The 49371-nt window shown below is 60.5% G+C and carries 39 protein-coding genes and 1 tRNA gene; 11 read left to right on the top strand and 29 right to left on the bottom strand.

All coding sequences use genetic code 11. The features are described from left to right. Positions 1-235: 235 nt before the first annotated feature. The 14 genes from rbr to DXD39_RS09430 all read right to left on the bottom strand — a co-directional run bounded on the left by rbr (position 236) and on the right by DXD39_RS09430 (position 14734). The gene (gene rbr / locus DXD39_RS09495) at positions 236-775 is read right to left on the bottom strand and encodes a rubrerythrin (protein WP_055252097.1); all 540 of its coding nucleotides are present in this window, start codon (positions 773-775) and stop codon (positions 236-238) included. A gap of 114 nt (positions 776-889) precedes the next feature. Beyond that, positions 890-1795 (bottom strand): adenine glycosylase, encoded by a 906-nt coding sequence (locus DXD39_RS09490; RefSeq protein WP_117564952.1) that lies wholly within the window; start codon positions 1793-1795, stop codon positions 890-892. 21 nt (positions 1796-1816) lie between these two features. Next, complete coding sequence (locus DXD39_RS09485) at positions 1817-2302, bottom strand: Rrf2 family transcriptional regulator (protein WP_117803914.1); 486 nt, start codon at positions 2300-2302, stop codon at positions 1817-1819. 358 nt (positions 2303-2660) lie between these two features. Then, positions 2661-2738: transfer RNA gene (locus tag DXD39_RS09480), tRNA-Asp, on the bottom strand. 409 nt (positions 2739-3147) lie between these two features. Then, a complete protein-coding gene (locus DXD39_RS09475) occupies positions 3148-3615 on the bottom strand; it encodes a YfcE family phosphodiesterase (protein WP_006235155.1) in 468 nt (155 codons plus the stop codon). A 96-nt stretch (positions 3616-3711) separates the two neighbouring features. Beyond that, entirely contained in the window at positions 3712-4428 is a 717-nt protein-coding gene (locus DXD39_RS09470; protein WP_006235156.1) for a LytTR family DNA-binding domain-containing protein, read from the bottom strand. Positions 4429-4500: 72 nt separating this feature from the next. After that, entirely contained in the window at positions 4501-5844 is a 1344-nt protein-coding gene (locus DXD39_RS09465; RefSeq protein ID WP_117757814.1) for a histidine kinase, read from the bottom strand. Further along, entirely contained in the window at positions 5841-7028 is a 1188-nt protein-coding gene (locus DXD39_RS09460) for a glycosyltransferase (protein WP_117803913.1), read from the bottom strand. Before DXD39_RS09460 ends, DXD39_RS09465 begins: the two co-directional genes overlap by 4 nt. A gap of 171 nt (positions 7029-7199) precedes the next feature. Beyond that, positions 7200-8459 carry an MFS transporter gene (locus DXD39_RS09455; RefSeq protein ID WP_117803912.1) on the bottom strand — a complete coding sequence of 420 codons (1260 nt, stop codon included), beginning with the start codon at positions 8457-8459 and terminating at the stop codon, positions 7200-7202. Between the two features lie 101 nt (positions 8460-8560). After that, positions 8561-9505: a zinc dependent phospholipase C family protein gene (locus DXD39_RS09450; protein WP_117758476.1), complete on the bottom strand. Its 945-nt coding sequence runs from the start codon at positions 9503-9505 to the stop codon at positions 8561-8563. A 92-nt stretch (positions 9506-9597) separates the two neighbouring features. Then, positions 9598-10332 (bottom strand): LytTR family DNA-binding domain-containing protein, encoded by a 735-nt coding sequence (locus DXD39_RS09445; RefSeq protein WP_117803911.1) that lies wholly within the window; start codon positions 10330-10332, stop codon positions 9598-9600. Positions 10333-10370: 38 nt separating this feature from the next. Next, entirely contained in the window at positions 10371-11756 is a 1386-nt protein-coding gene (locus DXD39_RS09440; protein WP_233541166.1) for a histidine kinase, read from the bottom strand. A gap of 117 nt (positions 11757-11873) precedes the next feature. Beyond that, a complete protein-coding gene (locus DXD39_RS09435) occupies positions 11874-13151 on the bottom strand; it encodes an amidohydrolase family protein (protein WP_117648122.1) in 1278 nt (425 codons plus the stop codon). A 131-nt stretch (positions 13152-13282) separates the two neighbouring features. After that, positions 13283-14734 (bottom strand): APC family permease, encoded by a 1452-nt coding sequence (locus DXD39_RS09430; protein ID WP_117803909.1) that lies wholly within the window; start codon positions 14732-14734, stop codon positions 13283-13285. A gap of 565 nt (positions 14735-15299) precedes the next feature. Here DXD39_RS09430 and DXD39_RS10350 point away from each other — a divergent pair. After that, positions 15300-16130 carry a C39 family peptidase gene (locus DXD39_RS10350; protein WP_233541165.1) on the top strand — a complete coding sequence of 277 codons (831 nt, stop codon included), beginning with the start codon at positions 15300-15302 and terminating at the stop codon, positions 16128-16130. Positions 16131-16503: 373 nt separating this feature from the next. Here DXD39_RS10350 and arcC read toward each other — a convergent pair whose 3' ends face one another. Continuing rightward, positions 16504-17466: a carbamate kinase gene (gene arcC / locus DXD39_RS09420; RefSeq protein WP_117716147.1), complete on the bottom strand. Its 963-nt coding sequence runs from the start codon at positions 17464-17466 to the stop codon at positions 16504-16506. A 435-nt stretch (positions 17467-17901) separates the two neighbouring features. Between arcC and DXD39_RS10205 the strand changes: the two genes are divergently transcribed. Next, positions 17902-18051, top strand: a complete 150-nt coding sequence (locus DXD39_RS10205) for a hypothetical protein (protein ID WP_158551673.1) — start codon at positions 17902-17904, stop codon at positions 18049-18051. 107 nt (positions 18052-18158) lie between these two features. Next, entirely contained in the window at positions 18159-19520 is a 1362-nt protein-coding gene (locus DXD39_RS09415; RefSeq protein WP_117629715.1) for an ATP-binding protein, read from the top strand. A gap of 278 nt (positions 19521-19798) precedes the next feature. Here DXD39_RS09415 and nifJ read toward each other — a convergent pair whose 3' ends face one another. The 6 genes from nifJ to DXD39_RS09385 all read right to left on the bottom strand — a co-directional run bounded on the left by nifJ (position 19799) and on the right by DXD39_RS09385 (position 28605). Next, positions 19799-23338 carry a pyruvate:ferredoxin (flavodoxin) oxidoreductase gene (nifJ, locus tag DXD39_RS09410; RefSeq protein WP_117803908.1) on the bottom strand — a complete coding sequence of 1180 codons (3540 nt, stop codon included), beginning with the start codon at positions 23336-23338 and terminating at the stop codon, positions 19799-19801. Positions 23339-23740: 402 nt separating this feature from the next. Beyond that, the gene (locus DXD39_RS09405) at positions 23741-24679 is read right to left on the bottom strand and encodes an FHA domain-containing protein (protein WP_117803907.1); all 939 of its coding nucleotides are present in this window, start codon (positions 24677-24679) and stop codon (positions 23741-23743) included. Between the two features lie 3 nt (positions 24680-24682). Further along, the gene (locus DXD39_RS09400) at positions 24683-26524 is read right to left on the bottom strand and encodes a hypothetical protein (protein ID WP_158565524.1); all 1842 of its coding nucleotides are present in this window, start codon (positions 26522-26524) and stop codon (positions 24683-24685) included. After that, positions 26524-27429 (bottom strand): hypothetical protein, encoded by a 906-nt coding sequence (locus tag DXD39_RS09395; RefSeq protein WP_117564927.1) that lies wholly within the window; start codon positions 27427-27429, stop codon positions 26524-26526. The genes DXD39_RS09400 and DXD39_RS09395 overlap by 1 nt, the downstream gene beginning before the upstream one ends. Before the next feature lie 245 nt (positions 27430-27674). Next, positions 27675-28271: a recombination mediator RecR gene (gene recR, locus DXD39_RS09390; RefSeq protein ID WP_089573257.1), complete on the bottom strand. Its 597-nt coding sequence runs from the start codon at positions 28269-28271 to the stop codon at positions 27675-27677. A gap of 13 nt (positions 28272-28284) precedes the next feature. Continuing rightward, the gene (locus tag DXD39_RS09385) at positions 28285-28605 is read right to left on the bottom strand and encodes a YbaB/EbfC family nucleoid-associated protein (RefSeq protein ID WP_117803905.1); all 321 of its coding nucleotides are present in this window, start codon (positions 28603-28605) and stop codon (positions 28285-28287) included. 403 nt (positions 28606-29008) lie between these two features. On the opposite strand from DXD39_RS09385, the gene DXD39_RS09380 reads away from it, so the two are divergent. Further along, on the top strand, positions 29009-29431 hold the full coding sequence (locus tag DXD39_RS09380) for a hypothetical protein (RefSeq protein ID WP_158565522.1): 423 nt from the start codon (positions 29009-29011) through the stop codon (positions 29429-29431). A gap of 25 nt (positions 29432-29456) precedes the next feature. Here the strand turns inward: DXD39_RS09380 and DXD39_RS09375 are convergent, their stop codons facing one another. The 3 genes from DXD39_RS09375 to dnaX are packed head-to-tail and all read right to left on the bottom strand — an operon-like array spanning position 29457 to position 32520. Continuing rightward, complete coding sequence (locus tag DXD39_RS09375; protein WP_117757924.1) at positions 29457-29729, bottom strand: DUF4160 domain-containing protein; 273 nt, start codon at positions 29727-29729, stop codon at positions 29457-29459. Beyond that, entirely contained in the window at positions 29722-29982 is a 261-nt protein-coding gene (locus DXD39_RS09370) for a hypothetical protein (RefSeq protein ID WP_099432547.1), read from the bottom strand. Before DXD39_RS09370 ends, DXD39_RS09375 begins: the two co-directional genes overlap by 8 nt. Positions 29983-30036: 54 nt before the next feature. Beyond that, positions 30037-32520: a DNA polymerase III subunit gamma/tau gene (dnaX, locus tag DXD39_RS09365; RefSeq protein ID WP_158565520.1), complete on the bottom strand. Its 2484-nt coding sequence runs from the start codon at positions 32518-32520 to the stop codon at positions 30037-30039. Between the two features lie 116 nt (positions 32521-32636). Here dnaX and DXD39_RS09360 point away from each other — a divergent pair, with 116 nt between their 5' ends. Next, complete coding sequence (locus tag DXD39_RS09360; RefSeq protein ID WP_089573261.1) at positions 32637-33353, top strand: hypothetical protein; 717 nt, start codon at positions 32637-32639, stop codon at positions 33351-33353. A gap of 105 nt (positions 33354-33458) precedes the next feature. On the opposite strand, the gene DXD39_RS09355 is transcribed toward DXD39_RS09360, so the two are convergent. From DXD39_RS09355 to DXD39_RS09335, 5 genes are all read right to left on the bottom strand, one after another. Continuing rightward, positions 33459-34118: a DUF5028 domain-containing protein gene (locus DXD39_RS09355; RefSeq protein WP_117773741.1), complete on the bottom strand. Its 660-nt coding sequence runs from the start codon at positions 34116-34118 to the stop codon at positions 33459-33461. Positions 34119-34123: 5 nt separating this feature from the next. After that, the gene (locus DXD39_RS09350; protein WP_089573263.1) at positions 34124-34768 is read right to left on the bottom strand and encodes an ATP-binding cassette domain-containing protein; all 645 of its coding nucleotides are present in this window, start codon (positions 34766-34768) and stop codon (positions 34124-34126) included. Then, positions 34765-35562 carry a hypothetical protein gene (locus DXD39_RS09345; protein ID WP_147347923.1) on the bottom strand — a complete coding sequence of 266 codons (798 nt, stop codon included), beginning with the start codon at positions 35560-35562 and terminating at the stop codon, positions 34765-34767. The genes DXD39_RS09350 and DXD39_RS09345 overlap by 4 nt, the downstream gene beginning before the upstream one ends. 38 nt (positions 35563-35600) lie before the next feature. Then, complete coding sequence (locus DXD39_RS09340) at positions 35601-36413, bottom strand: hypothetical protein (RefSeq protein WP_147347922.1); 813 nt, start codon at positions 36411-36413, stop codon at positions 35601-35603. 221 nt (positions 36414-36634) lie between these two features. Continuing rightward, complete coding sequence (locus DXD39_RS09335; protein ID WP_158565518.1) at positions 36635-38770, bottom strand: LuxR C-terminal-related transcriptional regulator; 2136 nt, start codon at positions 38768-38770, stop codon at positions 36635-36637. 437 nt (positions 38771-39207) lie between these two features. Here DXD39_RS09335 and DXD39_RS09330 point away from each other — a divergent pair, with 437 nt between their 5' ends. The 6 genes from DXD39_RS09330 to pknB all read left to right on the top strand — a co-directional run bounded on the left by DXD39_RS09330 (position 39208) and on the right by pknB (position 49193). Beyond that, positions 39208-41061 (top strand): serine/threonine-protein kinase, encoded by a 1854-nt coding sequence (locus DXD39_RS09330; RefSeq protein ID WP_117803900.1) that lies wholly within the window; start codon positions 39208-39210, stop codon positions 41059-41061. Further along, entirely contained in the window at positions 41058-42068 is a 1011-nt protein-coding gene (locus DXD39_RS09325; RefSeq protein WP_117564937.1) for an FhaA domain-containing protein, read from the top strand. Before DXD39_RS09330 ends, DXD39_RS09325 begins: the two co-directional genes overlap by 4 nt. Before the next feature lie 6 nt (positions 42069-42074). Then, positions 42075-42491 carry an FHA domain-containing protein gene (locus DXD39_RS09320; protein WP_006235180.1) on the top strand — a complete coding sequence of 139 codons (417 nt, stop codon included), beginning with the start codon at positions 42075-42077 and terminating at the stop codon, positions 42489-42491. Then, entirely contained in the window at positions 42488-44218 is a 1731-nt protein-coding gene (locus tag DXD39_RS09315; protein WP_117803899.1) for a Stp1/IreP family PP2C-type Ser/Thr phosphatase, read from the top strand. The genes DXD39_RS09320 and DXD39_RS09315 overlap by 4 nt, the downstream gene beginning before the upstream one ends. 16 nt (positions 44219-44234) lie before the next feature. Further along, a complete protein-coding gene (locus DXD39_RS09310) occupies positions 44235-47105 on the top strand; it encodes an FtsW/RodA/SpoVE family cell cycle protein (RefSeq protein ID WP_117797273.1) in 2871 nt (956 codons plus the stop codon). A 132-nt stretch (positions 47106-47237) separates the two neighbouring features. Next, on the top strand, positions 47238-49193 hold the full coding sequence (gene pknB, locus DXD39_RS09305) for a Stk1 family PASTA domain-containing Ser/Thr kinase (protein WP_117803898.1): 1956 nt from the start codon (positions 47238-47240) through the stop codon (positions 49191-49193). Positions 49194-49371 lie beyond the last annotated feature (178 nt).

Here is a 49371-nt window from a genome sequence, read left to right as displayed (position 1 = left end):
AAGCTGGCCGCTGCGCGGCCAGCAGACTAAAGTCTTGAAAAACGTGCCGCCCCAAAAGGGGCGGCACACAAACTTCTAATCAGCTTTTCAGTAACGAGCACGCGACGACCCGAAGCCGGAGCGCAGGGCGGGAGGCCGGATCGCCTTCCCTCAACGCGACCCTGCGGAGCCGTGAGCGGGGAGGGAAGGCGATCCGGCCTCCCGCCCTGCGCTCCGCAGCAGCCAGCGCCAAGCGCTAGTAGTTCACCACCTGCTCCTCAAAGTACGCCTTCGGGTGGTTACAAACCGGGCACACCTCAGGCGCCTCGGCACCAACGTGCAGGTGCCCGCAGTTCAGGCACTTCCACACCTTTACGCCCTCACGCTCAAACACCTCGCCCGACTCGATGCGCTCGACGAGCTTGTTGTAGCGCTCCTCGTGGGCCTTCTCGACGGCGGCGACACCCCGGAACTTTGCGGCAATCTCGGCAAAGCCCTCTTCCTCGGCGGTCTTGGCAAACTCGTCGTACATCGTGGTCCACTCGTAGTTCTCACCCGCGGCGGCATCGCGCAGATTGTCCAGGGTATCGGGGACGGCGCCATCGTGCAGATACTTAAACCACAGTTTGGCGTGCTCGGACTCGTTGCCAGCCGTCTCGGCAAAGATGTTCGAGATCTGAACGTAGCCGTCCTTCTTTGCCTTGGAGGCATAGTAGCGATACTTGGTGTGTGCCTGGGACTCACCGGCAAAAGCGGTCTCGAGGTTCTTCTTGGTTTGGGAATTCTCAAAATCCATAGGTGTACTTCCCTTCAACGCATGCCGCCCGTAGGCTTCGAGCGGCCTCGTCTTTAGGATGCCCTCATGTCGGAAATCTAAACCTTACAATCCTGTTCTTCAGATTTCCACGGGCTAAATGCTCAGCCAGCGATCGCCCTCGGCTCGGCAAAAGCCCTCACGCTCCAGGTCGGCCAGAATGCCCGCGACAAGCTCGCGCTCGACCGGCCCGCGCCCAGCCGCCGCTTCCATATCGTTAACGCCCACCACGGCATCAGCAAGCGTAATCCCCGCCGGTTGGCCATCGCGCGCTGCCAGCAACATGCGCACGATATGCGCGCGCTTTTGGCGACGTGAGCCCTCAAACTTTGATTGACGGCTATAGCCCGCCGAGCGCCTGGACGGATTGGGCAACGTCTTTTTTAGATATGCGCCGTAGTCCAGCAACGCGTAATACCACGCGCGCGGCGTGTCGGCATCATCGAGCGGCACGGCAAAGGGAGCGATCTCGTCGGTCGCCGCACCGGGGACCGCCGGACAGGCCGCCTGAATCAGCGGCACCAGCTCGCGGTCGGGAACAGCCGGTACATCGGGAAAGAAGTGATGCAGAAAGACCGTGCGCACGTTGGTCTCCAGATACACGCCTGGAAGGTCAAACGCGAACGACCGGATACCTTGCGCCGTTGCCGGGCCAATACCAGGCAGAGCGACCAAGTCACGCGTCTCGCGCGGAAACTCACCGTCCCAGTCCTCCACAACGCGCTGAGCGGCCTTGTGGAGCGCCAGAGCGCGTCGGTTGTAGCCCATGCCCTGCCAAGCGTCCAAAACATCGGAAGGCGCGGCTTGGGCAAGCGCCTGCACGGTCGGAAAGCGATCGAGCCACGCCGGCATACGCGTCTCCACGCGTGGCACCTGTGTTTGCTGCAACATGACCTCGGAAAGCCAAATGATGTACGGATCGCGCGTGCGGCGCCACGGAAGGTCGCGATAACGCAGGACCCCTTCCGAACGAATCATCGAACGAAAGGGGTCCTGAATCATATCTATGCTCCTTATGCGGCGCTATTCCTCCCGGCATGTATACGCACAGGTGGCGTACTCGGGAAACGCTTCGCGGTCGGCGAACTTGGGATCGACGGCCAGGAACTGGCGGTGAGCGACGATGTCGCCGAGCGAAACGGAATCGAGGTAGTCGCGCATCAATGCTTGAGCTCCGGCCCACAGGGGATGATAGCAGCACGTGCCCATGCGCGCACAGTCGCCATCGGGTGCGGTGCAATCATTCATAACCATAGGGCCCTGAACGGCCTCGACGACCTGACGAATGGTAACGTCGTCCGGACTGACCTTGAGACGCATGCCACCGTGGACGCCACGCAGGCTCTCCACAATACCGGCCTGGACCAAACCGTGCTGAATCGAGCGGGCAAACGAATACGGGACATTGACCTCTTCGGCAGCGGTGCGAACAGAAAGCAAACGCTCCGGATCCTCGGCAAGCATCGCCAACATACGAAGGGCGTAATCAGTCTTCCTCGATATGTCCATTTTTCCCCTTTCAAGGAATACGAACAGCTCGAACGAGCTCCGGGGCCGAGCTTGTGTCGAGACGCTAAATGACCGCAGGACATCCAAATGGTAAATCGGATATCCACTGAATGCCGCGCTTGGAGCGAAATGCATCAGATGCGGCCCACAGTGCAATTTAGTATAACCTAACCCCCTGCTTCGTTGAACAGGTGTTGCGCAACAAAGCTGTTGTTTAGACAGATATGCTTATTAGATTTTACTTGCGTTCCCGAAGGGGCGGGGATTCTGGGCGAAGATGCGCCAGGGCGATCGTTCTATCGAAACAAAGTGCATCAAACGCAAAAAGCCACGTCCGAAGACGTGGCTTTAATTGCGTTGGCGGGAAGTACGGGGCTCGAACCCGCGACCTCCGACGTGACAGGCCGGCGCTCTAACCAAACTGAGCTAACTCCCCAGGCAGGCGTTCGCGTTTGTTTCCGCTCGCGTGCGCTGCGGGGATTAGTATACACAGAAGTCTGTCCGGCGCGCAACAACTTTTTTGAAAAAATTTTTTGGAGCCATCCGGGAGGGTCTCCGGGGCTGGGGGCGGGGGTTAAGTTTGCTGCTCTACAGTCCTGCGCAAGACGGAAAGCACATTAAGTGCTTTCCTTTGCGTGCGGAACTCGCGACAAACTTAACCCCCCGCCCTCGGCCCCGGAGACCCTCCCTGCCGTCACATTGTTCGAGCCGTTGTTGTTGCTCGCCGCTTCGCGGCTCGGCGGCCCCGTTCTCCGCGGCGGGGTTGTCTAAGGTTTTTGTTGAAGCTCGGCCATTGGCTCAAATGGAAACGGGGAACGCATCTGCATCCCCCGTTTTTGTTGCGGTTACTCCAAGTCAATAAACTTGGTGCTTAGGATCTTGCCGTCTTTAACGAGCATTCTGGCCATGGTGGGGCCTCGGGTGCCTCTGGGGTAGCTGGCGCTGCCCGGGTTGAGGACTAGGCAGCGGCCCACCTGGGCTTCTTTGGTTACGTGGGTGTGGCCGTTGATGGCTACGTCTACGGATCCCACCGGAAGGTCTTCGCGGTAGTGGGCTACGGCAAATTTGAGGCCTTCGTAGGTAAAGAGCGCAAGACGGTCTACATCGGGGCCGTAGTCGCGGTAGTAATCGTTGTTGCCCAATACGGCCCGTACAGGGGCGATGGTGCACAGGTGCTCGTAGTCCATCTCTGACGTGAGGTCGCCGGCGTGGATGATCAGGTCTGCGCCCTCAAGCTCATCCAAGAGCGCAGGCGATAAATAGCCGTGGGTGTCCGAGATGATGTCGATACGCTTGGCGCTTGCACTGTTCATGGGATCCCTTCCGCAAAAAACGATTCGGCAGATACATACAAAAAAGGCCCCACGGCTCCGCAGACGATGGGTCTACAGGGCTGCGGGGCCAGTGCGCTAGAGACTCAAGGCCTTCTTGAGCGGCACGACGCGGCGGCGCGAAACCGGCACGCGTTCGTCGACGCCCGTAATGCCCAGCTGGATGGCGCCCGAGGGCACCGTCTCGACGTCCGTAACGCACGCCAAGTTGACGATATAGCGGCGGTGAACACGGAAGAAGCCAAAGTCGCAGAGCTTGGCCTCAAACTGCGCCAGCGAGGTCGTCGACAAAAAGCGATCATCGACGGTATAGATGCAGGAGTAATCGTCCTTTGCCATGATAAAGCGGATGTCATCCACGGGAATGAGCACCTTGCGGCCGCCCTTTTCCACCGGGATACGCTCGATGGTCACTTTGCTGTCCGTAACCGGCTTGGCGCGTTGCATGACCTTCTCGATCGCGCGATCCAAGCGAGCTTCCTCGACAGGCTTCATCAGATAATCGACGGCATCGACGTCGAATGCCTCGACCGCATGGTCGCTATACGCAGTCACAAACACGATCGCCGGCGGATTTTTGAGCTTATGCAGCGCCTCGGCAAGTTGCAGACCCGAGGCACCAGGCATCGAGATATCGAGAAACACGACATCCACGCGACTTTCCATAAGCATCTCGATGGCGGAGCGGACGCTCGACGCCTCCGTGATCGTGCCGATCTTGCCCGTTTGCTCGAGCAAGAAGCGAAGCTCCGAGCGAGCCGGCGCCTCATCATCCACAATCATCGCACGCAGCATAGGGATAAAACCTTTCGTCAACTAACTACGCCAGGCATCCGTCGCATGACGTTGAGCCCGTAGCCTTTTATTTTACTCTTGAATGTCAAAGATGCTCTCTGACAAATCAAGATGAAGAAGCACTTTGGTGCCCTTGCCCGGCGCCGATTCGACACGCGTATAGGAGTGCGGCCCAAAAAAGCGATGGATGCGCTCCGAAATATTGTGCATGGCCACACCGGCGCCGCCACCCTGGGGAGAGCTGGCGTCGGGACGGGCAGAGCGCTCGTCAAACAGTCTGGCGGCGGTACCCTCATCCATGCCCACGCCATTATCGGCCACGGCAATCAAGATTGCATCCTCGCCGTCTTGGTGAACGGTCACGTCGATCCTCAGGGCGTCGTCATCGCCCATACCATGACGCACGGCGTTCTCGACAATCGGCTGGATCACGAACGCCGGCACCAGCGTATCTTCCACGTCCTCGGACACATCGAACGTCGCAAGCACGCGGTCCTCGCCAAAGCGGGCCTTCTCAAAGGTAAGGTAGCGCTTGGTCTGTGCGACCTCGCGCGAGACCGGAATAAGCGATCCCGAGTTGTCGAGTGTAGCACGATAGAACGATGAGAACTCACGAAGCAGTTCGCGGGCCCGCAGCGGGTCGGTGCGCGTAAACGATGCAATGGTGTTCAGCGTGTTGAACAGGAAGTGCGGGTTAATCTGCGCCTGCAGCGCACGCACCTCGGCGCGCGCCGTGAGTTCCTTTTGCACCTCGAGCTCGTGGATGGCGAGCTGCGTGGACAAGATCTCGGCAAAGCCCGAGGCAAGCGCATACTGGGTACGGTCGACGGCGCGCGGGGTCTTGTAGTAGAACTTGAGCGTGCCGACGGTACGATCGCCCACCTTGATGGGGGCGATAATGCCGGCGGGAACTTGGTTGTGCGAGCCGTCCGAGCCCACGACATCCACCATACGGTTGAACGACTGCACGATGCCATGTTCGATAACGTAGCGTGTGGCAAGCGTGTGGATGGGAGTATCGGGCAGCAGTTTTTCCTCAAACTCGCCCGCGCAGGCAAGCACGTTGTCCTCGTCGGTGATGGCCACCGTCATGGCGCGCGTCTCGGGCAAAATGCGCCGGCACACCAAACGCGCCGACTCCTGCGTCAGACCGCCCTTAATGTCCTCGAGCATGGCCGAGGCCACCGAGAGCGTCTCCTCGGTGTACTGGGAGCGCACCGAATCGGGATTGAGCGTCAAAAAGATAAAGATGCACAGAAAGATGCACAGCAGCGCGCAGGCAATCACCGTGGCGATCGGCTCGATACCGGTCACCAAGGCAAAAATAAAGTACACCAGCACGCAAATGGCGCATGCAACGGCAATGATGCGAAAGATTGATATTGAACTATCGCGCTGGGCGCGGCGGTCGATCATTCGGCCCCCTCCAGGATACTGATCAGTTGTGCGTCACGCCAAAGCCCGTCCATGATCTTGGGCCAAAAGCTCTGGAAACGCAGGTAGCTTGCAGCGTTTTGGCGCGCATAGGCCTTTGCCTCGCCGATACCATGGCGCCAAATGCGCAGGTAGCCCTCATGCTCGCGGGTAAACACGCTGCGGACCATAGCGGTCTTGCGCACGCGGTCGTCGAGCTCGCGCGAAATCCACGGGCCCGGGTAGGGCATGAGCGATGCCGCCGTAACGGGGATGAGCTCCTTTTGATGCGCGGCGAACGTCAACTTGGCCCGTTCGTAGTACCAACGGTATACATCCTGCATAAAGCGCGGTGAGCGCTTTTCGGACTCCGGAGGCAGATGGCGCACGGTCCACTCGTTATCGAACCACACGTCGTAGCCAAACATGCGCATGTTAAAGAGGTAATCCAAGTCCTCGCCGCGGGTGATAAACGGGTCAAAGGCCACACGCGTAAAGGCGCGGGCGTGCAGGGCCATCAGGCCGCCGCACACGTAGTTGGAGCGCGAGATGCGGGTGCCCGAGAGCGCCTTTTTCATCCAACGGTTGAACTCGATGCGCTTGGTCCACCAACGATGGCAGATGCCCGCCTTGTCCGTGGGAGCCAGCGGCGAGCCGTCGCGATCGTAGAAATAGCCGCTCTTGACCAAGATCGGCAAGCCCTGACGCGTCTGCTGCCCCAACGCATAGGTCGCGCGCTTCATAAAGTCGGCGTCGATGACAGTCTCATCGTCATCCAAAAAGATAACCGCGTCATGCCCCAGCACAGCGGCACAGGCTAGCCCCATGTTGCGGATGGCACCGTAACCTCGCAGGCTCACGCACTCGCCCGAACCCTTGGGCGCGATCTGAGCAACCCGGTCTGCGATGCGCGAGGCCTGGGTGTTGGTAACAACGGTGACCTTGAGCGTGGGATGCGCGTCGACAATCTCGTGCACGCGCAGCGACACATCGGCTGTGGCAGAAACGGGACAGACCACCAAAAGGATGATGCGCGGGATGTCACGTACCTGCTCAAGCGAGGCCAGGCAGCGGTCGAGTTCGGGATTGTCGGCGTTGAGACGCGTCGAATGGTCATAGGTGCCAGGGGCGTTTGCGCAAGCGTCATCGCCCGCCCAATACGTTGGAATCACGACCGTGGCGTTCATGCCTTACCCTCCCTGCAACACAAAAACGGGACGCCGCCAAACACAGGCGACGCCCCGCGACCTAGCTGACTCCATCATACCCACTTGGGCTAATCATTGTTCGAAAGTCAGAATGTTTATTGCGGATAACCCCAAAAGAGTATCGCGGCGGACGCAATTACCGGCAAGTTCCTATGCGGCCTGCTCTGCCGTCTGAGACATGCGGGACAGACGGACCAGCAGCACAAAGCCCACCACCAGCAGCACGCCGATAGACAGGACGCCCAGCGACGGGTTGCCGGTCAGCGAGGTGACGACCGACACCAGGAAGGTGCCCATAACGCTTGCATAGCGGCCAAAGATATCAAAGAAGCCGTAGTACTCGTTGGACTTTTCCTTGGGAATAATGCGGCCAAAGTAGCTGCGGCTCAGCGCCTGCACGCCGCCTTGGAACAGGCCGACCAAAATGGCAAGCACCCAAAACTCAAAGGCGGTCTTGAGGAAGAACGCGGCAAAGAGCACGATGCCCATATAGGCGGCGACGGCCACCAAGATCATATTGAGCGTGCCCACGCGACCGGCAAGCTTGCCGTAGATGATGGCGGACGGGAAGGCCACAAACTGCGTAACGAGCAGAGCCAGCACCAGTTGGGTCGAGTCGATGCCCAAAGCCGATCCATAGCTGGTTGCCATGGAAATGACCGTGTGCACGCCGTCGATGTAGAAGAAGAACGCGATCATGTAGACCAGCACGGTCTTGTTGTGGGCGATCTCGCGCATGGTGTGTCCGACCTCGGAGAACACGCCGCCCACGATGTGGCCGATGGTGTCCTCGGGACCACGCTCGCGACCGTACTTCTGCTTATAGGTGCGAATGAGCGGCAGGGTAAAGATGAGCCACCAGGCGCCGGTGATGACAAACGACAGACGCGTTGCCAGCATGGTGGGGATACCAAGAGCGGAACCACCCATGATAAGCGCCAGGCAGATGATGAACGGCACGGTGGAACCGATGTAGCCCCAGGCATAGCCCGAGCTGGACACGGCGTCCATGCGCTCGTCGGTGGTAATGTCGGGCAGCATGGCGTCGTAGAACGTCATAGAAGAGTTAAGGCCGATGGTGCACAGCACGTACACGGTCAAAAATGCCATGGCGGACATTGGGATAGCCTGCGCCAGGCAAAGAACCAGGCCCGTGAGGAAGAAGCCCAAGAAGAACTTGATCTTGTTGCCGGCGTAATCGGCAAGCGCGCCCAGAATGGGCATGAGCATGGCAATGACCAGCGAGGCAATCGTCTGCGCGTTGCCCCAAGCGACCACCAGGTCTGCCGAGGAAGCACCGGTATTGATGGCGTTAAAGTAGATGGGCACCACCGAGGTATTGAGCAGCACGAGGGCCGAGTTTCCCACATCGTACATGACCCAGTTACGCTCGAGCTTGGTGTATTTCATGGACAGGGACCCTTCGTATTCGCCCGATATGCAGTTAGTTCATCGTACCCCAATTGTCCAGAAGCACCGGTAAGGATTCGGCAAAGGGGCACGCATGAGCCCTATTCCTCGCGGTCGAACTCCTCATCGGCATTGAGCACGCGACCGCTGTAATTGACATGGTTGGTCACGGCTTCCATATCGCCGGTCTCGATAAAGCGGGCAACCGTGCACTCGTAATCGAGCAGCGCGCGGTCAAAGACCTCGGGGAAGCTCTCGGTCGAGACTTCATCGGTAAAGGGGTTCTTCCATGCCAAGTGGCCCAGGTTGCCGGTACGCTCGGTCAGCTCGGTCGTCACGCGGTGCGCAAGGCCGTCGAGCAGCGAGTAGTCGTGCACCAAGCCCTCAACCAGCGAGATCGCGCGCGTCTTTGCGGAGCCGGCCGGCTCAATCGCGCGGTAAAGTCGCTGCATATTGGCAACGGCAGCACCGTACTCCCCCGCCGGAATGTCAATGCCGTACACGCGTCCGGCAACATAGCTCATCAGCACGCCGGCCACGCGATTGATGCGATCGGTGGTGACGATCTCGCCCGCCGGCGGGTAATCGTCGACCGTAGCGCCATCGCGTTTAAGCTGCAGCATCAGTACATCCAGGTCGCTCTCGATCACGGCATGGACCTGACTGCTCGAATCCTCAAGCTCTGAATCGGACTCCACGATGCCAAACTGCTGCTCATAGACAAAGGGGTGAGCGTTGCGGTCGAGCACGTAATGAGACAGCAGGCCCAGCGCAAAGGCACGACCCAAGCTGGCATCGCGCGGCAGCAGATGCGACACGCCGTCGCGCAGGCACGCGAACTGGCGAGACATGCGCGACCGATGCATGACCTGCGCCAGCAGCGTGCAGTCGGAAACACGCGGTGTCAGAATGTGAAAGAAAAACGGGTCGGGGCCTTGGTTGCCCAAGATAAAGGCAATGCGCTCTTCATCGGACGTGATGACGCACTGCGGAAGACGGTCGATGCTTTCCTCGCCAAACAGATGATGGGTGATAAGCGCGGGCATAATGATCCTTTCGATTTCATTCGATGCCACCCATTATGCCCACCGCGCGCCCGTGCCAAACCTGCGGCGGTAAACGGTGGCGTGCGGACCGCTTACGCAAGCCCCAGGTGCGTCTTAACCTCGGCGGCGCGACGGCGGGACACGGGCACCGTCGAGGTCACGCGATCGAGCCTGAGCTCCATCAGGCCCGTGGAGCCGATCTCGACATTGTGCACGTCTTCCAAATTGACCAGATAACTGCGGTGGACACGGATAAAGCCCTCGGAGGCCAGGCGCCGCTCGAGCGAGGAAATCGACTCATTGATCAGGTATGTTCCCTCGGCGCAGACGGCGTTGCAAAAATCGGCACGCGCCTCAAAGTAGCAGACATCCGCCACGGGGATGAACACCTTTTTACCCCCGCGGTCCACCGTCAGGCGAAGGGGCTGACGCGGGGTATGGACAGCGCGGCGAACACCCAGGGCGGTTTCGATCTTGTCGAGCGCCTTCGACAGGCGCGCGTCCTCGACCGGCTTGACGACATAGTCGACAGCATCGAGGTTATACGCGTCGGCCGCGAACTCTGCAAACGCCGTCACAAACACCACCACCGGCGGCGTCTTTAGGTTTTGCAGGGTCTCGGCTAGCTCAATTCCCGAGCGGCCGGGCATCGTGATATCCAAAAACAGCACGTCGGGCTTGTTCGACAGAATCGACTCCACGGCCTCGGTGACATTGCCCGCCTCGGCAATCTGTCCCACACGTGCATCCTTTTCCAGCAGATAACGTAGCTCAGCCCTAATAGGAGGCTCGTCATCAACCACCAAGATGTTCCAGCCTTCGGACATATGCGCTTCCCCTCTTTTTCTCTCAATCCAACCGCGTGCTACGCCGTCAACGGCGCCGGCTCATGCGGCTCGCCGTTCAGCTCGACGATGACCTGCGTCCCCACGCCCTCCTGGGACTTCACGCGCATGCCAGAATCTTCCCCGTAAAAGAAATGGATGCGCTGAAGCACGTTGAAGAGCGCCAGGCCGCAGCCTCGCTTGATGGAGCCGTCGGCGGTAATGCTCTCGGGCTCCTCTCGGCGATGCTGCTCAAACAGGTGCGCGCAGACTTCTTCGCTCATACCGATGCCGTCATCTTCGACGATGATCTCCAGACCGTCATCGGTCTCAAAAGCCCCAACACGAATAGAAAGCGGCTCGGTCTCGCGCTGGGCATGCTTGATGCAGTTTTCGAGCAGCGGCTGTAAGATAAACGGCGGCACCATGCTGTCGCGCACCTCAAAGTCGATGTCGACCGAAACGCGCAGACGGCCGTCGCCATACCGGGCCTGCATAAGATTGATATAACGAGTGCCCTGTTCCACCTCATGCTCGAGCGTGGTGAGCGTATCGGAGTCAGAAAGCGTCTGACGATAGTAATTGGAAAAGTCGATCAGCAGCGATCGCGCCTTGTCGGGCTCGGTTCGCACGAGCGACACGATAGTGCTGATGGTATTGAACAGAAAATGCGGGTCGACCTGCGACTGCAGGGCGCGCAGCTCCACGCGGGCCGTAAGCTCGTCCTGGCGCTCGAGCTCAAAGCTGGCGAGCTGCGTGGAAATGAGATCGGCAAAGCCCGAGGCCAACGCCGTCTGGCGCATATCGATGCTGCTCAGGCGGGGATAGTACAGCTCGAGCGTACCCACGCAATGCCCGCGCACGGTAAGCGGTGCGACAATACCGGCGCGCAGGCGGGGAAAATAGCCACCCGTCTCATTGGAGGTGTCACGCGAAAACACGCTCTGCTCGCCCGTCTCAATCACACTGAGCGTGGTCTTGAGCACGACCGGGGTGCCGGCGGGACACTTTGTCGAATCCTCGCCCCAACTTGCCAACACCTGCTTGCCGTCGGTGAAGCAGATGGCCGAGGCGATAGTTTCGGACAGAATGATTTTGGAGGCGCCCAGGGCAGCTTCGGGCGTAAGGCCGCGCGACGTGTAGGCGAATATTTTTGATGCGATGGCGAGCGTACGGTCGGTTGCGCTCGATGTGAGGTCGTCGGGGACCACAAAGACATACGAGAAAAAGAAGCACAGCATGACCAGGCCGGCAATAACGACAACGCCCGGAACGGGATTGGGATTATCGGTTAAATCCCAGATAAGCAGCAGGATAAGCGCCGGAACGACAACACCGAGCAGGATGGCCTGAACCACATGCTGGGCCGTACGAAAGACCTTGGTCGAGTTGTAGCTCTTGCCTAGAATCAGCCTGTTTAAGTCCACCGTCATCCCCTTTTATCTACCGCACCCATAGCAATGGAGAGGGCCGCAAGCGACCCTCTCCATTGCATTATGCAATCAAAAACTGTGTTTTACATCCAGCCATCGACAAACGGTATCTTAGGCGCTGTATTTGTTGGCCTCGCCAAAGGTGCCAGCCTCGACGATCCAGCCGTCCTTCATGATGACGTCCATGTTGTCGGTGTTGAGCACGTGGATGTCGGCGGCGACGTCACCGTTGACGACCAGCAGGTCGGCGCACTTGCCGGCCTCGATGGAACCGGTCTCGTCCTCGATGTGGCACATCTTGGCACCGTTGAGGGTGGCGCAGGTGATGGTCTCGACCGGGGTGAAGCCGATCTTGTCGACAAACTCGTACATCTCCTCGATGGAGCAGGTGCCGTACGGGGTGACGAAGGAGAAGGAGTCGGAGCCGATCGTCATGACGACGCCGCGCTTCTTGGCCTCGCGCAGGCAGTCGTAGTTGCGCTGCAGCTCCTTCTCGACCAGGGTGCCCTCGTACTTGTCGTGCAGCTCGGGGACGTAGACGGGCGGATAGGTGGCGTACCAGGTGGGCAGGAAGGCGATCGTCGGGGTGAAGAAGGTGCCCTGCTCAGCCATGAGGTCCATGGTGCGCTCATCGATATCGAAGCCGTGAATCAGCTGCTCGCAGCCAAAGCGAACGGAATCGTAGGCAGCGGCGTGGTTGTTGTAGCAGTGGCTCCACACGGGAATGCCGACCAACTTGGCCTCTTCGATCACGGCCTGGATCTCCTCGGAGCAGTAGTGCTGGTCGCGGCCGGAGTCCCAGCGCCAGATGCCGCCACCGGTAGCCCAGATCTTGATGGCATCGGGGTTCTCGCGCAGGCGACGACGGACGGCCTTGCGCAGATCCCAAGGACCGTCGACCTGGTCGCCCCAGGGATGCGATTCCTTGTTGAGCTCCTGGCTGCAGTGGTGGGAGTCACCGTGACCGGCAACACGGCAGAAGCCGAGTCCGGTGGCCAGAACGCGCGGACCCTTAAAGACGCCCTTGTCGATGCAGTCGCGGATCTGGATACCAAAGCGGCCGATCTCGCAGACGGTGGTGAGGCCGTGGGTGAGGCAGTCGTAGGCCTGCTTGACGGCGACGGCCTGCTTCTCGAGGAGCGGCTGCATAACCCAATCGGTGTCATCGTCGGTCAGGTTGCCCGAGAAGTGCAGGTGGGTGTCGATCAGGCCGGGAAGGACGGTCTTGCCGGCGGCGTCGATAACCTCAACGCCCTCGGGAAGGTCCTGCATAGCACCGGCATACTCGATCTTGCCGTTGTCGTCGACGAGAACGAGGGAGTTCTCGACCGGCTCGGCACCGGTACCGTCGATGAGCTTGCCGCCAACGATTGCGTACTTAGTAGACATGGTTCCTCCTTATGGATCCATATAGTGGGCGAGGCCATGTTGGGTTAAGGCCTCACAAAGCTACCCAAGTGGTGCCGGGTTCGGTGCGCGGGAGAGAGGGTTCCGCGCACCCGATCCGCCCCGGCTAGGCGTTATTTTTTGCGGGAATTGGTGAAGGCCATGAGGGCCAGGCCAATGGCCAGCCAGCCGATCACGATGCTCCACTCCACCATGTTGAGGGAGGCGGGAGAGAACGGAATCACGAGCAGCCCGATGATGACGGCGCAGGCAGCGACAGCGAGGCAGATGCCAAACTTGCCGCCGGGCACCTCGTAGGGACGAGGCAGGTCGGGCTCGGTGAAGCGCATGCGCAGGCAAGCGAGGGCGACCATGCCGCAGGAGAAGATGAAGGCGAGGGCCGACACGTTGGTCAGAGGAATGAGCATGTTCTTGCCCAGGAACGGACCGATGACGGTGATGACGCCCAGGACGACGCAGGCGAGCTTGGGAGCGCCGGACTTGGGATCGACCTCGGCGAACTTCTCGGGCAGCTGGCCCTTGCGGCCCATGGCGAGCATGATGCGGCTCGTGGCGCCGTAGAAGGAGTTCATCGGGCCCATGGGTCCAAGCGTGGCGATGACGAGCATGGCCAGGTACAGGAGCATGTTGATGCCCTTGAGGCAGGCAAGCGCGGGAACCGGGCTCTTAACAAACTCATGCCAGTCGAGGATGGTGCCGAACGAGTAGATGCAGACCATGTAGAAGCCGCCTGCGGCCAGCAGGGCTAGGGAGATGATCTTGCCGAACTTGTTCCAGTTGAGGCCCTCGGCTGCTTCCTCAGCCTGCTGAGGAATGGTGTCGAAACCGGCGTAGAAGAACGGGGTCAGAACCAGGACCGACACGATGCCGGCGAACAGGCTGGTGCCCTCGGTAGCGGGCTTGCCGCCACCAGCGCCGGTGACCTGGGAGAACACGGGCATGGCGTGTTCCGGCGAACCGGTGAACAGCGAGACGCCCATGGCGAGCAGCATGCCGCAGAGCAGGGCCTTGGTCAGGAAGGCCTGGAGCTTGGCGGCCGAGCTGGCACCGCGGAAGTTGAGGAAGATGACGTAGACTGCAAAGCCGAGCGCGATCAGCGTCGGGAACAGGTAAACGTCGGCGCCCAGGATGGTATAGAGCTTGACGGCACGCAGCCACTCAAGACCGGGCAGGCTGCCGAACATCTCGGACACGAGGGTCGAGATAGCGATTGCCTCCCACGGGCACAGGATGCCGTTGCCCAGGGCCAGGAGCCAACCGGTGATATAGCTCAGCGTACGGCCAAAGCTACGATCGACATACTCGACGATGCCGCCCGAGATGGGGATAGCAGCCGTGAGCTCACCGAAAACAGCTCCGACGGGCACGAGAAAGATTGCACCCAAGAGGAATGCGATCATAGCGGGAACGGGACCGCCGCCCACGACCATCCAGTCGCCGACCTGCAGAACCCAGCCAGTTCCGATGATGGCACCGAAACCGATGGTGAAGAAGTTCCAGAGCGAAAGCGTTTTCTTCATGCCACCGTTACCTTCGACTGCAACTTCTGCGTTCTTGTCCACCATTGTTCCCCTCCTTTCCTTATTGACGCCTCTTTGACGCCACCCTTTGCGCGGTCTGTTTTGCCGCGCGCTTTTATTTCGTGGCTTTACAATACGGCCTTGGCGCAGCATGGCCGCCCACGGCTCGACCGAAGGCCGAACTCGCATATGAGTGGCGCCGTTTTTGGGACGAACGGCACGGTTTGCCGCTCATTGTTGTCGCCCGTCCGACGGGCGTACGCTCATCGGACGCATATAGAGATGTTTTTGAGGCCGTGTGTTTTGCGCCTTTCGTACCGTTTACCGAGCTTTTGACGCGCGGACCCATTTGTTGCACATCTTTTTTGTAGGATAGACAGGTTATACATGAGACAAGGCGGTACGAATGGCATACGGATACAACGACGGTGATCAACGGCGACAAAGCGTTCGCCTTGCTGGCCGCACCACGCCGACGCCCAGAAGTGCCACGAGCAGCAATCCGCAACGCCCTCAAGAGCAACCCAAGCCTTCGTCTCGGCAGCAGACAAACAGAACACGGCAGAGTGGCCGTCCGAGCACGGGCACAAGCGCACAGCAAGATAGCCGCTTGGGCGCGCGCACTCGACAGCGCCAAGCCGAGGTTCCGCAACTGCGCCGCAACGGCGCACGTCAGCCCGGAAGCCATATCAACCGCTTCTTTTCGCATCCCCAAGGCGGACGCGACGGCAAGCCCTACCGCTCGACATCGTTCGTGAATGCCCCCGCCCTGCCGGCTCGTCGGCTTTGCCTCGCACTGTGCTCTATCCTCATCTGTCTGGTCTTTGTGCTTATGAGCTCCTGTATGTCCCACGGCTCGGCCGGTCTCGAGCCCACCGCCGAGGACAAGCTGCTCAAGGCCCCCGTCGCGCCCGGTTATTCTTTCGCCTTTTCGACCCCGCGCTCGCAATGGCAAGCCGGCACGATGCCCCATATCTATCAGATCGACCCTGCATGGTCGGAGCTGCCTTACGCCGGCGGTACCATCCGCCAAAATGCTTGCGGGCCTACGTGCCTCACCATGGTCTATATCTTTAAGACGGGACGCACCGATATGACTCCCGTCGATATGTGCGCGCTTTCCGAGGCGGGCAACTACGCCCCCACCGGTGCAACCGAATGGTCGTTTATGACGAGCGGCGCGTGGCAGTTGGGACTTAACGGAACGGAGCTCCATAACGATCGTGACTCGATGACTCAGGCACTGCGTTCGGGAGCGCCCGTCATCGCCGCCGTTCGGCCGGGCACCTTTACCAACGTCGGCCACTACATTGTGCTTTACGGTATTGACGACGCCGACCATATTGAAGTCTTCGATCCCAACTCGGCCAGCCGCAGCGCCCGCCGCTGGGGTGTCGTAGAGGTCCTTAACGAAGTCGAAGCCATGTGGGCCTACTACTAGTCATTGGGGACAGACTTAATTGAGTGGTCTCTGGATGCCCGGAACTGCTGGCACGGAAAGCGCACCCCGCTTTGAAGTTCGATAGCGGGATGCGCTTTCCGTTAGCGGCCTGTTTGGGAAACTGGGGGCCATTTTTCGGGCAACTTCAGGGATGATTTTTCCGGTTGAGGGCCCCGGGGAAACTGTACCCCATTTTGGACGCTCATTGTGGGATGCACTTTCCGCAGTTGATTGGTGCTACTCATTTAAGTCTGTCCCCAATGACTACCGATAGCAAAAGCCCCGCAGCCGGAGCGGACTGCGGGGCTCATGAAGAGAGGCTAGTTTGTGGGCGTCTTGCCTGGCGCCCACGGGAGAGGCAACGGAGTAGGGACTACTCGTGGATGCGGGTACCGGAGAGGCCGGCCATGGTCTCGGCGGCCTTGTCCAGGGCGCCGATGATGCAGGTGCGGCCCTTGCGGGAGCGGGCGAACTTGATGGCGGCGCGGACCTTGGGCTCCATGGAACCCTTGCCGAACTGGCCCTCGTCGGCCAGGCGCTCGGCCTCGTCGGCGGTGATGTCCTCGAGCTCCTCCTGGTTGGGCTTGCCAAAGTTGATGGCGACGTGCTCGACGGCGGTCAGCAGGAACAGGACGTCGGCGTCGCAGTCCTCGGCCAGCAGCTCGCCGCCCAGGTCCTTGTCGATGACGGCGGGAACGCCCTTGTAGCAGCCCTTGTTCTCGTAGTCGCGGACGACGGGGATGCCGCCGCCACCGCAGGCGATGACGATGAACTCGTTGTCGAGCAGGTTGAGGATGGAGTCGGCCTCGACGATCTTCTTGGGATCGGGGGAAGCGACGACGCGACGCCAGCCGCGGCCGGAATCCTCGACGAAGACCTTGGAAGGATCCTCGGCCATGAACTCCTTGGCCTGCTCCTCGGTGTAGAAGGGGCCGATCGGCTTGGTCGGGTTCTTGAACGCGGGATCGTCCGGGTCGCACTCGATCTGGGTGACGACGGTGGCGGCGTGCCAACGCTTATAGCGCTTGTGCATCTCGCGGCCGATGCCCTGTTGCAGGTGATAGCCAATGTAGCCCTGGGACATGGCGCCGCACTCGGGCAGCGGCATCTCGGGGGTGCCGATGGCGTCGTGGGCAGCGGCGAAGGCGTTCTGGATCATGCCGACCTGCGGGCCGTTGCCGTGGGTGATGATGATCTCGTTACCCTGCTCGATAAGACCAAGGAGAGCGTGGGCGGTGTTGCTCACGGCCTGGATCTGCTCGACGGGGTTGTTGCCGAGGGCGTTGCCGCCGAGGGCGACGACAATACGATCGGGCTTGCCAAGAGGCTTAGACATTGCTGGAATCCTTTCTGTAAAAGGCCTACAACCCATTAATAACCCGCGTCCGTGCAATACGCGAGTTTATTAAGGTTTATATTCTCTTTATCGCTCATTTTATTCATTTTGAAAATAGTTTAACGGTGAACGGTCGTTTTTACCCGCTCAGCGTAAAGAAGCCCAGCTCACACATGTTTACGTCATCTACGTGCGACTTTATTTAATTAGAGCAGAGATTAGGCTGGATTATGCAAACTATATCTTTGCTAAACACATAACGGACAGCGCAATATCTTACTCGCACTATACGAGATTCTATACATTTATTAGACGAGTATGCACCCCTGCAAAAACACGGGGCTTTTCATCCAACAAAAGGGATAGCCAATCGCGCTTCACCCCGCGGCAAGCGGCTGTGAGTTCGCAGTATGGAACTTTACCGTCGGCTTCTGCATGAACGCTGCCGACGCCCTTTCGCTCCTGCGCGCCCAAGCAGCCGAGAACGCTAACGGCGCCACTGCCAACCTGGCCACCCTCAACAACGGCGCCGCCAGCCTTTTCGCAAAGTACCGTGCTGGCTCGCTGGCTTTGAGGCCTAAGTGAGCTTTGCTATTTGCCAATTTTTGTATGATTTGGGTCAAATCTATTTGTCAATTTTTGTATGATTAGGGGCAAATCTATTTGCCAATTTTTGTCAATGAGGTGTTTTAATGCTACGCCGCAAGGTCACTGATAGGCTTTTGAGCTGGAAGAATAACTCCCATAAGGCCCTGCTTGTTACCGGTGCGCGTCAGATTGGCAAGAGCTATGCGATTCGCGCGTTTGGAAAGAGCAACTACGCTTCGTATTATGAGGTCAATCTGCTACTTGATGCCGAGGCAAGAGACGTACTTGTTGGCGCTAAGAACTCCATTGACTTCATCAACCGTGTGGCCCTTCTTGCGGATGCACCGCTTGTTGAAGGAGACACGCTTATCTTCGTCGATGAGATTCAGGAGTATCCGCAGATCGTTACACTTATGAAGGCGCTGGTCGAGGACGGACGCTTTAGCTATGTCTTCTCGGGGTCTATGCTTGGGACTGAGTTTAAGGGGATCTCTTCTTTTCCGGTAGGGTATGTCGAGCACATTGTTATGCGGCCGATGGATTTTGAAGAGTTTTGTTGGGCAAACAGCGTCAGCGAAAATGTGCTTGCAGATATTCGCAGCCGCCTTGTCGAGAGACGTCCCGTCGAAAACTATATTCATGAGGCGATGCTCAAAAACTTTAGAGCCTATATCGTTTGCGGCGGCATGCCGGAGGTCGTTCAGAACTATATCGATTCGGGCTATTCGCTCGTGAGAACGCGTGAGCTTCAAATTCAGCTAGTCGATCAGTACAAAAGCGATATCTCTAAATATGCATCGACTCGAGCGTTTAACGTTCGCGCGATTTTCGAACAAATTCCCGTTCAGCTTGAGGCGGAGTCCCATCGCTTTGTTGTTTCATCCCTGGGCGAGGGGGCTCGCCTTCAAAAATACGAGCAGGATTTCCTATGGCTGGTGAACGCGGGCGTCGGTTTGATGGTCGCCCAGGTGACGGAGGCCCGGAGTCCTCTTAAGAGGACAGAGAAGGCGACCGCCTTTAAACTATACGAGTCTGATACAGGCATGCTCGCATCACGGTATCCCGGCAGCACGGCACGCGCTGTCTACCTTGATATGAAAACCCCCAACCTCGGCGGTCTCTATGAGAACGTGGTCGCGCAGGAGCTTGTCGCCCTTGGAACTGATGCATGGTACTACCAGACACGCGAGGTCGGCGAAGTTGACTTTGTGATCGAAGGCACCCGCGGGCACGTTGTCCCAATCGAGGTCAAATCGGGCAAGAAGGTTCGAGCCCATGCGGCCCTCGACCGTCTGATGAGCGTGAGCGAGTACAAAATCCCCGAGGCCGTTGTGCTAAGCCACGAGAACCTCAGCAAAGAGGGCAAGGTCCTGTACGTTCCAATCTATATGACATTCTGCCTCGATGAGTTTATGGAAAAGGACGACCCCAACAACGATTTCTCGTTTGCACCCATATCCCTCTAGGCCATCTGGGTCCGCGACCAGGTCCCCCTCTATACCCAAAGCAGCGCGTGGTTTCGCGGCAAAGCCGCGAAACAGCGACCGGGACAAGGCACCCCATCAGCCACGTCCTTCATCCAGCCCCACAATCCGAGGACGTAGTCGTAGCAGGATCTGAGGGCTGACCTTCGCGGACACTCCGCAGGACGAAAGAACCCCCGCCGCACGTTGTGCGCAGCGGGGGTTCCTTCATGTCCGAGGACGTCCGCGAAGGTTAGCCCTCAGATCCTGCGGTGGGAGACCTAGGCCTCGTTGTACACCGTCTTGAGCTTTAGCAGGTGAGCGTAGCGGTCCATAGCGGCCTGCTCATTCTCCTTGAAGAGCTCCTCGGCGCGCTCAGGGAAGGAACGCGTCAGCGAAGCGTAACGGGCCTCGTTCATCAGGAACTCCTGATAACCGCCCGCGGGCTCCTTGGAATCGAGCGAGAACTTCTTGCCGGCAGCAGCCTCGGGGTTGAAGCGGAAGAGGTTCCAGTAACCGCACTCGACAGCCTTCTTCATCTCGGCCTGGCAGTTCTGCATGCCGCCCTTCTTGATGGAGTGCATCTCGCAGGGGCTGTAGCCGATGATGAGGGACGGGCCGTCGTAGGCCTCGGCCTCGTGGATGGCCTTGAGGGTCTGAGCCGGGTTGGCGCCCATGGCAACCTGTGCCACGTAGACGTAGCCGTAGCTCATGGCAATCTCGGCCAGAGACTTCTTCTTGGTCACCTTACCGGCAGCGGCGAACTGAGCGACCTGGCCCAGGTTCGAGGCCTTGGAGGCCTGACCACCGGTGTTGGAGTAGACCTCGGTGTCGAAGACGAAGACGTTGACGTTGTGGCCGGAAGCCAGGACGTGGTCCAGGCCACCGAAACCGATGTCGTAGGCCCAGCCGTCGCCGCCGAAGATCCAGAAGGACTTCTTGGTGAGGTAAGCCTTGTCGGCGAGGATCGCCTTGGAAGCGTCGCAGCCGCACTTCTCGAGCTCGGCAACGTAGGCAGCGGCAGCGGTCTTGGAGGCCTCGGCGTCATTGACGGAGTCGATCCAAGCCTGGCCGGCGGCCTTGAGCTCGTCGGACGGACCATCGGCAGCGATGATGTCCTGGGTAGCGGCGATCAGCTTGTGCTGAACGGCCTCATAGCCAACGGCCATGCCCAGACCATGCTCGGCATTGTCCTCGAACAGGGAGTTGTTCCACGCCGGGCCGTGACCGTCCTTGTCCTTGCAGTAAGGAGCGGTGGCAGCGGGGTTGCCCCAAATGGAGGAGCAGCCGGTGGCGTTGGAGATGAACATGCGGTCGCCGGCAACCTGGGTCACCAGACGTGCATAGGCGGTCTCGGCGCAGCCGGCGCAGGAGCCAGAGAACTCCAGGTAGGGCTGCTTAAACTGGCTGCCCTTGACGTTGGCCGCGATGAGCTCCTTCTTCTCGGAGACGTTCTCAACCATGTAGTCCCAAACAGGCTGCTGGTCCATCTCCTGCTCGGTGGGAACCATCTCGAGGGCACCCTTGGGGCAGACCTTGACGCAGTTGGTGCAGCCCATGCAGTCGAGCGGGGACACGGCCATGGTGAACTTCATGCCCTTGGCCTTGGGGCCCATGGCGTCGAGCGTACGGGTAGCCTCGGGCGCGGCGGCAGCCTCGTCCTCGGTCATCGCGAACGGACGGATGGTGGCATGCGGGCACACGTAGGCGCACTGGTTGCACTGGATGCACTTGGTCTCGTCCCAGTGGGGAACGACCACGGCGACGCCGCGCTTCTCGTATGCGGAGGCGCCCAGCTCAAACTGGCCGTCGGCGCAACCGACGAAGGCGGAAACAGGCAGGCTGTCGCCGTCCATGCGATCGATGGGCTCGAGCAGGTTCTTGACCTGCTGGGCGATGGCGGACTTGGTCTCCTCGGAGAGCTCGACGGGAGCGGCGTCCTCGGCGGTAGCCCAGTCGGCCGGAACCTCGAACTTACGGAAAGCGGTAGCGCCGGCATCGATGGCCTTGTGGTTGGCGTCGACGATAGCCTGGCCCTTCTTCATGTAGGACTTGGTAGCCGCGTCCTTCATGTACTGCAGGGCGTCCTCGGCGGGCAGGACCTTGGCCAGCGCGAAGAAGGCGGACTGGAGCACCGTGTTGGTGCGCTTGCCCATGCCGACCTTAGCGGCCAGGTCGATAGCGTCGATCAGGTAGACGTTGACGCTGTTGTTCGCGATGTAGCGCTTGGCCACGGCGGGCATGTGCTCGGCGAACTCCTCGTCGCTCCACTGGCAGTTGACCAGGAAGGTGCCGCCCGGCTTGACGTCGCAGACCATCTTGAAGCCCTTAACGATGTAGCTGGGGTTGTGGCAAGCGACAAAGTCGGCCTTGGTCACGTAGTACGGCGAACGGATCGGGGAATCACCAAAGCGCAGGTGCGAGACGGTGACGCCGCCGGTCTTCTTGGAGTCGTACTGGAAGTAGGCCTGGACGTACTTGTCGGTGTGGTCGCCGATGATCTTGATCGAGTTCTTGTTGGCGCCGACGGTACCGTCGCCACCCAGACCCCAGAACTTGCACTCGATGGTGCCGGGGGCTGCGGTATTGGGCGCATCCTCGGCCTCGGGCAGGCTCAGGTTGGTCACGTCATCGACAATGCCAATGGTGAACTCGCGCTTGGGCTCGTCCTTCTTAAGCTCCTCGAAGACAGCGAACGCGGACGCGGGAGGCGTGTCCTTGCTGCCCAGGCCATAACGGCCGCCGACGACCTTGATGCCCGTCTTGCCGGCCTCGTAGAGAGCGGAGACGACGTCCTGGTAGAGCGGCTCGCCGATGGAACCCGGCTCCTTGGTACGGTCCATGACGGCGATCTTCTGGACGGTCTCGGGGAGAACGTCGACGAAGTGCTTGATAGAGAACGGACGGAACAGACGAACCTTGACCAGGCCGACCTTCTCGCCGTGAGCGTTGAGGTAGTCGATGACTTCCTCGAGCACGTCACAGAAGGAGCCCATGCACACGACGACGCGATCAGCATCGGGAGCGCCGTAGTAGTTGAACAGGCCGTAATCGGTGCCGAGCTTCTCGTTGATCTTCTTCATGTAGCCCTCGACGACGGCGGGAAGCTCGTCGTAGACCTTGTTGCAGGCCTCACGGTTCTGGAAGAAGATATCGCCGTTCTCATGGCTGCCGCGGGTGTGCGGGTGCTCAGGGTTGAGCGCATGGTCGCGGAAAGCCTGGACAGCGTCCATGTCGCACATCTCGGCAAGATCCTTGTAGTCCCACATGGCGACCTTCTGGATCTCGTGGCTGGTGCGGAAGCCGTCGAAGAAGTTAAGGAACGGGGTCTTGCCCTCGATGGCGGCAAGGTGAGCCACCGGCGAGAGGTCCATGACCTCCTGGACGTTGCCCTCGGCGAGCATGGCGAAGCCGGTCTGACGACAGGCCATGACATCGGAGTGATCGCCAAAAATGTTCAGGGCGTGGGAAGCGACGCAACGCGCGGAGACGTGGAAGACGCCCGGGAGCTGCTCGCCCGCGATCTTGTACATGTTCGGGATCATCAGGAGCAGACCCTGAGAAGCCGTGTAGGTGGTGGTCAGAGCACCGGCGCCCAGCGAACCGTGAACGGTACCGGCTGCACCTGCCTCGGACTCCATCTCGACGACCTTGACCGGGGTGCCGAAGATATTCTTGCGACCCTGGGCCGCCCACTGGTCGACATGGTCGGCCATCGGGCTGGACGGCGTAATGGGATAGATTCCCGCTACCTCGGTGTACGCATACGAAACATATGCGGCCGCCTCGTTGCCGTCCATAGACTTAAACTTACGCGCCATATACCCCTCTCCTCTCATATAGGTATACAGGCCCCGGCGATCGCCGGGATGTTGGCGTGATGGGATTTACGCTGTTGCTTCCAATCATCTGGCAGGCAGGCTCAGCAGCAGGTACATGGCGTGGAGAGAAGACATGCCGAGGCGAGGGGCAGCTGATGCGCCCTACAGGCCCGACCGCCCGTCTTGCACATGACCGAGCGCCGCAAAGGCCGCATGCCGGATGCTCCCGGGCACGCCCCGGCGATGGGAAGCGCCCGCAACGGAAATCCGCATGCGGGTTTATTGTACCCCGCCGTCAAGTGTAATTTCGGCAAATATAGGCGGGCGGTAAAGGTTTACCTCGGGTGACTGCCGGGAGCAAAATGATCCCTTGGGGACGGAGGGACCATTTGGCGGGACTGGCTAGAGGGCACCGAAGAGGATGGCGTAGGTAGTGGATTCGCCGAGCTTGAGCTCGTCGCCGGGATTGAGTTGGGCGGAACGGCCGGGCTCGACCTGAATGCAGACGCGCGTGGCCCCGTTTACCACCACGGTTCCGTTGGTAGACGACAAGTCCTCGACGTGCCAGATATTTTGAGCATCGCACCAGATATGGGCATGGCGGGCCGAGACATCGTCGCCGACGTCGGTAATATCGCCCTCACCAGTGGCCAGCGCGCCAATCTCAACACCCTGCTCGCTCGGCTGAATCCAACGCGGGGCGCTCACGACAAAACTGTTTTGCACGCGCAGCAAGCCCAAGGGATGCGCCGGGGCGGGTTCGCGCTCGCCCGCGGTCATCGACATGCCAAGCGAACGCGGCGTGGAGGTGCCTCCGCCACAGGTCGCGTGCGCGTAGTCGATGGCATAGTTCACCGAGGACCGCACATCCGCCGAACAACCGACGGCGACAAACAGCACCAGCACGGCCTCGGCGCGCTCGGCGGGCATGAGTTCCGCCGCCTGGGACAGGCGATCGAGCGCGTTGCGATAGAGATTCGTGTCCTGGTGGCACTCGTCGAGCGCGCGTACCATCGGTTCACCTGCAGGGCCGCACACCATATTGATCACAGCCGTGGAGTCCATGGGATTGCGCTGGCGCAGGGCCAGTTGCGACATAATACGCGCAGCCGAGGTACCGTATTCGGCAAAGTAGCGCTGCTGAAGCGTGCCGACCGGCGCGCGAACGATAAAGCGGGAAACCCAAGAGCGATCGGCGGCTCGGCTCTGCGGGCTGCGGCCGTCGGCGAGCGGACGGGACGAAAGCACCAAGCCGCACAGCTCGATATGGCTCAAATGCGCCGCGCGCTTAAAGATGTCAAACATGGCCCCGCATGGGGTGAGCTCAACTTGAGGTGCCATGACCTAGGCCTCCTTGGTCGTAGAAATAGAATCGGACGATACTTCGACAGGTCCGCCAAAAGTACGGGCAGCTGCGGCTCCACCGGCAAGCGGAGTCGCCATCTGGACTTTTGTGCGTCGCGGTGCCGAAACGGGAAGTTCAAAGGCAAAGCCCATCGCAAGCAAAAACCACGTAAGCGTATAGGTTGCAACCAGAGCGGCAACAAGGCCGCCCATCACGGCGCGTTGGGAAAATACGCTACATGCAGCCACAACCAGCACCGGAACCTCGCAGGCAGAAAGCGCAAGCACACCCTGCAGGAAGCCCGAGCGCCGATTGCGCGCAAGTGCCCCCGCGACAACGCCGGCTATGCCTGGCAGCGCCAACGCCTGTGCGGCAATAATACCCGGTATCGACCCAGACCACACGAGCGATCCCAAAGTCGCCGTCACGCGAGCGCCCGACGCCAGCAGCGCGGCCGAAACCACGACCACAGCCCAAACCACGCCACAGACGACCGCCGCGCCGACCATCAGCGCGCGACGAACCGCGCGGCCAGACGCATCCATGGGGCACGGCGTGAGCGGCTCGCCGCGGAGCGAACGACCGACATTTTGCGCATAGTGGTCACAAAACGCCGAGAGCGCCGCCTCGACCGCCGCCGGCTCGGGACGATCTTTTTGATGGCTGGACAGACAGGCCATCACCACGTCGAACAGCTGGGCATCGACAAACGCCAGCGCATCGCGTAGCTCCTCGGAATCCGGCTCAAGCCCCAGCTGCTGGGCCTGCTCGGCCGCGGCGAGCGCCACATCGGGCTCACGACGAAGCAGCTGAGTCAAATCGCAACCGGGCGCATGGGCACCAATGGGATAGTCGGGCCGCGTGTCCATCTTGAGACGGTAGGGGCTGGCGATGTCGCGCGTCTTTTTGCGCGAACCCGAGGTGCCCGAAGCGCTCGGCGCGGCTTCGTATGGCGCGACGCCGGCAATGAGCTCGTAAACCGTGCTTGCCGCGGCATAGACGTCGATCGCCGGCGACATACGCAAAGCGCGCAGGTCGGGAATATCGTCGGTGAGCATCTCGGGCGGGGCGTAGGCAACCGTCGCGCGACGCAGCGTGGCATAGCGCTCCGTAAACGACGCCTTGCCGCCGGTACCGGCCACGGCCGACGCAGGCTCAAGCGCCAGCGACGAGCCAAAGTCGATCAGGCACAGGTCAAAGGTGCCCTCGGCAAGCTGCCGGTCAAGCGGTAGACGCGCCGTACGCACCATAATATTAGCGGGCGAGATATCGCGATGGACAAAGCCCTCGCCCACCAGGCTCATACGGCAGAGCAGATCGAACAGGTCGCGACCCAGACGCGCCGCCACAAGCGGCGACAGGCGTCCGGCATCATCCACGGCAAGTCGCGAACGCAAGCGGGCAAGCGTCTCGCCCTCGACCCATTCCATGACAATTGCAGGCACACCGTCGACCTCGCCCCAGCCATAGAGACGGGGAAAGCCCTTAAGGCCCGAAAGGGCGCGATGGCATTCATATTCCTCGCGAAATGCCGCTTTGAACTTGGCGACCAGCGCCTCATGGGCGGCATCGTCGTCAAACTCATCGCGCGTCGGCAAGATGAGCTGTTTGAGTGCTACGGCCTCGCCTTGGGCGTTGACGGCACGCGTCACGCGGCCGATACCGCCACGGCGCATGGTGGCATCGTCGGCAAACAGCATCGTAAAACGACGCAGATAGGCAGGCAGTTCGTCCTGACCGAGCGCAATGGCCGGCTCAAACCCGTCGACACGCGCCAGGCGCAAGCCGACCATGGGATCGCGACCGAGCGATTGTGGTGTGGTGGATGCAAGATCGGTCATCATAGGGCAAGCGCCGCCACGTTATTGTTGAAGTTACCGAGCGCGACGTCATCATCGCCGTAATGGCCGACCCATTGACATAGGTTGGTGTAACAGCCCCACAGATTGGCATACTGCTGATACCACTTTGACCGGGGCGAGAATGTCTGACGACCAAACTCGGCTCGAATGACAAACATCTCCCCGACCAGGCTGTCGCACGGCCTGGGATCTCCCGTAGAGTTATAGGTCGAAACCACGTCATTGGCGCGAGAAACATAGCCGTCGAGCATGTTGTACTTGGTTACAAGCCAACTGTGAATGCTCTCTTCCTCAGCAGCGGAAAGGCCACCGGAGTTTGCATCGTTGTCAGTGTTGCCGCCCGTCGAGCCGCCGTTTCCAGACCCTCCGGCAGAGGAACCCGACCCAGAGCCGCCGCCCGAACTCGACGAATCCGAGCCGGAGCCAGAAGTATCCGAGCTACCGGGCTTTCCGGACTGCTGGGCGTCCTGCTCCTTCTGCTGCTCGACCTTATTCACCGTTGCCGCCACGCTATTGTTGGACAACCGATCGATGATCTTGGTGTTGGTGAGCACGATGGTTTTGCCATTGGCAAGCGTGACTTCGTTGTCCGGGGCCTCGGCGCCGTCCGCGTCGCCGGTGCCAAACACAATATGCGCGACCACACTTGCCCAAGCATATCCAGTCGTGGTCCCCAGGTCACTTTTGACCTCATGCCCCACGCGCGGTTCGCGTGCGGCATGTGCCTGCATCATGGACGGCACGGTCATGCCATAGGCAGAAACGCCAGCTATGACCAGCACCAGCGAGCAAGACAGCAGTGCGTACGCCCGCGGCGCCAAGCCCAGTCGGCGTCGCATGCGCACCGCGGCGCCGCGCTTTGTCTGAGTGCCACCGGGCCGCATGCGTTCTCCTCCAACAAAAACACGCCGCTCGGGAGCGGCGCATTCATTCGAATCCATATTTGAGTGTATCAGCGAACCCAAAAGGTTGCGCAACGAATGGGCAAATTAAGGATGCGAGTGGAAGCATCCATGCGATAAGCGGATACAAAGCATCTTTGTTGCACAACAAACTTACAGTCGCACGGGGAAATTATGGCTACCCCGTGCGTCGCGATGAAGACATACGGCAGGAGCAGGCTCGCCACCTAAATCGTGCGACGGGCCTCGATGGCGCGCCCAAGCGTAAGCTCGTCGGCATACTCCAGGTCGCCGCCCACGGGAAGGCCGCTCGCCAGACGCGATACCTCAACGCCCAGCGGCTTGATAGTGCGGGCCAGGTAGCTCGCCGTGGTCTCGCCCTCGATATTGGGGTTGGTGGCGATGATGACCTCGTGGATGTCCTCGTGGCCCAAGCGTGCCAGCAGCTCACGAATGTGCAACTGCTCGGGACCAATCTTGTCCATGGGACTGATCACGCCGCCCAATACGTGGTAGAGACCGTGGTAGCTGCCCGTGCGCTCAATCGCCTGGACATCGCGCGGCTCGCCCACCACGCAAATGCGAGTGGTATCGCGCATCGAATCCTGGCAGATGGAGCACTCGTCGGCCGTGGCGTAGTTAAAGCAGCGGCTGCAAAAGTGAACCTCCTGCTTAACCTCCAGAATGGCCTCGGCCAGGCGGCGCGCTTCCTCGGCGTCAGCCTCCAACAGGTAATAGGCGATGCGCTGAGCCGACTTGGGGCCAATGCCCGGCAGGCGACCCAGCTCATCGAGCAATTTTTGCAGGCTATGGTTGGCACTCATATATATGCGCGTCTTAGAACGGCATGCCCGGGATGTTGAGGCCGCCGGTGATGGCGCCCATCTGCTTGTTGGCGAGCTCGTTGACGCCGCGAACGGCCTCGTTGACGGCAGCCATAATCATGTCCTGCAGCATATCGACGTCCTCGGGATCGAGGGCATCGGGATCGATGGTGAGGTTGACGAGCTCCATCTCGCCGTTAACGGTCACCTTGACCATACCGCCGCCGGCAGAGGCGTCGACGGTCTGGGACTTGAGGTTCTCATGCGCGGCGGCAAGCTGCTCCTGCATCTTGCGAGCCTGCTTCATCATCTGCTGCATGTTCATACCGGCCATGATGGCTCCTTTACGTGCGGCCGCACGCCGAGCTGCAAGGGCAGCCGGAGCACGGCGGGACTTTCAAACTCAAAAATCGTACCACGGCGCGAGGCCAGCGAGCGGGGCGGACACGCTACCTCAGTCGATATACATGTCCTTGAGCGTGACGCACGCCCAAGATTATGCAAGGTCGAATTATGCAAGGTTGCATAATTATCTCAAGCTACATCTAGCAGAGCTGGAACCAGGCAGTTTATGCGTAGGGCTACAAGGCTACATGGCAAAATGCCGAGCCGCTGCTCGAGGCGGCACGCATGGCGGCTGGGTATAATTTGATTGTCATAGATGACGATTTGGAGGTGCCCTCGTGAATGTCCCAGCCGTACTCCAAAACATCCGCTCAAAACACCCCGTTGCATATGTGGTTCTCTATCTCTTTGTCGTCTGGGTATTACTGGTTATCATCACCCATGCCATAGCTTTTGGAGCAGAACTGCTGATAGCCAGCTCGGACCAGCCCGTCGTCAAATGGGAGACGACCGATGAATGCACCGACGGAACCCGAACCATTTACTACAACAGCCCGTCCCTCTACCAAGAGTTCAAGGTCAAGATAAAGGACTCCAAGATTGTCGATGCCGAACTGGGCTCTTTATTTACAATCGGAGCAACCGTCAACGCCGAGCAAGTCGAGTACACGGACAGCCATGCGACGTATCGTATCGACCTCAGCATCCTAGGCCGACCGTCACGCATCTGCCTGCTCGAATGCGAGACACGCGGCACCACGCTACACATGTCCGAAATTCAAATGCGCCCGGATAAAGAGCCCCTAAAGGGCTAGGGGTCCTAAGCCCAGCAAGCGATTCTCAACAGTAAAACGACAGCCCACCGGTTGTTTCTTTCCAGCGTTTGCAAATCAGCGCATGGTTAGATGAAACAAACTGCATGATATCGCGTAAATCCCGAGCAGGAATATCGCCCTTGTTATGGGCCAGCTTGCATCCGCCGGAGCGGGTAAGCCATATCTTGGTCGCCTCGGCGGTGGGGCGCTTGACCGCGATATGAACATGGACGGGCTCGCCGTTCTCCCCTGTCCAGAAAAAGATGATGTACGGCCCGAGTCGGAAAAGACTAGGCATAGACCCGTCCGCCTTCGTAAGCAAAACGCAGGATGAGCGGGGCATTGTTGCGTACAAAATCATCGAGTTCTTTGAGGTCTGCTTCGCTAAAGCCCTCGTGCGACACCCAATTGAATGCCGGCAAGATGCACTCCGCCGTGTCAAAACCCCAATCGCGTGGGCGCTCCACAACGACCTTCACCGTATTGTCCTCACGGACTTCGGAATACGAAACTTGCGTATCGTCCTCAAGGCGGACATATTCCCACATCATAAGCTCGCTCCGTTCAAAGACGTCTCTTCTTGAGCAGTATACCCGCCTGTACAGCTACTCCACCGGCTTGAAGATGGTGGCCTGACCGAAGACGCTGCGGATGAGGTCTTTGGCCTCGTCCTCGGTCTGCGGGATGCTCGGGGCTGCGCCCTGGTGGCCGAAGGGGCTGCCGGCGCCGGGGTTGGACTCCCAGGGAGCTGCAGGAGCGTCCTCCTCTTTGGGGGCAGCTACAGCTGACTTGGGCGCGGGCGTCGCACCCGGCACGTCGAACGGAGGCAGATCGTCCCCGTTCGCATCGCCAGCGAAGCCGCCGACCATAGCGTCGTCGTAGGGCACCTGCTCGGATTCCCACGGCGCGGACTGCGCGACAGGCTGGGCCTTGGGGGCAGCCGAGCGCTCGGGCGCACGGGGTGCGGGCTCGGTCGGGAGCTTACCCGTGGCAGGAGCACCGGCGGGGTTGTCGGAGCGTAGCCAGGGGGCCTTAGCTAGGTCGGATGACTTGGGCGCAGGCGCGGCAGCGGGCTTGGGCGCGGGAGCCGGAGCAGCCGGTTTGGGCGCCGCGGGCTTAGGCGCCGACAGGGTCGGTGCCGCTACCGGTGCCGCTTTTGGCTGCGTCGCGCTGGCGCTCGAGGATACAGGGGCCGCCGAGGACACGGGTTGCGGGTCCGCAGATACCGCAGCCCGTGCAGATGGAGAATGCTCCTCATGTTGAGGAGCCGGCGTGCCACCCCCATCCAGGACATAGTCGACGGTACGACGACCGAAGACCGCGCAAACCGTCGGCAGGACCACCGACTGCGTATCGGCGCGACCGAGCATCTTAATGGCAAAAGTCGAACCCGCGGGGAACGAGACCGTGAGCTTGGAGCCGTCGTCGGCCGTGGCGCGAGCGTTGAGCAAAAGCCCTGCGTAGGAAGCCTGACGCGCCTTGACACGCTCGACAACCTCGGCCCATTTGCGCTGCAGCTCTCCGGCATCCTCGACCGCGGGCGTCTCGGCAGTACCGGCGGCGGCAACCTGGGCGGCATTGTTGGACTGGGGCTTAGGTGCCGGAGCGGTAGCAGGCGCGGGGGCCGCAACGGGCTGAGGCGTCGGAGTCGGCGCAGGCTGAGGTGCAGGCGCTGCAGGCTTGGAAGCTGACACGGACGCAGAACGGGACGCAGGCTGGGCAGCCGGAACAGCAGCACCACGGTCCCAAGGCATACCGCCCTGGCGCGCGGACGTAGCAGCGGGGGCAGCGGATGCCGCCGGAGCGGCAGCACGAGCGCCCGAAATTAGCGTCGGCTGTCGGGCAGCAGCGGGTACGGATGCTGCAGGCGCGGCGGCCTGAGCAGCAGCCACGCTCGCCGGCACGGCGCCGTTGGCAACCATGGCCTCCAAGCGGGCCACGCGCTCGGCCAATGCCTCAATCGTTAAATCGGCCTCGGGACGTGCCAGGCGCGTGCAGGCGATCTCGAGCACCAGGCGCACGTCGCTCGCGCCCCTCATCTCCAGTGCGGCATCGTCGAGCACCGTCAGCACACGGGCCAGGCGGTCGGCAGGATGCTCGCCAAAGGCAGCGGCCTCGGCAGCAAGCGCCTCGGCCTGCTCGGAGCCGCCCTCAAACAGCTCGGCACGGGCACCGGCAACGCAGGCAACGTACACGTCACGCACATGCGCCACCAGGTCGCGCGTCAGCTCCAGCAGGTCGTTTCCTTCCTCGACCTGCGCACGGATCAGTCCATAGAGCTCGGCAACATCGCGATCGGCAATGGCGCGGGAAAACTCGCCCAGAATCTGGTCCGAAACCTCGCCTAAAAGCGAGCGGGCGTCGTCCGCATGCACAGAACCGTTGCCAAAGACGCTCAGCTGCTCCAGCGTGGACAACGCGTCGCGCATACCGCCCTTGGCATGGCGCGCCACGATGGCCAGCGCCTCATCGTCGTAATCGAAGCCCTCCTGCTCGCACACGTATGCCAGGCGACGCTCGATATCCTCGTTGCCGATGCGATGGAAATCGAAACGCTGGCAGCGCGAGAGGATGGTCTCCAGAATCTTTTGCGGGTCGGTGGTGCACAGCACAAAGATCACGTGTGCCGGCGGCTCCTCGAGCGTCTTGAGCAGCGCGTTGAACGCCGCCGTCGTGAGCATGTGGACCTCGTCGATGATATAGATCTTGTACTTGCCGCGCACCGGGGCAAAGTTGACGGAGTTGATGATTTCCTCGCGCACATTGTCCACGCCCGTGCGGGAGGCGGCATCGAGCTCGTAGACATCGGGGTGGTTACCCTCGGCAATGAGCTCGCACTCCTCGCAAGTACCGTCGGGCATGCAGCCGCTTGCACCCTCGGCGCGCGCCGCCTCGGCATTGCGGCACAGCAGCGCCTTGGCCAGAATGCGCGCCATGGTGGTCTTGCCCGTGCCGCGCGGTCCGCAGAACAGGTAGGCGTGGGACAGGCGCCCCTCGGTGATGGCGTGCTCGAGCGTCGAGACGATATGCTGCTGGCCCACCACGGAGTCAAAGGTGAGCGGGCGATACTTTCGGTACAACGATTCCATGGGTGCTCCCCCGGGTATACTGAGTCTTGTTGCCGCGGCGGCCATGCGGTCGCACGGCATACTGCATTCCATAATAACCCGTACGGCGAGCCCGCCGCGATAGGAGTCCAAAGAGCATGGCAGACGCAGAGAGCAACCTCGTTCCCTCCGAAGCAGCCGACCAGGTCGAGGTCGCGCTCGAGGAGCAGGCCGCAGCCGACGACGGCATCCTGTACCTCAACGAGTACCAATACGAAAACGACCTCGTCACCGACTTCGCCCGCCTGGTCGCCTCGCCCAGGCGTCGCGGCTCGCTGTATGTCGCCGCGGCAATTGCCGCGCTCATCGGCATCGGCATGCTGGTGGCCGGCGGCAACTGGATCAAGTTTGGCGTCGTCTTGATCGTATTCGGCGCCTTTTTGGCCTGGTGGAGCAAAAACCTGCACCACACCCTCGCCCGCGACTTTATCGACGCCGTTGAGGCCGACGAGTCCATGGGTGGCCGCTATCGCCGCGTCGCCGCCAACGAGGACGGCCTGATGGTTTGGGGCACGAGCGGCAAGTCGCAGTTCTTCCCGTTTGAAAAGCTCGACCACGTGCTCGACGGCGAGCGCATCTTTGTGGCCATGTTCGCCGACCAGGGCGTGACGATCCCTAAGGACACCTTTGTCCGCGGCGATGCCGAGCAGTTCGGTCCCTTCCTTAAGGCGCGCATCAACAAAAAACTCCGCATCGAGACCAAACGCAAGAAGATGAAGGCAGAAAAGGCCGCTGCCGAAGCAAAACAGGGCGACAAGCCCCAGGAGACCAAGGGCAAGCAGCGCAAGCAGAAGAAGAGCAAGAAGAAGCGGTAGGCCGGCCGACACCGAAGGCGCCTCGTCCCGCGCCCGATTCCGGGCCGGGGCGCCTGGAATCGGGCGCGCGTACCGCCAATGGACCCGTTTTGCCTTGCTCTCGAGCTATTTCACTTCAAACCTTAAGAGCCTCCGCTCCGGCAGATCGGTCATCTTCATCGTGTAAGTCCCGGGAAATGCTTTCTCAAAACGGACGGTCTCGTAACCTTCGAAATAGTCGTTGGTGTTCTGCATCATAAATGGGACGAGCAACTCGTTTTCTGCCCCAACCTCCACGGCAAACGCAGCAGAGCCGCCAAGGACCGGCATGGCTTGCGTTATCAGATCGGTATTGACTACAAAATCATAGTTTGGCGCAGACTCCGGAACCAGATGCCAAACATACGCTTTGATTCCACCGTCGATATTATCCCTATTTCTGACACGCATCTTTACGGCGATAACGCACGTGATGTCGGCATCCTTCAGTCTCGTTTTCGTATCCACGGTGCCATATTTTGAATAATCGTCATGTGCTCGTTTGAGATACTCGCGCGGCGTGAGCAACTCTGCCCCGTCTATGCAAAACGAATACCCATCAGTCACCACATCCTTCGACCCCAGAAACGCTCCATCCATCGAGAGCCATTCGCCCTCCGCGTAATATTTCTCAGGAATGACCGTCCGGTTCCCGTTAACGACGCTCACCCTCATGCCCGCAAGGCCGGTAGCAGCACAGCAAAAAAGCGCGAGCGCCGATCTTCTCGTCCACAGGGTCTTCTTCATCGCGCTCACGACCTTTCCCGAACTTTCACAACGGCACCGTCGCGCATGCAGTAAACCCGATCGGCCAGTTCCTCGAGCACCTCTCCGTCATGGCTGGACAGAAGGACCTCACGACCCGTTGATGCCGCCATCGCCACAACGCGCTTGAGCATTTCAACGCCCGCTTCGTCGAGGGCATTCGTTGGCTCATCGAGAACAAGCAGCTTCGGCTTCTCCATAATTGCCGCAGCTATCCCCAGACGCTGCTTCATCCCAAGCGAGTATGCTCGGAACTTCTTTTTTTCGTCTGCATCGAGCCCCACGAGCCGCAGGGCAGAGCGAATGTCCTCGGGGGTGGCAACGCCCTTGATCTGAGCGATGAGCTTCAGATTGTCGTAGCCAGACAGATATCCCAAAAAGGAAGGCGCCTCGATCAACATCCCCAGACTCGGCGGGAACGAGATGTCCGCCCCAAGCCTTTGGCCATCGATAGAGATTTCGCCTTCGGTAGGCTTGATCAACCCGCAAACCGCTCGCATGAGCATGGTCTTACCCGAACCGTTTATCCCCTGAAGCCCGACCACAGTCCCAGGGTCAACCTCGATGGACACGTTGCGCAGGACATCGTTTTTACCCATGCGCTTCGATACGCCCCTTACGATCACACTCATATCTTGTCCCCCTTTTCTATAAGGTCGGCCCTTCGAAACCACAGTCCACCCAACGATAGGCATAACGACATAAGCCCAATTGATGACAAGACACTCGAGCCCGCCGCGATTCCCTCTTTGACAATTCCACCCCAGCGCAACAGCATCAAGGCGTTACCCAATAGCGCCCAATGTCGTGCATATGCCGAGCAGATCAGGTAGCTCATTAAAACCACAAACGAGACTGACGACCCAAGCACAAACCCAACCGCTGCCTGCGCAAACGCAAGCGCCTCAAAAGCAAATAAGAGACCTATGAAAAACGGCAGCGCATCTGCCTCGGCAGCTTTGAGAAACCACGGCGCCAAATTAGCCAGTTGAAGCGACTCACCATGAATGACCGCGCTGAACGAGGAGCTCACCACCAAGCTCCAAATCACAACAGAGCAAACCACCACGAGCAGTGAAAATGCCGTTACTGCCGCCACCAAGATAAAACGCGAGACCCACCAAAGGGTTCTTGCCCGGCATCGAACAAGCGCTTGCAAACCAAACCCGTGCAACGATTCGGTCGGATAGTCGAGTGTTGTATAGAGAATAAGCAGAATGAGAAATAGCCATCCTAGCGGAGGCACAAACATGACCCCGGGCCTAGGCTCAAACGGAGCAGATCCGGCAAACACGAGCGCAAGATTATCCGCAAACCCCAAGGTATCCGTTCTAACCCCATACACAGAAGACAATCCGTAGGCGTACACCAAGTTCGCAACGGTCACTGCCGCAATCGCAATAAAAGTAAGGATGTTCTTCTTCAAAACGGTCCTCAGGTCCGCGGCGACCAGCCTAAACAGCATCAGACCACCTCGCGTCTTTTTAAGAATCTCGCGAAAATCAAAGAAAAGACGAACAGCAAAATGATTTCTGCAAACCCTGCTCGAATGTCGGGCCAGTTATTTAGTGATTCCGACCTGATGCTGTTAAGAATGTTGCAGTTAAAGCCGACGCATGAAAGGACGCTAAAAATCCAGTCGTTAACAAAGTGCCATGCAACCATAATCAGATATGGAACGACCATCGCCTTGATTCTGCTGCGAAACACAACCGACAGACCGGTCACGGCCATGGATAGAGCCCCCAGCGTCACCGCATCGAACAGTGTATAAACCAGCACGTACAACAGAGGCCGGGAATAAAACAGGCCAGAAAAATAGCTATGCAGATAGAGCCCGACGTAAGTCGATTCGTCGACCCGGGGGGGATACGCGGGAAACAGCATTGAGACAATCAGGAAGTTCACGAGTAGCGGAATAGCCGTGACCGCAAACGCAGAGAGGAAAGCAGACAGCATCTTCACGTTCACGTATGCATTTCTAGAAACACGTGTGCAGATTTGCGCCTCGTAACCGCTCAAACGCTCGGACAGGCATGACCACGACCCGGCCAGCATGGCAAGCAACGGCAGCGCATAGAAAAACACTGATGCCGATAGCGGTGCATTTGCACTCACAACGATCCAGTTACCAAAGCTACTTTCACGCGTTTGGCCGAGGTATGCCTGGGCTTGCAAACCAACGCCATAGCCAAGCGATAACAGCTGCTTGCGCTCAGTCTCGAGCGTCCACCATGCCTCAATGGCAGCCGCCATCGAAATTGCAGTTGCAACCATAAGGGTCAACGCAAATATAGGATTGCCAAATATCTTGGATAACTCGTGCCGTAATAGATTTCCATTCAAGCGACATCACCCTCCTATTGGCCAGGCCGAGCAGCAACGCTCGACCCGGCCCTAATCACAAGCGGTTAATGATGCGTCGGCGCACGGCAACCTTTGCATGAATAGAGAATGATGTCTGTAAACACCCGCTATTGAGTTAATCGCTCAGGCGTTTACACGTTATCTACCTGCGATAACAATGAAACAAGCTCCGCTTTATTCTTGATCCTCAACTGGCGGTAAGATGCAGACCGCAGTGCTTGCACCGTAGATGCAGCGTAACCGACGTCCTCCGCAATAGCCTTTGTCGTTGCGCCCTCTGCCGTCATCAGCAAGATTTGCGACTGAACATCGGAAAGGGAGCGCGACGTAAGCAGAGCCAGCTGGCGCACGCGGGCCGTTTCGGTGGACCCGTTCGCGCGGTACTCCAAGACAGCCTTCTCGTCCTCAACCGAGCGGGTGAGCGCGATGTGCGTGACTAACATGGGCGCAGACCAGCAGACGATCACCGTTGCCACGACGACATTGACAGCCGAACTATGCCCCAACAACGACGCGAGGAACAACGGCTCGTAAACCGTCAGATCCTGCGCCATATTGAGCAAGACGACCCAAACAGGAGCCGTCGCCCCGAAGCAAAGCATCCATATCCCAAGCATTTTGCGCTGCGGACAGCTTCGCAGCACCTTATATGTGAGCAACATCCCCATCAGCACCGCAAGCCCGTGGATTCGCCCCCTAGCGGCCGCATAGATTAAGGCAACCATGCCCATTGACACCAACGGCACGATAGACCGGGTACGAGCACGCACCTTAAACGGACGCAGCTCAACGGCGAGCGAAGCCATAGACGCCACGCCGCAAACCAGGACTGGCACGGCCATCAACGGATCGCGTATGCACCTCCATGCCGCGATATAGATAAAAGACCATTCCACAGCAGATAGCATCGCCCATACGTACGGGCTTCCGAGCCAAATCGCTTCACCTGCTCTATCCAGCGCAGCGCCACGATTCGCTTTTCCACCCGCGTAGCATAGCGACAGAAGCAGTCCGAGGCCCAATGCGTAGCTTAAGAGGGAAAAGGCGACAGCCCGCGAAACACCGGACCCCCAATCGCTATCCGCCATTACCAAGGGCCCCGCCGCAAGGAGGATAAAAAATAATGTGAGCAGGTATCGAAACAGCCGGCGCGTTCGAGCTGATGCCGCCATATCGTCAGCATGCCGCTGCGGCAGCTCATGCCCTACAGTATCGCCCTCACCCGCAAACAACGCCACGAGCTCGCATGAGCCCGCAACCGATGCCTTCCCGTATGCTCGGTGAAGCGTTGTTCTCACCGTCGATGGCTTCGTATCCGTCTCCTTGGCAATTTCCGCCGGCGTTTTCCCTTTGAGCAGCAGTCGAACAAACTGCTCTTCTCTAGGCGACAGGGCAGGGGAAAACACCCCCGCATCGAATGTGTCGGACGCACAGGCGATATCCGAATTGTTGTCCCGTTTCCCCCTTAGCAACATGCATACGAAGGCAGCAGCGATAACGGACCCCATCGCCAGCAATGCAATGACCACGGCATCGCTTGCGAAGTATGCCGCCTCAACAGCCGGAACAAGGCCAATAGGGACTGCCACGAGCGCAGAACGGGCAAACACGTCGCGCCGCCCATGGCCAAAGGCACGAGGGCGGCAAAACAGCGGGGCCACAGTCAATGCGAGATAGACCAACGGAATTAAAAGCGCAAGGCCAATTGACGCAGCCGAAACAGAGGGTATCCCCCATGGCTCGGGGACAATTCTCCATGAAACTCGACAGCAAAACAGCAGGCAAGACATGACGGCTATTGTTTCTGTAAAAATCGCGTCCTGCGGGTGACGAGTTTCCCTTTCGTCAGTCCGTGTCGACCTCTGCGTCAAAGGAGAGTCCGCCGTGCCCCAAATAACATATGAGAGGAGCAGCGACCCAACAAAGCACGAGACACACGAAACGCCATGTAACAACCAAATCGGTGCAAACACGATTGGAATAGAGTCTCCGCGAGCATAGAAAGCCAGGTCGGCCCATTCGGGAACCGTTGCAATAACACCAAGAAAAACGCCGATGGCACCGAGATGCCTCGGCCTTCTCATTCCCCCCTTGCATAGCGCAGCACCATGAACAAACGCCGCGAGGCATGCGCCCAGGATAACGAGCCAGGGCATTGCACCTGACGCCAGGCCGATTGAAGATGAAAACCGGTGATAAGGGGTGACCGCCATTACGACAAGCGCAATGGCGCAGGCAGATGTAGCAGAACGGCGGGAAAAAAGCATATGGCCTCCATAGCGTGTCATTATATCGCCCGAGCCGCTCGTTTATCTCTGTTCCCACACCAGCCAGCATCAACGATTCAGGCGAACTCCAATCCGAACCAGAACACGGTCCAGCTTTTGTCCGCAGTCCCCGCTCCAAAGCGGGATGCGGTTTCCTTTTGGACGCCGGTTCGGAAAGCGCATCCCGTTCCAGGGCAATATTCTGGGATGCAGTTTCCGCAGCCCACCCCATTTGGAAGGCGCATCCCATTATTTGGCTGAAAACTGGGGTGCGCTTTCCGAACGAGCCGAAACGGCCCGAATCGATCGGACCACCTCATCCCCGTTTCCTCGCCATCTGCCCGAGCGTGCTACACTAGCAGCATCTATGCCACCGCGAACGGCTCGGCTCCGCGCCCGCCGCTCGCAAACGAACTTTAAACGCACGAGGGTTGGCCATGCCGCTTTTCTCGCAACATACCGCCCGGTTCTCGCCGGACGTTCCTTTGGAGGGCACCAGCTCTCGCGAGCTGCTCAAGCGGTACCAGCCGCTCGAGACACTTGCGACCGGCGGTTTTGGCTCCATCGAGATCTGCCGCGACACGCACCTGCGCCGCCGCGTCGCCATTAAGCGCATCCCCCTTATCAACGGCGCCGGCATGCCCGCCAGCGACATCATGGATGTCCTGCGCGAGGCGCACACTGCCGCCATGCTTCAACATCCCAATATCGTGCAGGTCATCGACTTTACGCATGACACCGCCTATGCCTACCTGGTCATGGAGTATGTCGACGGTATGTCGCTGGCCGAGTTTTTGCATCGCGTGGACGGCCACTCGCTCACCTTTGACGAGGCCGCGGCCATTGCCGATGCCCTGGGCCAGGCGCTCACCTTCGCCCATAGCAATGGCGTACTCCACCTGGACATTAAGCCCGCCAACGTGCTCATCGACCACTCGGGCAATGTAAAGCTCACCGACTTTGGCATGGCGCGACTGTCGTCCGCCGGTGGCTTTGGCGGCTCGCGCGGCGGCACCATCGGCTACATGCCGCCCGAGCAGCTCGATATCGAGACCGGCACGGTCGACGAACGCGCCGATGTCTTTGCCCTTGCCTGCGTTATCTATGAGGGCTTGTGCGGCAGCGCTCCCTTTATGGCGGCCACGCCCGCCGACTCGCTCGACCGCATCATCGGCGGCGCCACCTATCCCAGCGAGCTGATACCACACTTTCCCCCGGGAGCCGAGGCCGCGCTCATGAGCGCGCTCTCCCCCATGCCGCAGGACCGCCCCAACAGCATCGAGGCATTTTGCGACCAGCTCCTTGCCGGTCTGGGCAGTGTGCGCGAGGGCCGTCGCAGCCTGGAGCAAATGGTTGGCGAGCTTTCGGATGACGAGCAGGAGCTCGACGATATCGAGCCGTCGTACTACGAGGACGACGCCATCGAGGTCGACCCCGCGCTCGGCTGGGCGGGCACGCGCTGGAGCCATGCGCGCGACTACACCATGCACGCTATCTCGGCGCTAACGTGCGGCGCCTTTAGCTTTTTGCTGATGCAAACGGCCGGGGTCGCGGCGCTTCCCGGCCTAGTCATTGCGGCTATCGCGATCGGAGCGGCGGCTGGCCTGGCCCCCCAGATTGGCTCGGCCATCTCGGCTGTGGGCTTTTTGGTGCTCATGGCCAACGCCACCATGCAGGCGCAGGGCATCCTGTCGATGTTGCCCGTCGCGGTGATCTTTGCCGCCGCCATGTCCGGTTGGTGGATCGCCTGGGGTCGCACCGAGGCTGCCGCGAGCGCCGCGCTCACCTGTGCACTCGCGCTTGGCTGTCTGACTGGCAATACCTTCCTGGCAGCTGGGGTCGCCGCCGGCGTCGCGTCATTTTGGCTCGGCCCGGCAAGCGCCGCCGCGGCAACGGGCATGGGCATGCTTTTTGCCCGTCTGGCGACGGTCGCGCTTTCAGCCGGAGGCGTGCTGGGGCTCGGTAACGTTGCCGCAGCGTTGGAAGACCCGCTCCTTTGGGCTGCCTTTGTGCTGGTCGCGACAACTGCCGCAGCGTCATCTGCGCTGCTCAATGCCCATGCCAAGCGTGCCGACCAGGGCTCAAACCTTGCCGCAATCGCCGCCATCGCCGTCACCGGCATCGGCTGCGCAGCGGCATCCTGTCTTGCACACCATATGGAAATTGCCAGCCTTGCAGCCGCGGTCGCCGCCAAGGCGGCAGTTGCGGGAACCCTATCCTCTATAATCGTTGGGATATGCCTATATTTGCTCGGATACCAAAGAACCTATACGGAGAGTGATCTTTCGTGAACTTCCTGAACATCTTCGAGGACCACGTGGCCGGCATCTTCGGTGCCACCCGTGCCCCGTTCTCCTTTAAGAAGCTTGCCAAGCAGGCCGCTCGCGACATGGAGGATCAGACTCTGGTGATCAACGGCGTCAACACCGCGCCGGCACTCTATACCATCCTGATCGCCGCCGACGACGATCCCATGCTCGCCCCGTTCTACCCCGAGCTTTCGCGCGAGGTCCGCGAGTTTGTGAAGGCGCAGGCCGAAAAGCGCCGTTATGTCTTTGTCGGCGAGCCCCTCGTGCGCTTTATGATCGATCCGCAGCTGCGCGCCGGCAAGTTCTCGGTCTTTGCCGAGAACGTCGATGCCCCCACGCTCGGCCGCCTGTACGAAGAAGAGCGCGCCTATCAAAACGGTCTGGGCCAAAACAACTCCGCGGCAAGCCGTGCCGCCAGCGCCCCGCGCGCCGGCCAGCAGCAGTTTGCTGCCCCGCAGCCGCAGCGCCCCGCCGCCATGCCCCAGCAGCAGCCGACGCCTCGCGCCGCCGCTCCTGACCCGCTTGCCGTAGCAGATCCCTTCGCGCCTAGCGTCCCCGACCCCGCCGCTCCTATCCCGGTGCCGCAGACCGTCTCGCGCGACGCGCTTGCCGGCATGGGCGGAGCCGCCGCGACCGGTGCCGCCGTGGGCCTAGGCGCCGCAGCCGGCATCGCCTCCAACATGGCAAGCACTCGCGCCCCGCAGCGCCCGCTCGCCCAGCTCGTCGACGTCGTGAGCGGCGAGAGCCATAGCATCACCTCCGCACAGGTGACTATCGGTCGCGAGCGCTCAGTTTCCGATATTGCCCTGCGCGACCCCAACGTGTCGCGCCGCCACGCCCAGCTCACCTTTACGGGCTCGGATTGGTCGATCGAGGACCTCAATTCCACCAACGGCACGCTCGTCAACAACCGCCGCATTACGCGCTGCCCGCTGCGCAACGGCGATCTGCTGACGTTTGGCCTGAGCACCTTTGAATTTAGGGGATAGTCGCTTATGAACATCGATATCGTCCTTTTTGCAGGCCGCATCGTCCTGGTCGCCCTGCTCTATATCTTCCTGTTCGCCGTCATGAAGACCGGCGTGGGACTTGTGCGCGGACAGCGCCGCGACTCGGCTATCTGGACGATCGATGTGGACAAGGGCCCGCGCGGCATCCGTGGCATCCACGTAGACATGCTCGGCCCCGTCATCGTTGGTCGCTCGCCATCTTCGGACATCTGCATCAACGAACCGTTCGTCTCGGCCTCGCATGCGCGCTTTTCGCTGCAGGGCCCGGCGCTCATCATCGAGGACCTCAACTCGCTTAACGGCACGCTCGTCAACGGCCGCCAGCTTGTGGAGCCCGCAACGCTGCGCGAGGGCGACGAAGTCCAGATCGGCGATGTGGTCATGAAGGTGAACCGTCGATGATCGACGAGGAGAACAAGTCCGCGACTATGACCGAGGCACCGGCTGCCGCCACAGCTGCGCCGGCCCACGCCGCTCCGGCGGGCTCCGCACCCGTGGAACCCGAGGACACCGTGTTCTCCCTGCCTCTTTCGCATGTAACGCATGATATTTCGGATCTCGCCGATAACGAGGACGAAGAGGATGCCGTAGCGGCGCCCATCGGCGCACATGCTGCGGAACAGCCCACAGCGCCCGAAGCAACCTCGGCGCCAGCTCACTTTGCAGAGCCCGTCGCCGCGGCAATCAACGAGAGCGCTGCGGTGTTTGCGGCACCCGAGCCTATAGACGTCAGCCCGCAAGACGACGAGTCGACCGCCCGCGCGTCCGAGGAGCCCGGCTCCCCGGACACCGGCGATTCCGAATCAAACGCCGAGACCGACACCGTCTCTCCCGGTGACACAGCCGAGATCGACGTTGCCGCCGTTGAGGCCAAGCTCAAAGACCCCGGCTCGACCATGAGCTTTGAGCCCCTGACCGAGGAACGCATCGAGACCGACTCGACCTATGATGCCGGCACCACCACGCAACTCATGTGGGGCGCCCGCTCCGACGTTGGCTGTGTGCGCCCGCACAATGAGGATTCCTACCTGGTGCAGTCGCCGCTCTTTTGCGTATGCGACGGCATGGGCGGTCACGCCGCCGGCGAGGTAGCCTCTTCCATCGCCGTCGAGACTATTGCCAAGACGGCCCCGCAGTCCGCCGACGCAGCACGCCTGGCCGCAGCCGTCGAGGCAGCCAACGCCGCCGTAATCGAGGCGGCCCTGAACGGCCTGGGCAAGCCCGGCATGGGCTGCACAGCCACTTGCGCCTATATCGAAAACGACACGCTCGCCATCGCCCACGTGGGTGACTCTCGCGCCTACCTGCTCCACGAGGGCACGCTCATCCGCGTGACCCGCGACCACTCCTACGTGGAGGAGCTCGTGGACGCCGGCGAGATTACGGCAGACGAGGCTCGCGTCCACCCCAACCGTTCGGTCATCACCCGTGCGCTGGGCTCGGACCCCGCCATGTATGCCGACCACTTCACTCTGCATATCGAGGAAGGCGACCGCCTGATCCTGTGCTCCGACGGCCTTTCGAGCATGATTCCCGATAGCGATATCGAGAACATCGCCACGCAGTCCTCAACCGCGCAAATCTGCGTCGACAACCTAGTGGACGCGGCGCTTGCCGCCGGCGGCCACGACAACGTGACCGTAGTAGTCGTTGACCTGGTTGACGATGGCGTTATGCGCGAGGCGCAACGCGTGCGTCGCCGCAACATTACTATCGCCGCCATCCTGGCCCTCGTCTTTGTGCTGGCAGCTGGCATCTGGGCCTACACGGGTGTCACCGGCTCGTACTACCTGGGTACCTACCAGGGCAATGTCGCCGTCTGGCGCGGCCTTCCCGGCAAGCCGCTCGGACTCAAGCTCCACTGGCTCGAAAGCGAAACCAGCATCAAGCTGTCCGACCTGCCCGAAGACACGCAAAACCGCCTCAAGGCGGGCATTCCGCAAACAAGTGTCGACGATGCGCAGGACACGATATCCAAGTACCGCCACCAGATCGATGAAGAGCAGACCCGCCAGGTGATCGACGCGCAAACGATTCGCGACAACACCAATCAGGGATCGACCTCCGAATCAGATTCCGAGAAAACCGCCGAACAGTCCGCCGAGGCCGAAGCCTCCGAAAAGAACTAGAAAGGGAGTGCCGCTTATGAGTCGCCGCAACACCGAGCTGCTCTTGCTCATCGCCTCGGCGTTCCCCGTCATCCTGCTGTATGCGATGTACGTGCTCACCGCGGGCGCCGCCATCTCCTTTGAGACGCTCGCGGTGCCGATCGGCCTCTTTGCCGCCTTCGCCGCGGCACATATCGCCGTGCGCATCTTGGCGCCCGGCGCCGACCCCGCCATCCTGCCCATTGTCTTTGTGCTTTCGGGCATCGGCATCACGTTCGTGACGCGTCTCGCCCCCGCTCTCGCCATCTCACAGCTCATCATCCTGTTTGTCTCGGTGGCCCTGATGGTGGGAACACTCGCATTGGTTAAGAACCTCGACGTAGTCATGCGCTACAAGTACACCTTTGGCATTATCGGCATCATTCTGCTGATGCTGCCCATCTTTATCGGCACCACGATCTCGGGCTCCAAGCTATGGATTCGCATCGCAGGCTTTACCATCCAGCCCGGCGAGTTCGCCAAGGTCTTTATCGTGCTGTTCCTGGCCGGGTACCTGGCCGAGAACCGCGAGCTGCTCTCCATCTCCAACCGCAAGATCCTGGGCTTTAAGATCCCTCGCCTGCGACTGCTGCTGCCGCTGTTTGCCGTGTGGGGCGTGTGCCTGCTCGTCGTCGTCTTCGAACGCGACCTGGGTTCGGCCGTGCTGTTCTACACCATCTTCTTGCTGATGCTCTACGTTGCCACGGGACGATTCTCGTATGTCGTTATCGGCCTTGCGCTCTTAGCCGTTGGAGCCGTGGGCGCCTACAAGTTCCTGTCTCACGTTCAGGTGCGTTTCCAGGTTTGGGTCGATCCGTTTAAGGATGCCCAGGGCCAGGGCTACCAGATCGTCCAGTCGCTCTTCTCGCTTGCCGATGGCGGTCTGGTCGGCGTTGGCATCGGCAACGGCATGGCCAACAACATCCCTGTCGTCGAGTCCGACTTTATCTTCTCGGCCATCGGCGAGGAGATGGGCCTTTTGGGCGGCGGCGCCGTGCTCATCCTGTTTATGCTCTTTGCCGTGCGTGGCCTCACCACGGCTGCCCGCGCTAAATCCGACCTCGCCGCCTTTAGCGCCACGGGCCTTACGGCCGCCATCAGCTTCCAGGCCTTTTTGATCGTGGGCGGCGTTACCCGCCTGATCCCGCTGACCGGCGTCACCCTGCCCTTTATGAGCCAGGGCGGTTCCTCGCTGCTGGCAAGCTTTATCATCGTCGCGCTCCTGCTGCGCGCCGGTGACGAAGCGACCGGACGCGAGGCCGAGCTTACCGGCACCGGCACCATGACCGCCATCACCGATGATCAGGTCGCATCCGCCGCCGCCCCGACGGGCACGCGCTTTGCCACCTCGTCTTCCTACGGCAGCGGCAGCCATTCCGTCGGCTCGCGCATGCGCCGTCGCCTGCTCGACACGCCTGAATCCGGTGTGCTCGGCCGCGTTGCGCTCGCCAACCGTCTAACCCGTGCGGTGCTCGCCTTTACGGCGCTGTTCGCCATCCTTATCGGCAACCTCACCTATGTCCAGGTCATCAAGGCCAAGGACTATCAGGATATGCCGACCAACAACCACACTATCGCCCGCTCCAAGTACATCCAGCGCGGTTCCATCATCACGTCCGACGGCGTGACGCTGGCCGAGTCGCTGCAGCAGGAGGACGGCACCTACGTACGCTCCTACCCCAACGGCAACCTGGCAGCGCACGTGGTTGGCTACGTGAGCCAGCAGTATGGCACCACCGCCATCGAGAGTGTCATGAACGACACACTCACCGGTTCTAAGGATTACTCCAGCTGGAACAACGCCATCGCGTCGCTCGCGGGCCAGACCCAGCCGGGCAACACCGCCAAGCTCACCATCGACTCGCGTATCCAGACGGCGGCCGAGCAGGCGCTCAAGGGCTTTAAGGGCGCTGTAGTGGTCATCGACCCGCGTACCGGTGCGGTGCTCGCATGCGCCAGCTCGCCCACCTATGACAACACCAACATCGACGCCCTGCTGCAGGCGGGCGGCGGCGAGGACGGCTCCATGTACAATCGCGCCATGGACGCGCTGTACACGCCGGGCTCCACGTTTAAGGTCGTTACGCTTTCCGCGGCACTCGAGACCGGCACCGCCAGCCTTACCAGCACCTACCAGGCGCCCGGCTCCATGGATATTGGCAACGCGCCGGTCACCAACTATGCCAACGAGAGCTACGGCACCATCAGCCTGCAGCAGGCCTTTGCCGTGTCTTCCAACGTCGTCTTTGGCCAGGTGGCAAACGAAGTTGGCGCAAACACGCTCGTGCAGTTTGCCAACGCCTTTGGCTACGGCCAAAAGCTAGGCCAGGACCTGACCTCCGCGGCCTCCATCATGGCCGACCCGTCGCTCATGACCGAGTGGGAGACCGCCTGGGCCGGCGCCGGCCAGCCTGTCGGCATGGACCACACGCCCGGGCCGCAGACCACCGTCATGCAAAACGCCGTGATTGCCGCCGCCATCGCTAACAGTGGCGTGGTCATGGACCCGTACTTTGTAGCCCAGGTACTCGCCCCGGACGGAACTGTGGTCAAGACCACGCAGTCCCGCTCGCTGGGTCAGGCCGTCAGCTCCGCCACGGCCGACCAGGTCAAGCAGGCCATGCTCGCCGTCGTCCAGTCCGGTACCGGCACCGATGCCCAGGTCCCCGGCGTCAAGGTCGCCGGCAAGACCGGCTCGGCCGAGACCGGCGGCACCAACGTCAACTCGATGTTCGTTGGCTTTGCACCTTACGATTCACCCACGGTCGCCATCTCGGTGGCCTTGGAGGATTACGACAAACACGACGTCAAGGCGGCCAAGATTGCCGGCATCGTCCTGACCGCAGCGCTCGCCGCACAGGGAGCGTGATGCCCATGATCGAATCGGTCACCCGAGGCGCGCCGCGGCCGAAGAGTTAGCGGCAACGCGCCACACGGCCCCAGCGGCCACATCGTAGGTACTACACACATCGTTGAGCGAATAGTTATGTTAGGAGCAGGAATGGAACAGAGGGTCCTCGGGGGAAGATACCTCCTCAAGGATAAGGTGGGGACAGGCGGCATGGCGACCGTCTTCCGTGCGCAGGACCAGGTCCTCGACCGCACGGTAGCCGTCAAGATCATGCTGCCACAGTATGCTGGCGACGCAACCTTCGCCGCACGCTTTAAACAGGAGGCCCAGGCAGCAGCCGGTCTCTCCTCCCCCTATATCGTGGGCGTCTACGATTGGGGCAAGGACGGCGACACCTATTACATCGTCATGGAGTACCTGCGCGGCACTGACCTTAAGAGCGGAATCAAGAGCCACGGCGCCCTCGACCCCAAGAAGGTCGCCCAGATCGGATCGCAGATCAGCTCTGCACTCTCGGTCGCCCACAAGCACGAGATCATCCACCGCGACATCAAGCCGCAGAACATCATGGTGCTGCCCGACGGCAACATCAAGGTCATGGACTTTGGCATCGCGCGCGCCAAGAACAGCCACCTCACGCAAGACAACAACGTGCTGGGAACTGCCCACTACGTCAGCCCCGAGCAGACCCGCGGTCAGGACCTCGGCCCCACCTCGGATATCTACTCGCTGGGCGTCGTGATGTACGAGTGCGCCACCGGCCGCGTTCCCTTTGACGGTGACGACGCTATCTCGGTCGCACTCAAGCAGGTCAACGAGCTGCCTATTCCGCCAAGCCAGATCAACTCCGGTGTCGACGCCGACCTTGAGCGCATCATCCTCAAGTGCATGGAGAAGGACCCGGCAAACCGCTTCCAGACCGCTGACGAGCTGCGTCAGGTGCTCAACAGCTACCTGTCGGGCCGTGCCGTTAACATCTCGGAGCCCACGCGCATCATCGGTGCCCCCGGTGAGCTGGGCGCCACCAAGACTCGCGAGCTTTCCGATCAGACGCGCGCCATGGTGCGTCCCGTCTCGGGCGTGAGCGGCCAGAATACCGCCCGTAGCTCGGTTTCGGGCTCCACCGGCTCCTACGAGGTCGAAAAGCCCAAATCCAACAAGAACAAGATCATCGCCGCTGTGGTGGCAGCTGTTGCCGTCATCGGCATCGTTGTGGCCTTTGCTACTGGGCTCTTTGGCGGCGAGCAGGTCCCCGTGCCCGACGTGCTGGGCAAGGACCAGCAGACTGCCGTCGAGCTGATCAAGGAAGCCGGCCTCGAGGTCGGCACCATCGACCAAAGCTACAACGACGATGTCGACGAAGGCAAGGTCGCCGAGCAAACGCCCAACGGCCACACCAAGAAGGCCAAGGGCACCAAGGTGAACCTGGTGATCTCCAAGGGCCCCAAGCCCTCCGAGAAGGTTGAGGTTCCCCGGCTTGTCGGCCTGACCAAGGACCAGGCAGAAGCCGCGCTGGCAAGCGTTGGCCTGAAGGGCAACGCCTCCGAGGAGGCCAACGAGGCCGATGAGGGCCAGGTCTTTGAGCAGGGCACCGAAGCCGGTAAGGAAGTCGAGAAGGGCACGACCATCTCGTATAAGGTCTCGAGCGGCCCGGATACCACGTCCGTCCCCGACCTGACCGACATGACCGAGGCCCAGGCGCGCAACGCCCTCGATATGGCAGGCTTTGGCGTCGACGTGAGCTACCAGGAGAACGACTCGGTTACCGAGGGCACCGTGATCAGCTGGAACCCCAGCGGCAAGCAGAAGCCCGGCGCCACGATTACCGTCGTCATTGCCAAGAAGTCCGGCAAGGCCTCCGTCCCGGGCAACCTATACGGCAAGAGCATTTCCGCCGCCGTTACCGCGCTCAACAACGCCGGTTTCTATAACATTGGCTTCTGTGACCAGAACGGCAATCCCGTGAGCGGTAACGAGGATGCCACCGTTACGGGCGTCTCCCCCACCGGCAAGCAGTCCACCGACAGCACGATTACGCTGACGGTTGCACTTTCTGGCTCGGGTTCGGGCACGGGCACGGGCGGCGATTCCGGTACGACCAACTAAGTCGCCCCCCCACCGCTCATTTCGGCTCTCGCCGCAAACATATTCGCTCACAGGCGCCCGCTTGCTTCCCCAGCAAGCGGGCGCTTCGTTTTTGACATGACATGAACCAGAAGAGCCCGGCACCGTAGCGGTACCGGGCTCGATATTCCCCTGGTGCCCCCGGGCGGATTCGAAAACT

It is taken from the genome of Collinsella sp. TM04-29, assembly GCF_003466565.1.
Lineage (GTDB): Bacteria > Actinomycetota > Coriobacteriia > Coriobacteriales > Coriobacteriaceae > Collinsella.
This window is presented reverse-complemented; position numbering and strand designations above follow the sequence as displayed.

Coding starts and splice junctions, on each gene's coding strand:
- DXD39_RS09315 (WP_117803899.1), top strand. CDS start 42,488: ATGATCGACGAGGAGAACAAGTCCGCGACTATGACCGAGGCACCGGCT.
- dnaX (WP_158565520.1), bottom strand. CDS start 32,520: ATGGAATCGTTGTACCGAAAGTATCGCCCGCTCACCTTTGACTCCGTG.
- DXD39_RS09470 (WP_006235156.1), bottom strand. CDS start 4,428: ATGCTGCGTGCGATGATTGTGGATGATGAGGCGCCGGCTCGCTCGGAG.
- DXD39_RS09360 (WP_089573261.1), top strand. CDS start 32,637: ATGGCAGACGCAGAGAGCAACCTCGTTCCCTCCGAAGCAGCCGACCAG.
- DXD39_RS09340 (WP_147347922.1), bottom strand. CDS start 36,413: ATGGTTGCAACTGCAATTTCGATGGCGGCTGCCATTGAGGCATGGTGG.
- nifJ (WP_117803908.1), bottom strand. CDS start 23,338: ATGGCGCGTAAGTTTAAGTCTATGGACGGCAACGAGGCGGCCGCATAT.
- DXD39_RS09490 (WP_117564952.1), bottom strand. CDS start 1,795: ATGATTCAGGACCCCTTTCGTTCGATGATTCGTTCGGAAGGGGTCCTG.
- DXD39_RS09450 (WP_117758476.1), bottom strand. CDS start 9,505: ATGCCCGCGCTTATCACCCATCATCTGTTTGGCGAGGAAAGCATCGAC.
- DXD39_RS09350 (WP_089573263.1), bottom strand. CDS start 34,768: ATGAGTGTGATCGTAAGGGGCGTATCGAAGCGCATGGGTAAAAACGAT.
- DXD39_RS09385 (WP_117803905.1), bottom strand. CDS start 28,605: ATGGCCGGTATGAACATGCAGCAGATGATGAAGCAGGCTCGCAAGATG.
- DXD39_RS09445 (WP_117803911.1), bottom strand. CDS start 10,332: ATGTCCGAAGGCTGGAACATCTTGGTGGTTGATGACGAGCCTCCTATT.
- DXD39_RS09430 (WP_117803909.1), bottom strand. CDS start 14,734: ATGGTGGACAAGAACGCAGAAGTTGCAGTCGAAGGTAACGGTGGCATG.
- rbr (WP_055252097.1), bottom strand. CDS start 775: ATGGATTTTGAGAATTCCCAAACCAAGAAGAACCTCGAGACCGCTTTT.
- DXD39_RS09310 (WP_117797273.1), top strand. CDS start 44,235: ATGAGTCGCCGCAACACCGAGCTGCTCTTGCTCATCGCCTCGGCGTTC.
- DXD39_RS10205 (WP_158551673.1), top strand. CDS start 17,902: ATGAACGCTGCCGACGCCCTTTCGCTCCTGCGCGCCCAAGCAGCCGAG.
- DXD39_RS09435 (WP_117648122.1), bottom strand. CDS start 13,151: ATGTCTACTAAGTACGCAATCGTTGGCGGCAAGCTCATCGACGGTACC.
- DXD39_RS09395 (WP_117564927.1), bottom strand. CDS start 27,429: ATGCGGCCCGGTGGCACTCAGACAAAGCGCGGCGCCGCGGTGCGCATG.
- pknB (WP_117803898.1), top strand. CDS start 47,238: ATGGAACAGAGGGTCCTCGGGGGAAGATACCTCCTCAAGGATAAGGTG.
- DXD39_RS09320 (WP_006235180.1), top strand. CDS start 42,075: ATGAACATCGATATCGTCCTTTTTGCAGGCCGCATCGTCCTGGTCGCC.
- DXD39_RS09485 (WP_117803914.1), bottom strand. CDS start 2,302: ATGGACATATCGAGGAAGACTGATTACGCCCTTCGTATGTTGGCGATG.
- arcC (WP_117716147.1), bottom strand. CDS start 17,466: ATGTCTAAGCCTCTTGGCAAGCCCGATCGTATTGTCGTCGCCCTCGGC.
- DXD39_RS09475 (WP_006235155.1), bottom strand. CDS start 3,615: ATGAACAGTGCAAGCGCCAAGCGTATCGACATCATCTCGGACACCCAC.
- DXD39_RS09405 (WP_117803907.1), bottom strand. CDS start 24,679: ATGGCACCTCAAGTTGAGCTCACCCCATGCGGGGCCATGTTTGACATC.
- DXD39_RS09330 (WP_117803900.1), top strand. CDS start 39,208: ATGCCGCTTTTCTCGCAACATACCGCCCGGTTCTCGCCGGACGTTCCT.
- DXD39_RS09375 (WP_117757924.1), bottom strand. CDS start 29,729: ATGCCTAGTCTTTTCCGACTCGGGCCGTACATCATCTTTTTCTGGACA.
- recR (WP_089573257.1), bottom strand. CDS start 28,271: ATGAGTGCCAACCATAGCCTGCAAAAATTGCTCGATGAGCTGGGTCGC.
- DXD39_RS09355 (WP_117773741.1), bottom strand. CDS start 34,118: ATGAAGAAGACCCTGTGGACGAGAAGATCGGCGCTCGCGCTTTTTTGC.
- DXD39_RS09455 (WP_117803912.1), bottom strand. CDS start 8,459: ATGAAATACACCAAGCTCGAGCGTAACTGGGTCATGTACGATGTGGGA.
- DXD39_RS09370 (WP_099432547.1), bottom strand. CDS start 29,982: ATGATGTGGGAATATGTCCGCCTTGAGGACGATACGCAAGTTTCGTAT.
- DXD39_RS09400 (WP_158565524.1), bottom strand. CDS start 26,524: ATGACCGATCTTGCATCCACCACACCACAATCGCTCGGTCGCGATCCC.
- DXD39_RS09465 (WP_117757814.1), bottom strand. CDS start 5,844: ATGATCGACCGCCGCGCCCAGCGCGATAGTTCAATATCAATCTTTCGC.
- DXD39_RS09335 (WP_158565518.1), bottom strand. CDS start 38,770: ATGCTTTTTTCCCGCCGTTCTGCTACATCTGCCTGCGCCATTGCGCTT.
- DXD39_RS09460 (WP_117803913.1), bottom strand. CDS start 7,028: ATGAACGCCACGGTCGTGATTCCAACGTATTGGGCGGGCGATGACGCT.
- DXD39_RS09415 (WP_117629715.1), top strand. CDS start 18,159: ATGCTACGCCGCAAGGTCACTGATAGGCTTTTGAGCTGGAAGAATAAC.